40 protein-coding genes, 1 tRNA gene and 1 pseudogene are annotated in these 43,106 nt (G+C 71.4%); 16 read left to right on the forward strand and 26 right to left on the reverse strand.

Annotation, left to right across the window (positions count from 1 at the left end; translation table 11 throughout):
• Positions 1-30 precede the first annotated feature (30 nt).
• The 3 genes and pseudogenes from C466_RS06830 to C466_RS06840 form a co-directional block, all read left to right on the forward strand.
• Positions 31-1,143 (forward strand): annotated as a pseudogene (locus tag C466_RS06830) (glycerate kinase type-2 family protein); the annotation flags it as partial.
• Positions 1,144-1,163: 20 nt separating this feature from the next.
• Complete coding sequence (locus tag C466_RS06835; RefSeq protein WP_004598140.1) at positions 1,164-2,222, forward strand: alanine dehydrogenase; 1,059 nt, start codon at positions 1,164-1,166, stop codon at positions 2,220-2,222.
• Positions 2,223-2,321: 99 nt separating this feature from the next.
• Positions 2,322-2,951 (forward strand): dihydrofolate reductase, encoded by a 630-nt coding sequence (locus tag C466_RS06840; protein WP_004598141.1) that lies wholly within the window; start codon positions 2,322-2,324, stop codon positions 2,949-2,951.
• A gap of 36 nt (positions 2,952-2,987) precedes the next feature.
• Here C466_RS06840 and C466_RS16765 read toward each other — a convergent pair whose 3' ends face one another.
• The 8 genes from C466_RS16765 to gatB form a co-directional block, all read right to left on the reverse strand.
• Entirely contained in the window at positions 2,988-4,790 is a 1,803-nt protein-coding gene (locus tag C466_RS16765; protein ID WP_321163788.1) for an extracellular solute-binding protein, read from the reverse strand.
• Positions 4,684-5,517 carry a HAMP domain-containing protein gene (locus tag C466_RS17135; protein WP_004599618.1) on the reverse strand — a complete coding sequence of 278 codons (834 nt, stop codon included), beginning with the start codon at positions 5,515-5,517 and terminating at the stop codon, positions 4,684-4,686. Before C466_RS17135 ends, C466_RS16765 begins: the two co-directional genes overlap by 107 nt.
• 109 nt (positions 5,518-5,626) lie before the next feature.
• Complete coding sequence (locus C466_RS06855; RefSeq protein ID WP_004598144.1) at positions 5,627-6,418, reverse strand: 23S rRNA (uridine(2552)-2'-O)-methyltransferase; 792 nt, start codon at positions 6,416-6,418, stop codon at positions 5,627-5,629.
• Positions 6,419-6,571: 153 nt separating this feature from the next.
• On the reverse strand, positions 6,572-7,021 hold the full coding sequence (locus tag C466_RS06860) for a hypothetical protein (protein WP_004599619.1): 450 nt from the start codon (positions 7,019-7,021) through the stop codon (positions 6,572-6,574).
• 79 nt (positions 7,022-7,100) lie between these two features.
• The gene (locus C466_RS06865; RefSeq protein WP_004598146.1) at positions 7,101-7,637 is read right to left on the reverse strand and encodes a GNAT family N-acetyltransferase; all 537 of its coding nucleotides are present in this window, start codon (positions 7,635-7,637) and stop codon (positions 7,101-7,103) included.
• On the reverse strand, positions 7,634-7,855 hold the full coding sequence (gene samp2 / locus C466_RS06870) for a ubiquitin-like small modifier protein SAMP2 (RefSeq protein WP_004598147.1): 222 nt from the start codon (positions 7,853-7,855) through the stop codon (positions 7,634-7,636). Before samp2 ends, C466_RS06865 begins: the two co-directional genes overlap by 4 nt.
• A gap of 52 nt (positions 7,856-7,907) precedes the next feature.
• Positions 7,908-8,222 carry a hypothetical protein gene (locus tag C466_RS06875; RefSeq protein WP_004598148.1) on the reverse strand — a complete coding sequence of 105 codons (315 nt, stop codon included), beginning with the start codon at positions 8,220-8,222 and terminating at the stop codon, positions 7,908-7,910.
• A gap of 638 nt (positions 8,223-8,860) precedes the next feature.
• Complete coding sequence (gene gatB, locus C466_RS06880; protein WP_004598149.1) at positions 8,861-10,348, reverse strand: Asp-tRNA(Asn)/Glu-tRNA(Gln) amidotransferase subunit GatB; 1,488 nt, start codon at positions 10,346-10,348, stop codon at positions 8,861-8,863.
• Positions 10,349-10,623: 275 nt separating this feature from the next.
• Here gatB and C466_RS06885 point away from each other — a divergent pair, with 275 nt between their 5' ends.
• Both C466_RS06885 and pyrE read left to right on the forward strand, forming a co-directional pair.
• Positions 10,624-13,905, forward strand: a complete 3,282-nt coding sequence (locus C466_RS06885) for a PAS domain-containing protein (protein WP_004599620.1) — start codon at positions 10,624-10,626, stop codon at positions 13,903-13,905.
• A gap of 62 nt (positions 13,906-13,967) precedes the next feature.
• Positions 13,968-14,516, forward strand: coding sequence for an orotate phosphoribosyltransferase (gene pyrE / locus C466_RS06890; protein WP_004598151.1), 549 nt, complete (start codon positions 13,968-13,970; stop codon positions 14,514-14,516).
• A gap of 27 nt (positions 14,517-14,543) precedes the next feature.
• Here the strand turns inward: pyrE and C466_RS06895 are convergent, their stop codons facing one another.
• Entirely contained in the window at positions 14,544-15,506 is a 963-nt protein-coding gene (locus tag C466_RS06895; RefSeq protein ID WP_004598152.1) for an AAA family ATPase, read from the reverse strand.
• Between the two features lie 130 nt (positions 15,507-15,636).
• On the opposite strand from C466_RS06895, the gene C466_RS06900 reads away from it, so the two are divergent.
• Positions 15,637-15,721 (forward strand) — tRNA-Ser (locus C466_RS06900).
• A gap of 70 nt (positions 15,722-15,791) precedes the next feature.
• On the opposite strand, the gene C466_RS06905 is transcribed toward C466_RS06900, so the two are convergent.
• Genes C466_RS06905 through C466_RS06915 form a run of 3 tightly spaced genes read right to left on the reverse strand, consistent with a single transcriptional unit; the run spans position 15,792 to position 19,058 of the window.
• The gene (locus tag C466_RS06905) at positions 15,792-16,415 is read right to left on the reverse strand and encodes a hypothetical protein (protein ID WP_004598153.1); all 624 of its coding nucleotides are present in this window, start codon (positions 16,413-16,415) and stop codon (positions 15,792-15,794) included.
• 3 nt (positions 16,416-16,418) lie between these two features.
• Positions 16,419-18,209, reverse strand: coding sequence for a glycine--tRNA ligase (gene glyS, locus C466_RS06910; protein WP_004598154.1), 1,791 nt, complete (start codon positions 18,207-18,209; stop codon positions 16,419-16,421).
• Positions 18,210-19,058: a CBS domain-containing protein gene (locus tag C466_RS06915; RefSeq protein ID WP_004598155.1), complete on the reverse strand. Its 849-nt coding sequence runs from the start codon at positions 19,056-19,058 to the stop codon at positions 18,210-18,212.
• Between the two features lie 297 nt (positions 19,059-19,355).
• Between C466_RS06915 and C466_RS06920 the strand changes: the two genes are divergently transcribed.
• Complete coding sequence (locus C466_RS06920) at positions 19,356-19,577, forward strand: DUF7556 family protein (RefSeq protein WP_004598156.1); 222 nt, start codon at positions 19,356-19,358, stop codon at positions 19,575-19,577.
• Positions 19,578-19,630: 53 nt separating this feature from the next.
• Here the strand turns inward: C466_RS06920 and C466_RS06925 are convergent, their stop codons facing one another.
• The 3 genes from C466_RS06925 to C466_RS06935 all read right to left on the reverse strand — a co-directional run bounded on the left by C466_RS06925 (position 19,631) and on the right by C466_RS06935 (position 22,793).
• Positions 19,631-20,533: a ketopantoate reductase family protein gene (locus C466_RS06925; RefSeq protein ID WP_004598157.1), complete on the reverse strand. Its 903-nt coding sequence runs from the start codon at positions 20,531-20,533 to the stop codon at positions 19,631-19,633.
• A 71-nt stretch (positions 20,534-20,604) separates the two neighbouring features.
• The gene (locus C466_RS06930; protein ID WP_004598158.1) at positions 20,605-21,837 is read right to left on the reverse strand and encodes a pyridoxal-phosphate dependent enzyme; all 1,233 of its coding nucleotides are present in this window, start codon (positions 21,835-21,837) and stop codon (positions 20,605-20,607) included.
• Complete coding sequence (locus tag C466_RS06935; protein ID WP_004598159.1) at positions 21,837-22,793, reverse strand: succinylglutamate desuccinylase/aspartoacylase family protein; 957 nt, start codon at positions 22,791-22,793, stop codon at positions 21,837-21,839. The genes C466_RS06930 and C466_RS06935 overlap by 1 nt, the downstream gene beginning before the upstream one ends.
• A gap of 151 nt (positions 22,794-22,944) precedes the next feature.
• Here C466_RS06935 and C466_RS06940 point away from each other — a divergent pair, with 151 nt between their 5' ends.
• Positions 22,945-25,122: a caspase family protein gene (locus C466_RS06940; protein ID WP_004599621.1), complete on the forward strand. Its 2,178-nt coding sequence runs from the start codon at positions 22,945-22,947 to the stop codon at positions 25,120-25,122.
• On the opposite strand, the gene C466_RS17635 is transcribed toward C466_RS06940, so the two are convergent.
• Complete coding sequence (locus C466_RS17635; RefSeq protein WP_449271999.1) at positions 25,106-25,237, reverse strand: DUF7503 family protein; 132 nt, start codon at positions 25,235-25,237, stop codon at positions 25,106-25,108. The two genes, C466_RS06940 and C466_RS17635, sit on opposite strands and share 17 nt — an antisense overlap.
• Before the next feature lie 215 nt (positions 25,238-25,452).
• Here C466_RS17635 and C466_RS06945 point away from each other — a divergent pair, with 215 nt between their 5' ends.
• Both C466_RS06945 and C466_RS06950 read left to right on the forward strand, forming a co-directional pair.
• A complete protein-coding gene (locus tag C466_RS06945; protein WP_004598161.1) occupies positions 25,453-25,701 on the forward strand; it encodes a hypothetical protein in 249 nt (82 codons plus the stop codon).
• Positions 25,702-25,795: 94 nt separating this feature from the next.
• Entirely contained in the window at positions 25,796-26,593 is a 798-nt protein-coding gene (locus C466_RS06950) for a helix-turn-helix transcriptional regulator (protein ID WP_004598162.1), read from the forward strand.
• 17 nt (positions 26,594-26,610) lie between these two features.
• On the opposite strand, the gene C466_RS17455 is transcribed toward C466_RS06950, so the two are convergent.
• Both C466_RS17455 and C466_RS06955 read right to left on the reverse strand, forming a co-directional pair.
• Positions 26,611-26,736, reverse strand: coding sequence for a hypothetical protein (locus tag C466_RS17455; RefSeq protein ID WP_275039470.1), 126 nt, complete (start codon positions 26,734-26,736; stop codon positions 26,611-26,613).
• A 97-nt stretch (positions 26,737-26,833) separates the two neighbouring features.
• Positions 26,834-27,367, reverse strand: coding sequence for an inorganic diphosphatase (locus C466_RS06955; protein ID WP_004598163.1), 534 nt, complete (start codon positions 27,365-27,367; stop codon positions 26,834-26,836).
• A gap of 410 nt (positions 27,368-27,777) precedes the next feature.
• On the opposite strand from C466_RS06955, the gene C466_RS06960 reads away from it, so the two are divergent.
• The gene (locus C466_RS06960) at positions 27,778-28,128 is read left to right on the forward strand and encodes a PadR family transcriptional regulator (RefSeq protein ID WP_004598164.1); all 351 of its coding nucleotides are present in this window, start codon (positions 27,778-27,780) and stop codon (positions 28,126-28,128) included.
• A 94-nt stretch (positions 28,129-28,222) separates the two neighbouring features.
• Here C466_RS06960 and C466_RS06965 read toward each other — a convergent pair whose 3' ends face one another.
• Positions 28,223-28,993 carry a DUF7108 domain-containing protein gene (locus tag C466_RS06965; RefSeq protein ID WP_004598165.1) on the reverse strand — a complete coding sequence of 257 codons (771 nt, stop codon included), beginning with the start codon at positions 28,991-28,993 and terminating at the stop codon, positions 28,223-28,225.
• Positions 28,980-29,576 (reverse strand): ribonuclease HI, encoded by a 597-nt coding sequence (rnhA, locus tag C466_RS06970; protein ID WP_004598166.1) that lies wholly within the window; start codon positions 29,574-29,576, stop codon positions 28,980-28,982. The genes C466_RS06965 and rnhA overlap by 14 nt, the downstream gene beginning before the upstream one ends.
• Before the next feature lie 138 nt (positions 29,577-29,714).
• On the opposite strand from rnhA, the gene C466_RS06975 reads away from it, so the two are divergent.
• The 3 genes from C466_RS06975 to C466_RS06985 all read left to right on the forward strand — a co-directional run bounded on the left by C466_RS06975 (position 29,715) and on the right by C466_RS06985 (position 32,492).
• On the forward strand, positions 29,715-30,710 hold the full coding sequence (locus C466_RS06975) for a transcription initiation factor IIB (RefSeq protein WP_049902322.1): 996 nt from the start codon (positions 29,715-29,717) through the stop codon (positions 30,708-30,710).
• A gap of 105 nt (positions 30,711-30,815) precedes the next feature.
• Complete coding sequence (nreA, locus tag C466_RS06980) at positions 30,816-32,144, forward strand: DNA repair protein NreA (RefSeq protein WP_004598168.1); 1,329 nt, start codon at positions 30,816-30,818, stop codon at positions 32,142-32,144.
• Between the two features lie 60 nt (positions 32,145-32,204).
• On the forward strand, positions 32,205-32,492 hold the full coding sequence (locus tag C466_RS06985; protein ID WP_004598169.1) for a hypothetical protein: 288 nt from the start codon (positions 32,205-32,207) through the stop codon (positions 32,490-32,492).
• Positions 32,493-32,832: 340 nt separating this feature from the next.
• Here the strand turns inward: C466_RS06985 and C466_RS06990 are convergent, their stop codons facing one another.
• Complete coding sequence (locus tag C466_RS06990) at positions 32,833-33,129, reverse strand: DUF7130 family rubredoxin-like protein (protein WP_004598170.1); 297 nt, start codon at positions 33,127-33,129, stop codon at positions 32,833-32,835.
• 498 nt (positions 33,130-33,627) lie between these two features.
• On the reverse strand, positions 33,628-34,623 hold the full coding sequence (locus tag C466_RS06995; protein WP_004598951.1) for a radical SAM protein: 996 nt from the start codon (positions 34,621-34,623) through the stop codon (positions 33,628-33,630).
• Between the two features lie 166 nt (positions 34,624-34,789).
• On the opposite strand from C466_RS06995, the gene C466_RS07000 reads away from it, so the two are divergent.
• The gene (locus C466_RS07000; protein ID WP_004598950.1) at positions 34,790-35,512 is read left to right on the forward strand and encodes a DUF6517 family protein; all 723 of its coding nucleotides are present in this window, start codon (positions 34,790-34,792) and stop codon (positions 35,510-35,512) included.
• A gap of 122 nt (positions 35,513-35,634) precedes the next feature.
• Positions 35,635-36,744: a DUF373 family protein gene (locus C466_RS07005; protein ID WP_004598949.1), complete on the forward strand. Its 1,110-nt coding sequence runs from the start codon at positions 35,635-35,637 to the stop codon at positions 36,742-36,744.
• A gap of 28 nt (positions 36,745-36,772) precedes the next feature.
• On the opposite strand, the gene C466_RS07010 is transcribed toward C466_RS07005, so the two are convergent.
• From C466_RS07010 to C466_RS07025, 4 genes are all read right to left on the reverse strand, one after another.
• Complete coding sequence (locus C466_RS07010; protein ID WP_004598948.1) at positions 36,773-37,873, reverse strand: DUF7139 domain-containing protein; 1,101 nt, start codon at positions 37,871-37,873, stop codon at positions 36,773-36,775.
• Between the two features lie 82 nt (positions 37,874-37,955).
• On the reverse strand, positions 37,956-39,017 hold the full coding sequence (locus tag C466_RS07015; RefSeq protein ID WP_004598947.1) for a phosphotransacetylase family protein: 1,062 nt from the start codon (positions 39,015-39,017) through the stop codon (positions 37,956-37,958).
• Complete coding sequence (locus C466_RS07020) at positions 39,010-41,184, reverse strand: acetate--CoA ligase family protein (RefSeq protein WP_004598946.1); 2,175 nt, start codon at positions 41,182-41,184, stop codon at positions 39,010-39,012. The genes C466_RS07015 and C466_RS07020 overlap by 8 nt, the downstream gene beginning before the upstream one ends.
• 107 nt (positions 41,185-41,291) lie before the next feature.
• The gene (locus C466_RS07025) at positions 41,292-43,049 is read right to left on the reverse strand and encodes a PAS domain-containing sensor histidine kinase (RefSeq protein WP_004598945.1); all 1,758 of its coding nucleotides are present in this window, start codon (positions 43,047-43,049) and stop codon (positions 41,292-41,294) included.
• Positions 43,050-43,106 lie beyond the last annotated feature (57 nt).

Here is a 43,106-nt window from a genome sequence, read left to right on the forward strand (position 1 = left end):
CCCGCTCAGAGATGTGTATAAGAGACAGGGGTGCGCGAGGTCGCGGCCGACGCCGGCGAGTCCGACCTCGTCCTCGCCCTGCTCACCGGCGGCGGCAGCGCGCTCTTGGCCGCACCCGCCGAGGGAATCGACCTCGGTGACCTCCGCGAGACGACCGACGCGCTGCTGGCGAGCGGCGCGACCATCGCGGAGATCAACGCGGTCCGCAAACACTGCTCGGCGGTGAAGGGCGGACGGCTCGCGCGGGCGGCCGGCCCCGCCGACGTCCTCGGCCTCGCGGTAAGCGACGTGACCGGCGACGACCCGGCCGTGATCGCGAGCGGCCCCGTCTCGCCCGACCCGACGACCTACGCGGACGCGCTCGGCGTCCTCGACCGATACGGGATCGACGCGCCGACGGCCGTCGCCGACCGGCTCGAACGCGGCGCCGCGGGCGAGGCCGCGGAGACGCCGAAGCCGGGCGATCCCGCGTTCGACGGCGTCGACTTTCGGGTCGTCGCGAGCGCGCGCACGGCCCTCGACGCCGCCCGCGAGGTCGCCGCGGAGCGAGGGTACGAGCCGCTGGTGCTCTCCTCGCGGGGCCGCGGCGAGGCGCTGGAGGCCGCGAAGACGCACGCGGCGGTCGCCGAGGAGTGCCGCGCGAGCGGCGAGCCGGCCGAGCCGCCCGCGGTCCTCCTCTCGGCCGGCGAGGTGACGGTGACGCTCGGAGAGGACCCCGGAGAGGGCGGTCCGAATCAGGAGTTCGCGCTGTCGGCCGCGGTCGAGCTCGACGCGGCGGGCGACGACGGGGAGGGCGTTGCCGTCGCGAGCGTCGACACCGACGGGATCGACGGCGCCACCGACGCCGCGGGCGCGCTGGTCGACGACCGCCTCGTGGGGGACGACGCCGACGGGGGCGGCGGCGCCGAGCGTCCGCTGGACCGCGAGACGGCCGCGGACGCGCTCGCCGCGCACGACGCGTACCCGGCGCTCGACGGGGCGGGCGCGCTGCTCCGGACCGGGCCGACCGGGACGAACGTCAACGATCTCCGGGCGATCGTGGTCGCCGGGGGCGACGCGCGCTCCGACGGAGGCGACGCCCGTTCGGAGGGCCGCGGTGTGCGCTCGGGGGACCCCGACGCGAGTTCGGAAGAGACTAAGTGACGACCGGCAAATTCTGCGACATGCAGACGCTGCTCCTCAACGCGGACGACGTCGACGAGAACGCCGAGATAGACCGCGTGATCGACGCGGTACGCGGCGCGTTCACGGCCTACGAGCGCGGCGACGCCAAGATGCCGGCGAAGTCGTACATCGACCTCCCCGAGTACAACGGCGACTTCCGGTCGATGCCCGCCTACCTCGACGTGCGCGAGGAGGACGTCGCCGAGGAGACCGAGACCGGCGACGGATGGGACGCCGCCGGGATCAAGTGGGTGAACGTCCACACCGACAACCCCGCCGACCACGACCTCCCGACCGTGATGGGGACGATGATCTACTCCGACCCCGAGACGGCGTTCCCACTGGCGGTCCTCGACGGCACGACGCTGACGATGAAACGCACCGGCGCGGCCGCCGCGGTCGCGACCGACCACCTCGCCGTCCCGGACGCGACGAGCCTGGGGATCGTCGGCGCCGGCGTCCAGTCGTACACCCAACTTGAGGCGATCGCGGCGGTCCGCGACATCGAGGAGGTCGTGATCAGCGACCTCGACGAGGAGCGCGTCGCCGACTTCGTCGACGCCTTCGAGGGCCGGTTCGACGTGCGCGCGGGCTCGGTCGCCGAGGCCGGCCACTGCGACGTGCTCTCGACGGTGACCCCCGTCGAGACCCCGATCGTCGGCCCCGAGGACGTGGGCGAGCACACCCATATCAACGCGATGGGCGCGGACGCCGAGGGCAAACACGAGCTCGCGGACGACCTCCTCTCGGACGCCACCGTCGTCATCGACGACCACGAGCAGTGCACCCACTCCGGCGAGATCAACGTCCCCTACGCAGCGGGGACGCTCACCGACGACGACATCTACGGCGAGATCGGCGAGATCGTCGTCGGCCGCCGCGCGGGTCGCCCCGGCACGCCCGGCACGGCGGCGGACGCAGAGGGCGTGCGCGGCGTCAGCGTCTTCGACTCGACTGGGCTCGCGATCCAGGACGTGGCGGCCGCCCGCGTCGTCTACGAGCGCGCCGACGAGCTGGACAACGGCTACCCGTTCGACCTGCTCGGCCTCGACGGCTGAGGCCTCCCGTCGGGTCGCGGCGGCTGTGTCCGCTCGCCCGTCCGGCCTCGACCCCCGACTCGACGCGTCGCTTTTGCCCGTCCGTCCCGTATCCGACCCGTGAGACTCGTCAGCGTCGCCGCGCTCGCGGAGAACCGGGTGATCGGGAGGGACGGCGAGGTGCCGTGGCCCCACATCGAGGCGGACGTGCGGCAGTATCGCGAGCGCGTCGCGGGCTCGCCGGTAATCCTCGGTCGCCGAACCTTCGACTCGATGCGCGACGACCTCCCGGGGAGCCGGCAGATCGTCGTGAGCCGGAGCGTCGAGGCGGTGGACGCCCCGACCGCGGTCGTCGCGAGCGGCGTCGAGGAGGCGCTCGAGCTGGCCCGCGACCTCGTCGGGGCGGCCGCCGGCGCGACGGCGGACGCCGAAGCGGGCGCCGACGCGGACCGGGCCGCCGCCGAGGCGGACCGAGTCGCCGCCGAGGCGGACCCGATACCCGAGGAGTCGGCGGGCGCCGGCGGGGGCGACACCGCCGGAGGGACCGACGACCACGTCTACGTCCTCGGCGGCGGGGCGATCTACGACCTGTTCCAACCGCACCTCGACGCGATGGCCCTCAGTCACGTCGACGGCGCCTACGAGGGCGACACGCGCTACCCCGAGTGGGACGAAGGGGAGTGGGAGATCGCGGCGGAGACGCCGTACGACCGGTTCACGCTGCGCGAGTGGGCGCGTCGGGAGCGCTGAGCGGCTCTGCCCCCGACAGGGAACCGATAGTCGAGGTTACGACCCGTCGACGCGCTCCTCGGCGTAGCGTTCGAGCTGTAAGGCGGTGCTGTCCGCGAGCCGCTCGACCGCGGACTCGACCCCGTGCTCGCGGGCGTCGACGGACGCCTCCGCGACGAGCGTCCGGACCGTGTCGAACGGGCCGATCCGGGCGCCGGTCGTGGCGACGGCGTCCTCGGCGTCGAGCAGCTGGTTTATCGCGGTGCGGTAGCCGGGGTTCTCGTCGAACCACCCGTCGCGGTCGAGCCGGTCGACCGCCCCCTCGTGGACCGGGAAGTAGCCGGTCTCGCGGTGCCAGCGCGCCTGCCGCTCCGGCGCCGCGAGCCAACCGAGGAACGCCGCGGCGGCGCGCTGCTCGGCGGGCGACGCGCCGTCCGCGACCCACAGCGACCCGCCGCCGACGACGACGCCGTGCCGCTCGTCGGGGACCGGGAAGTAGCCGACGCCGACCGGGAAGGAGGCGCCCTCGCGCACGCCGACCATCGAGGAGGTGGAGCCGATCAGCATCCCGGCGCGCCCCTCGTGGAACGCCTCGCGGGCCTGCCCGCGAGCCTCGATACCGGGGTCGTGGTAGAGGCCGTCGGCCGCCATGTCGGCGATCCAGCGGTAGACCCGCTCGCCGACCGGCCCGTCGAACCGGCTCTCGGTCGGCGTGCCGCCCCGCCCGTTGTCGGCGTCGACGAGCGGCTCGCCGGCCTCGGCGAACCACTGCTCGACGAACCACGAGTACGTCGCGAACGTGATCCCCGTCTCGGTCGCGCCGCGCTCGACCAGCCGCTCGGCGCAGCGGCGGACCTCGTCGAACGTCTCCGGCGGGTCGTCGGGATCCAGCCCGGCGCGCTCGAACGCCGCGCGGTCGTAGTACAACACGGGCGTCGACGCGTTGAACGGCATCGAGTGGAGCACCCCGTCGGTCCGGTAGTAGTTGGCGACCGGGTCGAGCAGGTCGTCGGGCGAGAAAGCGGCGGCCGGGCCGGCCGCGGCGTCAGTGCCGGCGACACCACCCGAATCGGCGTCGAGGAGGCGCTCGACCGGCGTGAACGCCCCGCTGTCGAGCGCGCGCTGGGTGCCGATCTCGTAGAGGTGGGCGATCGCGGGCGGGTCACCCCTGTCCGCCGCCGCGAGCGTCGCCTCGAACACGCCGCGGTAGCTCCCCTTCGAGGAGGGCCGGACCGCGACCCCGTCGGCCTCGGCCGCGAACTCGGCCGCGAACTCGTCGAGGAGCCGCGCCTTGCGCCCGCCGAACGCGTGCCAGAAGTCGAGGACGACCGCGTCGTCGGCCGCGGCGCCGTCCGCGTCGTAGGCGTCGAGCGCGTCGTCCAGGGTGCCGGTCCGGTCGGAGAGCGTCGAGGCCCCGGCGGCCACCTCCGCCAGCGAGGTCTTCTGGGCGTGCGCGACGGCGGTGGCGTCGCCCGCGTCCGCGGCCGTCTCCTCGGCGAGGTCGCCGACCGACTCGACCGCGTCGACCACCGCCTCGATCGAGGTCGCCTGGTCGTCGGTGGCGTCGCGGATCTCCTCGACGCCGCTCGTCGTCTCCTCGACGTCGGCGGCGAGGTCGGTGAACGCCTCCAGCGCCGCCTCCGCGGTGGTTATCCCCTCGTCGGCGCGCTCGCGCATCTCGGCCATCTCGTCGACGGTCGCGTCCGTCTCCGCGCGCACCGACCGGATCGACGACTCGATCTCGCTGGTCGCGTCACGCGCCTCCTCCGCGAGGCCCTTGACCTCCTCGGCGACCACCTCGAAGCCGGCGCCGGCCTCGCCCGCGCGGGCCGCCTCGATCGAGGCGTTGAGCGCGAGGATGTTCGTCTCNGTCCTGGATCAGGTCGGTGACGTCCTCGATCGCCGCGACCTCCGACTCCAGCGTCTTGACGCGGTCGAGGGCCTCCTCCGTCCGCTCGTCGACGACGCGGAGCTCCTCGATGGCGGCGGTCGCGGCGTCGGTCCCCTCGGCGGTCCGCTCGGCGACGCCGGCCGCGGTCTCGGCCACCTCGTCCGCGGAGGCCGCGACCTCCTCGGTGGCGGCCGAGACGGTCTGGAGCTCGCTCGTCGCGGCCGCGATGTCGTCGCGCTGGCGGGTCGCGGCCGCCTCGATGTCGTCGACCGCGGCGTACACCTCGTCGCTCTGCGCCTTCACCCGGTCGACGTTCGACCGGACGTGCTCGGTCGCGCCCGCCACCTCGTCGCCGAAGCCGTCGACGGCGGACACCGTCTCGGCGACCCCGTCGACGAACTCGTTGAGCGTCGCCGCGAGCGCCGCCGCCTCACCGTCCGCGTCCTCGGTCGGGAACCGCGCCCCGAGGTCGCCGTCGGCGAGCCGCTCCGCGGCCTCGCGGAACGCCGAGACCGGAACGTCGTCGCCCGCGGCGGCGCCGGAGGCGACCGCCCTCTCGCCGGACGCGACCCCGCCGTCGGTGGTCGCGTCCGCGTCCGTCGATGCCGCCGAACGGTCCCTGTCCGTCGCTGCCGCCGAGCCGTCCGCGTCGCCGGGGCCCAGACCGGACCCGTCGCTCGCGTCGTCGCCGTTCATTTGTCGCCACTCGCCCACGGGGGTATATAAGAATCAGAGTCGAATTATCCCGGGTGATAGCGGCGCTCCCGGGTCCCGGTCGGCGCCGCGGCCGCCAGACCGTGGCGGCTCAGTTCGACGCTGTCGGCCCGCCCTCGTCGACCGGTTCCGCGAACCCGAACCGCGGCTTGACGTCGGTGACCTCGACCGCGAGGGTCTCGCCGACGTCGCCGTCGACGAACAGCGTGTACCCCTCGACGTAGGCGATACCGTCGCCCTCGTCGCCCTCCTCCTCGATCGTCACCTCGACGCGGTCGCCCTCGGCGACCGGCGAGGTCGTGTACCCCTTCGCGACGAGGTACACCTCCGAGGAGGCGTCCCGCGAGGCCGGCGGCGAGACGGTCCGGACGTACTGGAAGGAGTCCGCCACGTCGTCGCGGAAGGCGTCGAGGTCCTCGCCCTGGAACACCTTCACGACGAAGTCGCCGCCGGGCGCGAGCAGTTCGTCGGCGGCGTCGAGCGCCTGCCGCGCGAGGTGGACCGACCGGGCGTGGTCGAGGTTGTACTCGCCGGTCATGTTCGGCGCCATGTCCGAGAGGACCGCGTCCGCGCCCCCCTCGCCGACCGCCTCGCGCAGGTAGTGGCGGGTGCGCTCCTCGGTCATGTCGCCGCGAATCGTCTCGACGTCGTGCTCGTCGAGTTCGTCGATGCGCTGGAGGTCGACGCCGACGACGGTGCCGCTCTCTCCCACCTCCTCGGCGGCGACCTGAAGCCACCCGCCGGGGGCGGCGCCCAGGTCGACGACGGTGTCGCCGGGGGCGAGCAGGTCCGCCTCCTCGGCTATCTGTTTCAGCTTGTAGGCGGACCGGGCGCGGTACCCCTGCTGTTTGGACCGGTTGTAGTAGTCGTCCTTCCCGCTCATGCCTCGATCACCGCGGTCCGGGAGGGGACCGCCGAGATCGCGGGCGAATTCGCGCTCATACCCGCAACGACGGGGGCGACCGGGAAATGAACGTCGAATGCGCGCGTCGACCGCTCGGCGCGGGTCGGTCCGCGAGATGCGGGCGTCGGACGCCTACTCGCGCCGTCCCCGGAGCCACGCCGCGACCCGCCCGACGCGAGACGCGAGCGCGGCGAAGGGTCGCCATCTGCCGGTCGACGCCGACGCGTCGGGGGTCGGCTCCGACGAGCGGTCGGACGTCCGCTGAGCCGCAACGATCGACTCGTAGTTGTCGATCACCTGTTGGCGCTGCCGCTCCTTCGACTCGACTTCCGCTTCGAGCGCCGCCACCTCCGCCTCGAGCGATGCGACTTCGTCCGCGAGCAGCCGGACGCGTTCCTCCGGGAGGTCGCGCTCGGCCGCGGGGACGTCGTCACGGACGCGTCGGTCCGCGGCGGGCCGATCGTCGGCGTTCGAGCGGTCGTCTGCGGACGCGGTCGATCGGGGCGGGGGACCGTCGATCGAGTCCACCGCCTCGACGTCGATGCTGCCGGGGTCGAGCGAGCCGGACGCTGAGGGCATCATCTGTGGGGAGACATGCGTACACGTACCACACTGAAAAAGCTCAGTCAGCCGCGAGTCGGACGCGCCGCTTGCGCCCGGTTCACGGCGGCTCGCGACCGGGCACCGACACCCGTCCTTCGAGGCGCTCCGGACTCCCGTCGGCGGGGGCGCCCGCGCGCCCGTCACCGGCGTCGTCCGCCCCGCCGTCCGCGGGGTCGCTCGCCGCCCCCGCCGGCCGGACCGCGAACCCGAGGTCCTCGTAGAACGCCCGCAGGTCGGCGTCGAACGTCGCGGTGACCGCTTCGACCGCGGGGTCCGACTCGCCGAGGTCGACCGCGGCGGCGACGAGCGCGGAGCCGATGCCTCGGCCGCGCCGCGCGCGCCTGACCGCGACGGCGTCGACGCGGAGGCGGTCGGGGGCGGGACGCACGGCGACCAGCGCGCCGACGACCCCGTCGGTCCGCGCCGAGCGCGCGACGAGGGCGTCGCCGGCCGCGGTCCGGTCGTCGACCGCGTCCGCGTCGGTCTCCAACATCGCGGCGTCGAGGATTCGGAGGACGTCGAGGCGGTCGTCGGGGGCCGCGGGCTCGACGGTCACGTCCGCGGGCGGGTCGGGGAGGTTCCCGTCGACCGTCACGGCGAGTCGCCCGTGCCCGTTCCGCCCTTTATCAGCCGCAGGACCCGCACCGTCTCGGCGTCGACGACGCGGTCGCCCGGGACCGGCGAGCCGTCGACCAGCGCCGACGCCTCCTGCGGGTGGTAGCCCGCGGCGCGGATCAGGTCGTCGTACGTCGCGTCGGCGGCGAGGCTGTACTCCTCGGCGCCCTCCCCGACGACCTCGACGGTCACGTCCATGGACGGGGTAGCGGGCGGGCGGGCGTCAATCGCACGGTTTCGACGCCTCGGCTCAGTCGTCGGCCGGCTCGCGGACGTTCCACTTGTAAAGGAACCACGTGACTGCGACGACGATCGCGACCGTCACCAGCACGTCGGGCCGGGGGACCGAGCCGGTCCACGCGTCGACGATGAGGAGGCTCGTCGCGGCCGCGGCGACGACGAGGACCCGGGCCGCGTCGCGGGCGAGTTCCGCCTCGCGCTCGGGCGAGAGGTCGCCGTCGTAGCCCGCGATCAGGCCGACCTTCCCGCGATACCGGATCGCCCACGCGAGCAGGAGGAGCAGGGCGATCGGGACGGCGGACAGGAGGGTGGAAGCGAGGGCCATACGCGGGTATACCGTGAGATTAGGATAAAAGTCGGCTGATCGTTGACGCAGGTGAATCGGATCGACCGAGTGAGATCGCTGGCGGCTATTTATAACCGAACGACGAGGCCGCGGCGAACACCACGGAAGCCCCAGCCGCTCGCTTATAAATAATTGACCGGAGATCGACGGTGAACACCTCCAAAGCCCCAGCCGCGAGGGCTCGGTGCGCTCGCTGCGCGCCGTCGCCCTCGCGGCAGCGTGGCGCTACGCGCCACGGGCAGCCGGCGGCTCCGCCGCCGGCGACTGCCCCTTCGAGTCCCACCCGCCCGCACAGCACCACCGGAAGACGGTCCTGCTCGCTCGCTCCGCTCGCTGCGCGGGCTGCGACTTCCGTACTCCCGTTCGCTCCCTCCGGTCGCTCACGGGACCGTAACCTCACGCCTCCCCAGCCTCGCGGTTTGCGCTCTTCGAGCGCTCACCGCGTCCCTCGCGCGTGCTCCTCGCGGCCTCCGCTTCGCTCCGGCCGCTCGCAGGCACGCGCCGACCGCACTGCCATTTATAAGCGAACATCGCCGCTGCTGGCGGATGTTTAAATATCGCCTCGCTGCCACCGACCTGATTCGTCTCTTCGCAAAACCGCTCGATTGCCGACCGTCTCAGCCGTCCAGCTCCTCGCGGAGCAGCCCGTTCACCTGTCCGGGGTCGGCGCTGCCGCCGGTCGCCTGCATCACCTGGCCGACGAGGAAGTTGATCGCGCCCTCGTCGCCGTCGTGGTAGTCGGCGACGGCGTCGGGATTCTCGTCGATGGCGGCCTCGACCGCGGCCTCGACCTCGCCGCTCTCGGCCTTCCCGAGCGCCTCGCGCTCGATGACCGTCTCGGGGTCGTCGCCCTCGTCGAGCATCTCGCGGAGGACGATCTCCTCGGCGTTCTTCACGGTTAACTCGTCGGCGGCGACCAGCTCGATCAGGCGCGTGAACTCATCGAGCCGGCCCTCGACGTCGGTTATCTCCATCTCGCGGTAGTTGAGCTCGCCGAGGAGGTTGTCCGCGACCCACGTCGCGGCCAGGTCGGGGTCGAACTCGCTCGCCACGTCCTCGAAGAAGTCCGCGACCGCCTTCGTGGAGGTGAGCTTCGAGGCCGCCTCACGGTCCAGTCCGTACTCCTCGCGGAAGCGCTCGCGGCGGGCGTCGGGCAGCTCCGGGATCGCGATCTGCTCCTTCCAGTCGGCCACCTCCAAGGCGGGGAGGTCGCCCTCGCGGAAGTAGCGGTAGTCTTTCTCCGCCTCCTTCGACCGCATCCCGACGGTGACGCCGCGGTCCTCGTCCCAGTGACGCGTCTCCTGTTCGATCTCGCGGCCGCGACGCAGGACGTTCTCCTGTCTGGTGACCTCGTACGCGAGCGCCTGCTCCGCGCCCTTGTGGCTGGAGATGTTCTTCACCTCGGCGCGGTTCACGTCGTCGAGCGCGTCGCCGTCGATCGTCCCGTCGTCGGCGACGTGCTCGGCGGGGACGAGCGAGACGTTGGCGTCGACCCGCAGGCTCCCGTCGCGGCCGGGGTCGAAGACGCCGAGGTATTCGAGGACCTCCTCCAGCTTCGCGAGGAACGCGCGCGTCTCGGCCGGCGAGCGGAAGTCCGGCTCCGTGACGATCTCCATGAGGGGCGTGCCCGCGCGGTTGTAGTTGACGAGGGTGTGGGTCGCCGACTCGATCGAGCCGCCGGCGTGCTGGAGGCTCCCGGGGTCCTCCTCGAGGTGTGCGCGGGTGATCCCGATCGTGCGGGGGTCGCCGTCGACGCGGACCTCCAGCTTGCCCGACTGGCAGATCGGCGCGTCGTACTGGGTGAGCTGGAAGTTCTTCGGGAGGTCGGGGTAGTAGTAGTTCTTCCGGTGGAACGTGGTGGTCTCGGGGATGTCGGCGTCGATCGCCTTCCCGATCTTCACCGCGGCCTCGACCGCGCCCTCGTTGAGGACCGGGAGCGCGCCCGGCAGCCCGAGACAGGTCGGGCAGGTGCGCGTGTTCGGCGCCTCGTCCTCGGCGGGCTCCGTCGAGCAGCCGCAGAAGATCTTCGTGTCGGTCTCGAGCTGGACGTGGACCTCCAGCCCGATCACGACTGTCCGGTCCGCCGTCGCGGCCTGCGTACTCATTACCCGCCAGTTGTGAGCGGGCCGCCTAAATCGTGTCGGGACGACGAGCGCCGAGGCGACATCGAACGACGCTCGCAGATCCGAAAGTCCGGAGCGAACGATTATGAGGGGGCCGATCCTACCTCGCGCAACGAATGAACCGACGACCCTCTCGGGCGAGTTCGAGTCGCCCGACTGACAGCCGTTGGCCGCGCGAGACGGGAGGCGCGCAAGGTGAATGAGCGCTGAGGACCCCTCGAGCCTCGGGCGACCACTGCGGAGCCGTCTCGCCGCCGATGCCAGCTGAGCCGACGCTTCACGTCGGCGATCCGGTGGACGACCCGTGGGGAGAGCTCCCCGAGCCGACGCGCGTCCGCCGAGCGAGCGACGGCGGGAGCGGCGCCACCGGGGAGTCGGACTCCGACGGTGGTCCGGAGCGGCTCGTCGTTCGACTCCGGGAGGACGGGGACGACGGCGGCGCGTCGGGACAGAGCGGTTCGGGTCGCGCGAACGCCGACCTCGCTGCCGGCGACGGAGCGGTCGCGACCGACGGTCTCCGTGCCCTCTGCGACCGCTACCCGGACGCGACGATACTCGCGTACACGGTCGACGACGCCCCCGACGCCGCGATCGACGCGAGCCGGCTCGGGGTCGAGTACGTCTCCGGGCGGCGGCTCGCGGCCGACGGCGAGACGCTCGCGGACAGGCTGGCCGAGCGAGCGGGAGCAGGCGAGGCGGGCGACGGGCGGGAGCGCGCGCTCGAATCCGGCGCCGAGGCGGCGTCGGTCCTCGAACCGTTCATCCGGATCGTCTCGGACCGGGCGACCGACCTCGACGAGAAGCTCGACGCGCTGCTCGAACTGGGGCGCGACCGGCTCGGGCTGTCGATCGGCTACTCCTCGCACGTCGACGGCGACCGGCTCGAGATCCGACAGTACAGCGACGGGACGGGGATGCTGGACGCGCTCCTCGAGAACAACCCCGACGCGGACCGGTCGATCCCGCTGGAGCTGACCTACTGCCAGCAGACGGTGCGCGGCGACGACGTGGTCGCGTTCACGGACCCCGAGGCCGCGGGGCTGGCCGACGACCCGGCGTACGAGCGGTTCGGGTTCGGCAGCTACGTCGGCGGCAGCGTCGTCGTCGACGACGCGGTGTTCGGGAGCCTCTGTTTCCTCGACCCGGAGCGCCGCGACCGCCCGTTCGACGAGTCGGAGCGGCTGTTCGTCGAGCTGCTCGCCGACTGGCTGGGCCGCGCGATCGAGCGGGAGATCGCCCGCGAGGAACGCGAGGCGGCGGTCGAGCGGTTCGAGGAGACGCTCGAACGGATCGACGACGCGTTCTTCGCGCTCGACGACGACTGGCGGTTCACCTACGTCAACGAGAAGGCGGCGGCGCTGCTCGACCGCCAGCCCGACGAGCTGCTCGGCGCCGACGTCTGGGCGGAGTTCCCGGCAGCGATCGGCGAGGAGTACGAGACGAACTACCGGCGGGCGATGGAGACGCAGGAGTCCGTCTCCTTCGAGAGCTACTACGAGCCGCTGGACCTGTGGACGGAGGTGACGGCGTACCCCTCGCCCGACGGGCTCTCCGTGTTCTTCGCGGACGCGACGGAGCGAAAGCGGCGCGAACGGGTCCTCGAACGGCTCCTCGGGACCGTCGAAGCGCTCCAGCGGACCGACAGCAGGGAGGCGGTCGCCGACCGGCTGATCGGGGCCGCGGACGAGATCCTCGGCCACGAGATCAGCGGCGTGCGGCTGTACGACCCCGACGACGACCGGCTGCGGCTGGTCGCCACGAGCGACGGCCTCGGCGAACAGTTCGCGGACAGCCGCGGGCCGCGCCGCCCGGGCGAGGGGTTCACCGGCCGGGTGTTCGAGCGGGGGGAGCCCCGGGTGGAGGAGGACATCTCGGCGGCCGGGGACGACCGGCCGTACCACGGGATGCGTTCCGTCGCGGCGGTCCCGCTCGGCGACCACGGCGTGTTCATCGTCGGCGCCGTCGACCCGGACGCCTTCGACGAGAGCGACGTTTCGGTCCTCGAACTGCTGGCCGCGAACGCGGTCGCGGCGATGGACGCCGCCGACCGCCGCCGCCGGCTCCGGACCTACGAGGACGCGCTCAAGAACGTCGACGACATGGTGTGCGTGCTCGACGGCGACGGCGCCGTCACCTACGCCACCGGGCCGTTCGTCTCGTGGATCGGCGCCGACGACCTCGGCGACGTCGCCGGAAGGCCGCTCGATGCGCTCGTCGACGAGGCCGACGCGCCGCGGGTCGCCGACGCGGTCGCGGCGCTCACCGACGCGGCGACCGAGGCCGGCGGGGCGCCGGAGCCGACCCGGACGGTCGACCTGACCGCCGACCGCGACGGCGATCGTCGGTCGCGACACGGCGAACTGCGGCTGTCGCGGCTGTCCGACCACGGCGCCGGCGTCGTCGGGTCGCTGTCTGACACGACCGACCTCCGCCGGACGCGGACCGAGCTGTCGGCCGAGCGCGACCGCTTCCGGCGGCTGTTCGACCGGATCCCGGACCCGGTGATCGAGGTCGTCCTCGAACCGGAGGAGACGGTCATCGACGGGGCCAACCCCGCGTTCGAGGCGCAGTTCGGCGTGGACGAGACGACGCTCCGCGGCCGGACGATCGACGCGTTGGACATCCACGACGACCGGCTCGGCGACCGCGAGGGGCGCGGCGGGGTCGGGGCGGCGGACCTCGACTCGCTGGTCCGCGAACGCGGGTTCGCGACCGAAGAGGTCCGCCGGCGGACCGTCGACGGACCGCGCGAGTTCCTCTTCCGCGGGTTCAGCTACGAGACCGAGGGGACCCGCCGGGCGTTCGGCATCTACACCGACATCACCGACCGGAAGCGCCGCGAGCGGTACGTGCGGATCGTCAACCGGATCCTCAGACACAACCTGCGCAACGAGCTGAACGTCGTGTTCGGCTTCGCCGGCGAGATCGCCGACCGGACCGACGACGACCGGATCCGCGAGTTCGCGGAGCGGATCGAGGCCACGGGCAAGCGACTGAGCGGCGTCGCGGAGGGGGCGGCCACCCTCCGGCGGGTCGTCGAGGAGGGGTACGCGGCCGATCCCGAGCCGATCGACGTGGGCGCGGTCGTCGAGGAGGTCGTCACGCGCCACTCGACCGGCCGTCCCGACGCGCGGATCACCGCCGACGTGCCGGCGGGGATCGCGGTGCGGGGCGACGACCGACTCTCGATCGCGGTCGACCACCTCGTGGAGAACGCCGTCGAACACGGCGGGGACGCCCCGCGCGTCGCGGTGACCGCCGAGCGCGACCCGGACAACGGGGTCGTGGCGGTGCGCGTCGCCGACGACGGCCCGGGGATCCCGACCGCGGTGCAGGAGGTGATCACGGGGACCCGCGAGGTGACGCAGCTCCAGCACAACACCGGCGTCGGGCTGTGGATCGCCGCCTGGGTCGTTGAGGCGTACGGCGGCGAGATCCGGTTCGACGACGGGCTCGACGGCGGGGGGACGACGGTGACGCTCGTCCTCCCGGCGACTGAGCGGGGCGGGTCGGGGTTCGACGGCGAGTCGGAGCGGTAGCCGACCCGCGGCGTTCGCGCGCTTCCGACCCGTTTATTGTCGGGCGCGGCCCTCCTCCGCGTATGACCGACGACGACCGACGACGCGAGCTGATCGCCGCGCTCACCGCCGCCGACGCCGTCCGGTTCGGCGAGTTCGAGCTGTCGCACGGCGGCACGAGCGACTACTACGTCGACAAGTACCTCTTCGAGACCGACCCGGACGCGCTCCGCCTCGTGAGCGAGGCGTTCGCCGACCGCCTCGCGGACACGGACGCGAAGCTGGCGGGGGTCGCCCTCGGAGCCGTCCCCCTGGTGGCCGTGACGGCTGCGGAGCTGGGTCGGCCGTACGTCATCGCCCGCAAGCAGGCGAAGGAGTACGGCACGGGCAACCGGATCGAAGGCCGGCTCGACGACGGCGAGGAGGTCGTCGTGATCGAGGACATCGCCACGACGGGGCAGTCCGCGGTCGACGCGGTCGAGGCGCTCCGCGAGGCGGGCGCGACCGTGGACCGCGTGCTCGTCGTCGTCGACCGCGAGGAGGGCGCCGCGGAGCGTCTCGCCGACCACGACGTCGAGCTGGAGTCGCTGCTCACGGCGACGGAGCTGCTCGACGAGCGCGACGCGGAGTAGTCCGCGGCTTCCCCTTTTAAACCGACCTCACGCTTCCGGCGCCTCCACCGTCGGCACCGCGACCCGGTCGAGCACGTCGGCGATCACGTCGCGCTCGTCGACGTCGTTGACCGCCGCGTCCGGCGTCAACACGAGCCGGTGCGCGAGCGTCGGCTCCGCGACGCGCTTCACGTCGTCGGGCGTGACGAACTCGCGGCCGGCGAGGAGGGCCGCCGCGCGGGCGGTCTCGAAGAGCCGCTGGGTGCCGCGCGGGGAGACGCCGGCCTCGACGCGGCGGTCCTCGCGGGTCGCCCGCGCGAGCGCCGCCGCGTAGCGCAGCAGGTCGTCGTCGACCCGCACGGACTCGGGCACCTCCCGCAGCGCGGCCACGGCGTCGGGGTCGAGCACGCGGTCGACCGTCGGCGACTGCTCGACGCGCCCGGCGCGCCGGCGGAGCAGCTCGAGCTCGCCGTCCTCGTCGGGGTAGCCGATCGACGTCTTGATCGTGAACCGGTCGAGCTGCGCCTCCGGCAGCGGGAACGCGCCCTCGCTCTCGACCGGGTTCTGCGTCGCGATCACGTAGAACGGGCTCGGTAGCTCGTGGGTCTCGCCGTCGACGGTCACCTGGCCCTCCTCCATCGCCTCCAGCAGCGCGGCCTGCGTCTTCGGCGGCGCGCGGTTGATCTCGTCGGCGAGGACGACGTTCGCGAAGATCGGCCCCGGGGAAAACGAGAAGGAGCCGTCGCGCTCGTCGAACACGTTGGTGCCGGTGACGTCGGCGGGCAGGAGGTCCGGGGTGAACTGGATCCGCGAGAACTCCAGGCCGAGCGCGGTCGCGAACGAGCGCGCCGAGAGGGTCTTGCCGGTGCCGGGCACGTCCTCCAGGAGGACGTGGCCGCGGGCGAGGATGCCGAGCGTGACGCGGTCAAGGAACTCGCGGTCGGCGACGACCGCGCCGCCGACCTCGTCGACGACGCGGGAGCAGGCGTCGGCCGCTTCGGGGACGTCCATACCGACCGCACGGGAGCCGGGCCGAAAAGCGTTGTCGGCGGGAGGGCGGAGTACCCGAGGAGGAATCGCGGTGCCGCGCCGCGACGGCGATCGAAACGCATAACAGCGGAACCGGCCAACGTCGGAGTGAGCCGAGGTAGCCTAGCCTGGCCAAGGCGGTAGATTCGAAATCTACTGTCCATTCGGACACCGGAGTTCAAATCTCCGCCTCGGCGCTTCTCTCAGTCCCGCCCGGCGAGCGGCGGCACCGTCGCCGCCGAGAACGAACTGCCCCGAGCGACGCCGCTACGCGATCAGCGCCGCCGCGAGGAACATCCCGCCGGCGGCCGCCGGCGGGATGGTGAGGTTGTCGTCGACGGCGACGCCATAGATCAGCGGCGGGAGCCCGTCCGCGATCGCCGCGGGGATCGCGCCGGCGAGCGCGACGATCACGCCCGGGTCGGGGCCGAACTCGGGGATCGCGTACGGGACGGCGATCCCGAAGCAGACGAACACCATCGCCGCCACCACTGAGAGCCGCTTCGGCTCCGTCGCCGCGTTCTCGCCGAGGCCGCCGCTTATCGGGTCGCCGACCGAGAGCATCCACATCGCGGGCACGGCGAACACCGGCGCGAACGCGAGCGCGGCCGCGGCCATCCCGACCTGATACAGCGCGTAGCCCGCGACACCGTCGGCCTCGTAGTCGCGGACGAGCGCGTCGTACAGCGGGTCGAGCGGGCCGGCGGAGCCGGAGAGCCGCAGCGCTTCGAGGAGCCCCGCGACCGCGACGCTGAGGATCATCAGCCGCCCGGTCGTCTCCCAAGAGATCCAGCCCAACAGGTACGGGACCGGGTAGAGGGTGCCGCTCGCGTGGACTAGCCGCCGCTCGAACTCCACGCGCTCGCGCCACGCCGCGGCCGGGAGCGTCACCCCTCAGTTCCCCGCGGTCTCGACGTCGGTGTCGACCGCGTCGTACCGGTCGGCGACCGACGCGAACGGCTCGCCCTCGCGCAGCGCGGTCAGCTCGTCGGCCAAGTCCGCGACCGGGACCCGGACCTGCGCCGCGGAGTCGCGTTCGCGGAGCGTCACGGTGTCCGGGCCGTCGCCCTCGATGCCGTCGCGGTCGACCGTGACGCAGAACGGCGTGCCGACCTCGTCCTGCCGGCGGTAGCGGCGCCCGATCGAGCCGGAGTCGTCGTACGCGACCGCGAGCCCCGCGGCCCGCAGGTCGGCCGCGACCTCGTCGGCCAGCGCGGTCAGCCGGTCGTCGTTCGTCACCAGCGGGAAGACGGCGGCGTCCTGCGGCGCGACCGCGGGTTCTAAGGAGAGGTAGGTGCGCTCCTCGCCGTCGACCTCGTCCTCGCTGTACGCGTGCGCGAGCAGCGTCTGAACGGTGCGGCCGACGCCGAACGACGGCTCGACGACGTGGGGCGTGATGTGCTCGCCGCTCTCGGTCACCTCCTCGACCGAGAAGTTCGCGACGTCGGCGTCGACCTCGCGCGTCTTCCCGTTCACGTCGACCGCCACCGTCTCGCCGTCGAACGAGTCGGGGTCGCGCTCTGCGAGCGTTTCGAGCGCCTCGGCGACCGCGGCGGCGTCGCCGCCGAACTCCGGCCCCAGCACGGACATGTCGGGGTCGACGGTCGCGCGTTCGACCGTCTTCGGCTCGTCGTAGCGCTTGAACACCGTGAACGCGTCGTCGCCGTACTCGTCGTGCTTCGAGAGGTCGTAGTCGCCGCGGTACGCGAAGCCGGCGATCTCGATCCAGTCGCCGCCGACCTCGCTCTCGGCGTCCCAGCAGTCGGCCGCGTAGTGGGCGCGCTCGCCGGCGAGGTGCTGGCGGAAGCGGAAGCGGTCGAGGTCGACGCCGACGCGCTCGTACCACTCCTGGGCGACGCCGAGGTAGTAGCCGACCCACGGGGAGCCGATGACGCCCTCGTCGACCGCCTCGCCGACCGTCGTGTCGAGGTAGTCGCCGTCGTCGGCCTCCTGCTCGGTCGCGGGGTACAGGCGGACCTCGACGTCGCGCACGCGGTCGAGCGGCGGCTCGTCCTCTTCGGGATCGATGAACTGCTCCAGCTCGGCCTGCGTGAACTCGCGGAGGCGGAGCAGCCCGCCGCGCGGCGAGATCTCGTTGCGGTAGGCGGGACCGATCTGGGTGATCCCGAACGGGAGGTTCCCCCGGGCGTACTCCTTCAGTCGCGGGAACTCCACGAAGATGCCCTGTGCGGTCTCCGGGCGGAGGTACCCCGGCTGGGCGTCGCCCGGGCCGATGTCGGTCGCGAACATGAGGTTGAACGCCTCGACCGGCTGGCCGGCGAGCTCGGTGCCGCACGCGGGGCAGGCGATCCCCTCCTCGGCGATCAGCTCGGCGACCTCCTCGCCGGGCAGCGCCTCGGCGTCCTCAACGTCCGTGGCGTCCTCGACGAGGTGGTCGGCGCGGTGGGACTCGCCGCACTCGGGGCACTCGACGAGCATGTCGTCGAACCCCTCCAGGTGGCCGGACGCCTCGAAGACCGCCTCCGGCATCACCGTCGGCGCCTCGATCTCGCGGTTCCCCTCGCGGATGGTGAACCGGTCGCGCCACGCGTCCTCGACGTTCCGCTTGAGGGCGGCCCCCTGCGGGCCAAACGTGTAGAAGCCGGCGGTGCCGCCGTACGCGCCGTTCGAGCCGAAGAAGAACCCGCGACGCTTCGCGAGTTCGGCGAGCGCGTCCGCGGCCATCTACAGCCCCTCCAGCAGGTCCACGTCGCGGACGATGCCGTCGAGGTCGGTGCCCGAGACGAGCGGGACCTGCTCGATGTCGTTGCTGATGAGCTCCTGGGCGACCTCTTTTGCCGTCCGCGTGGCGTTGACCGTGATCAGTTCCTCGGTCATGAAGTGGCGGACCGCCTCGGCGGGGATCTCGACGTTCCGGGTCGGGAGGTAGCGCGCGCCGGTCGCCTTGATCCCCTCCCAGGACCACTCGGAGTCCTGCTCGGCGATCGAGTCGCCCGTGCTCGCCTCGCCCTCGACGACGCGGGCGACCTCGAGGATGTCGACCTCGGTGAGCATCCCCGCGACCGCGGCCTCGTCGTCGAGGACGACCGCGTACGGGACGCCGGAGAGCGCGATCTCGCGCTCGGCGACCGGCAGCGGCGTCCCCGCGTGGGTCGCGTTGACCTCGCGCGTGGCGAGCTCCCCCACCTGCGTCTCGCCGTCGACCTCGCCGCGGGCGATGGCCCGGACCACGTCGGTGACGGTGAGGATACCGACCAGCTCGTCGCCGTCGACCACGGGGAGCCGGCGCGACCCCTCCGCGACCATCGTCCGGGCGGCGTCGACGATGTCGTCGTCGGCCCCGGCCGTCGGGACCTCGCGCATCAGCAGCGCGAGCTGGTCCTCGTCCGGCTGGTCGATCAGGTCGTCGCGCGTGACGAGCCCGCGGTACACCTCCTCGCCGCCGGCGTCTTTCACGACCGGGACCGACGAGAACCCGTGTTCTTGAATGTACTCCAGCACGTCGTTCCGGCTCCCGGGAATCTCGACGACGACGAGCTCCGAGCGGGGCGTCATGGCGTCTGCGACGTTCATGCCCGCCTTTCAGCGTGCCACCTCTTGTATACTGCGAAGGTGTGCGGAGCCGGACCACTGACCCGCGGCGTCGGAACGGCGGCGGAGCGACGACGGATCGGCGGCAACCGGTGCCGTCCGCCGGCGTACCGCGAGGGGACGCGAGCCGATGAGAAACTCGACACGTTCGGGCACATCGTCGGCCGAGCGACGGTTTTTCGGGAGATGCGCCGGCGGACAGTCCCCGGAATCTCCGATCCGACGGTCGACGTCGGTCCGGTTCGCAACTCTTATACGTACTGTGAACTATTCACAACCATGTCACGGAGTTCCACCCCATGGGACGAGCCGGACCCCGACCGTCGCCGGACGGCGCTGCCGACGGATCCGGCGCTCGACGCCGCCGACGCGCCGGACGTGATGGCGTCCATCGACTCCTCGTCGTCGCGGCCGGAGCTCGTCATCGCGGACGTCTCGCGGGAGGACGCGTGGGTGTCGGTCGACGAGACCGACGCGACCGTCCTCGAGGAGTGGTGTTGAGCGCGTAGCGGCCTCGAACGCCGCCCGCCCCGGATCCGTTTCGCGGTTCGACGTTACTCCGGACGGAGCCCGCGCGCCGCCTCCCAGCCGCGGAGCAGCGACCCGATAGTTCGGCAGGTCGGCGTCGAGACCCCGTGGCGGTCCGCCCGGTCGACGACCGCGCCGTAGACGGCGTCGACCTCGGTGCGGCGTCCGTTCGCGACGTCCTCGTACATCGACGACCGGTTGGCGGCGGTGTCGGCGGCGACGCGCTCGACGGCGGCGACCGCGCGGTCGTCGACGAGGTCGACCCCGGCCGCTCGGGCGACGCGGGCCGTCTCGCGGGCGGCCGCGCGGGCGACGCCGCCGGCGGGCCCGTCGAGTGTCGGTCCGTTCTCGGTCCGCGCCAGCGCCGAGGGGCCGTTGATCCCGGCGTTGACCGCGAGCTTCTCGAAGCGGCGCGCCGGCATGTCCTCGGCGACGACCGTCTCGATACCGGCCGCGTCGAAGGCTGCCCCGACCCGCGCGGCCGCCGGGCTCGCGCCGCCCGAGAGCGCCCCGACGGCCACCTCGCCGACGCCGGTACAGGTGACCCGGCCCGGCTCCGCGAACCGGGCCCCGTAGCTCGCGGTCCCGGCGAGCACCGTCGCGTCGAGCGCGGCGACCAGCCGCTCCTCGGTGAGCCCGTTCTGGAGCGAGCAGACCGCCTCGTACTCGCCGGTCGCGAGCGCGCGGGCGGCCGCGTCGGTGTCGTACGCCTTCGTCGTGACCACGGCGAGGTCGGCGGCGCGGTGCGTCCCGTCGGTGAGCGCGCGCGGCGTGACGCGGACGTCCACTTCGCCGTCGATCCGGAGCCCGTCCTCCCGGATCGTCCGCATGTGCGGGTCGCGCCCGACGAGCGTCACGTCGTGGTCGCGCGCCAGCAGCCCGCCCACGAGGCTCCCGAGCGCGCCGGCGCCGTAGACGAGCACCTCCATGGGAATACCACGCGCGTCGACCGAAATAGGGGTACCGGTCGGGCGGGTCGGGGACGGCCGGAACGGCCGGCTCAGCCCTTCAGTCCGCTCCCGGTCAGCGGCACGACCACGTCCTCGTCGGGACCGATCTCGCCGCGCTCGCGGAGAACCCGGAGCGCCGCGGGCGCGACCGCGCAGGTCGGCTCCGTGTAGAAGCCGGCGGCGTGGAGCCGGTCGAGTTCGCGCGTCGCGGCCGCCTCGGTGACCGCGAGCGCGTCGCCGCCGGTCGCGTCGATCGCCTCGCGGATCTCCCGGTCGCGGACCGGCTCGGCGATCTGGATCCCGTCGGCCGCCTCGTTGACCGCGCCGTCCGGGGCCGCCGCCTCCGGCCCGTGGAGCGCTCGGACGATCGGCGCGACGCCGGCCGCCTGCGCCCCGTAGAGCCGCGGGACGGAGTCGACCCAGCCGGAGCGTTCGAGCCGCCGGAACCCCCGGTAGGCGCCGAGGAACAGCGTCCCGTGGCCGAGCGGCGTCACGACCGCGTCGGGGGCGTCCCAGCCGCGCTGGAGCGCGATCTCGTACGCGACCGTGGCGGTCCCCTCGAAGAACGCGGGGTTCCAGGCGTGGCTGGCGTACCAGGCGGAGTCGCCGCCGTCGCCTACGCCGGCGTCCGCGTCGTCACCCTCGGCGTCGTCCCCCTCACCGAGCGCCGCGATACACGCGTCCGTCACGTCTCCCCGGCTCCCCTCGATCCGGACGGGCTCCGCGCCCGCCCGCCGGATCGCGCGGAGCTTCGACTCCTTGACGTCGGCGGGGACGTAGATCTCGGCGTCGATGCCTGCGCGGGCGGCGTAGGTCGCGATCGCGGCGCCCGCGTTGCCCGAGGAGTCCTCGACGACGCGCTCGACGCCCAGCTCGCGGGCCCGCGTCAGCGTCGTCGTCGCGCCGCGGTCCTTGAACGAGCCGGTCGGGAAGACGTACTCCAGCTTGAACGACGCGTTCCAGGGAGGGCGGTCGGTCCCCCCGTCCCCGGCCGGTTCGCGCCCCTCGTCGGCGTCGACGAGCGGCGTCATCCCCTCACCGAGCGTCACGCGGTCGCGGAGGTCGTCGCCGACGGCGAGCAGGTCGTCGAACGCCCACAGGCCGTCGCGCGCGTCGAACGCGTCGGGGTCGGGCGCCGCGCCCTCGGGCGTCGGCGGATCGGCGAAGTCGAGCGGAGCGCCGCACCGACAGCGCCAGCGGTCGCGGTACGTCTCGCCGCACTCGGGACAGCCGAGCCGGCGGGGACCGGTCGCCGCCGGCCCGGAACCGTCGGAGTTCCCCATCAGTACTCGTCGACGTTGGTGCCGATCGAGCAGACGTACTCGCCGGCGGCCACCTGCGGGAGCCGGCGCGTCCGCCAGAAGATCCCGTCCGTGTCGGCGGTGACGCGGCCCTCCAGGGCGCCGAAGGTGTCGGTCACCTCGAAGAGGACGTCGCCGGCCGAGACGCGCTCGCCGAGTTCGCGCTCGAAGCGGACCAGGCCGCCGGCGGGCGAGCCGTACTGGTCGAAGCCGCGGGCGCGCGTCTGCGATTCGAGGGACGCGTCGCCGTCGAGGAACCCGTAGTGGCGGAGCACGTTGAACACGCCCTCGACGCCGTACCGGATCGACTCCTCGTCCCAGCCGACGCAGCCGCCGAGCTCGGGGTCGACGGTGGGGATGCCGTGCTCCGGGCCGGCGCGGGCGAGCTGACCGTCCGGGCCCTTGATGTCGAGGACGTGCCCGCAGCCGAACGCCTTCGCGAGCTCCAGGCACTCCCCGTGGAGGCGGTGGCGGACGCCGCAGCGCACGCGGGTCTCGTTTATCATCCGGCTCGTCGACCCCTGGTGGAGGTCGAGGATGTAGTCCGCGCGTTTGGCGATCTGAAACGTCTCGTAGGCGATCCGCTCGCTGGTCGTCCCGTCGGCGTCGCCCGGGTAGCCGCGGTTCATCTTCCGGTCGTCGACCGGGTTCCGGTGTTCCGCGGCCTGGAACGCGAAGTGGTTCACGATGCCGACGACGAGGACCGACCCGGACAGCTCGGCCGGATCGAGCCGCGGAACGACGCGGTTGACGACGCCCAGCCCGTTCAGCTCGTCGCCGTCGCTCACCGCCTGGACGTACAGCGTCGGCCCGTCGGCCGCGCCGTTGACCGCGGCGACCGGCAGCCGAACGGGGCTCCCGTCCCGCATCTCCCCCACCTCGAGACGGCCCGTGTCCGTCTCGCCCGGAGAGGCGCGGGCCGTTCCCAGCGTTATCATTACGCGGAGGTGGGGCGGCCGGGACTTTATCCGTTCGGTCCGCGGCGATCCGGCCGACGCAAGCTTTATCGCCGCTTTCCGTCAATGAGAGATACCCACAACCGCCGCGGCGCCGGTCCCCCGTCCGTCTCGACGACCGCGGCGAGTCCCCATGAGCATCGACATCGACCCGCTGCGCGAGGCCGACGGGATCACCGTCACCGACCACATCGAGAACACGCAGTTCGAGGTGTACACCGACCGACCCGTCGAGCCGCGCCGACGGCCCGAGTCGGACCACTACTTCCCGGTCGACGCCAGCGTCGCCGTCGAGACCGGATCGATCGAGATACCGCGCGTCGCGGTCGTCGAGACGCGCGCGGGCGACGGGACGCTCCTCACCCACGGCGACTGCTACACGATGCCGGACGGGACGTACCACGTCGGGATCAACCCGGCGCCGACGAAGCTGTACCTCGCCTTCGACTCCGGGTTCTCAGTCTCGACGACCGACCGGACCACTCGGATCGACCTCGACACGCCGGGCGCCGTCGGGCTCGGGTTCCGGTCGCTCCACCAGACGCCGGCGGGGACGATCACCACCCCCACGGACCCGGAGTCGCTGATGGGCGCCGTCTCCCTGCTCGGCTCCGCGCTCCAGACGACGAGCCCCGAGCGGTCGTTCCCGACCCTGCGGGGCCACCCGCCGCTGGTCGAGCCGGGCGACGAGTTTCACGCACCCGAGCGTGTCGAGCCGGTCGACAGCGGCGTCCGGATCGTCGTCCCGCCGGAGTACCGCTACCTCTACCCCGTCGTCTCGCTGGCGTACTACTTCGCGGCCGAGGTCGTCCCGGGCGACGCCCCGCGGATCGAGGGCGACGGGTGGTCGTACCCCCTCGAACCCGGGTTCGAGGCGCGGACCGCGCAGGTGCTCAGGCAGTCGTTCCACATGGACTGTCTCGCCCGCACGGAGGGGTTCTACCCGGTCGACCTCCACGAGCGCGAGACGACCGACCTCGACCTCGACTGGGAGCGGCTGTACGACCTCCCGCTCGCGGCGCGGCTCGGCGAGTACCTCGACGTCCCGTTCGAGGCGGTCGAGCCGGAGCTTCCGCAGTGGACGCTGACGACGGACGTCCGTCCCGACCCGGCGAACGTGGAGATGCTCCCGTTCGTCGCCGGCGAGCTGTCGATCGTCCGCTCGCCGGAGACCGTCACGCCGGTGGACGACGACGGCGGCGTCGGCGTCGGCTTCTTGGGCGGTTCGGACCGGAGCTCGTCGGCGGCCACGAGGCGAGAGGTCCCGGTCGGCGGCGTCGCGCCCGACGGCGGCGCCCTCGGCGACGCCGAGTTCGTTCGCGGCGCCGCGAGCGCGGAGGCCACCCGCGGCGCGGACGCCTCGGCAGACCGCGGCGCCGTCGCGGCACAGACCGACTTCGTTCGGCCGGAGCCGGTCGACACGGTCGAGCACGCGTGGGTCGGCGACGGCGTCCCGCTCGACGCCAACAAGGCGACGCTCGACGCGTACCACCGCCGGCTCGAAGCGGGCCAAGTCGAGCAGTCGCGCATCTCCGTCCTCGTCGTCTGTAACGACGAGCAGATGCGAGAGGAGGGCAACGTCGCTGACCTCTACGGGCTCCGCGACATGGTCCAGTTCGACATCGAGGTGCGCCACGACCTCACGCGCGCGGAGATGCGCGAGACCCTCGAATCCGACGTGGACTTCCTCCACTACATCGGCCACGTCGACGACCGCGGGATGCAGTGCGCCGAGGAGTACCTAGACCTGACCGACGAAGACCTCGAAATCGGCGTCAGCGCCTTCCTGCTCAACGCCTGCCAGTCTTACCAGCAGGGCGAGGCCTTGGTCCACCGCGGCTCGCGCGGCGGCATCGTCACCCTCTCCGACGTGGCGAACTCGCCCGCGACGACACTCGGCCGGATCATCGCCCGTCTGATGAACAGCGGGTTCAACCTCCGGACCGCGCTCCACGTCGCGAAGCGCGAACTGATTACAGGTCATCAGTACATCGTGGTGGGGGACGGGGGAACGACGATCTGTCAGAGTCGGAGTGGAGCCGCGCTCGTTTTGAATATGGATCAGCGACCTGACTCAAGTTGGGATATATCGACGGAAATCTATCCTAATGGACCATACGGCCTCGGATCGATGAGTTCACTAAATTTAGGGACAATTAGCAAAAACTACTATGTCCCAAATGGAATTTCAGCGACAAGTATATCTCCTGATGAAGTGTATGATTTCTTACAATTAGAGACAGTACCAGTATTTAGTGACGGCGGTCTGACTTGGAGTGACGAGCTACTATCGTCTAGGGACCGGGATTAACTGTAGCCATATTTGCCGCCGCGGGCGCCGCCTGCGTCAGCAGCAGGAGGGCGGTGAACAGGACGCCGGCCATTTTCGGGTGCTCTGCCACGTAATCTGCCACACTTTCGTGCATATTCGAAAAGTATCAGGATAAATAAATATTAAGATTGTTCTGCGGTTGAGTAACAGAGATATTTGAAATGTGTTTTTATTGTATTAAATTAACAGGCCCGTGAGAGCCGGAGAATCAGGCGTTTGCTGGGCTCACAGATGACCGATGCTGATCGCGCTCGCGACGCCGACCGAGGACCGCGTTTTTTCACCGCGCGGCGCGGAACGGACCGTGCCATGACCGACATCGAAGCGGCGATCCGAGAGGCGTTCGAGCACACCGAGTACGACCTCGGCGACGTCGCGGTGAACCGCCGACAGATCCGCGTGCCGGTGAGACAGGAGGGCGCCGACCCCGACGCGCTCCGAGCCGTTATCGAGGAGGCGCTCGGCGCGGACGCGCTCGCCGCCGTGACGGTGACCACGGAGCGCATCGCCGGCGAGGACACCGTCGGCACCGTCGTGTCGTTCCGCTACCGGGATTGACGCGGCCGACGGGCGGGCCGAGACCCGAGCACGGTGCCCGGGCCTGCGACGCGATACGGTTAACAGGGCGGTACCCGTACACACGGATCATACGATGACGGCCGAGGTGAGACACGACGGCGCACAGTACCTCGCCGGCTCGCCCGTTCGGGTCGCGATACTCCGGGCGCTGCGCGAGGAGCCGCGGCGCCCGGCCGAGCTGACCGACGCGGTCGACGCCACGCGAACGACGGTCCAGCGGATCCTCGGAGGGTTCCGCGAGCGCGACTGGGTCGTGAAACGCGGCGCCGCCTACCGGGTGACGCCGACCGGAGAACGCGTCCACGACGCGTACGAGACGCTGCTGACGGAGGTCGAGCGCGGCGACCGCTACGGTCGGTTCGCCGAGACGGTCGAGCGCGTCGGCGTCGACTTCCCCGCGGAGGGGATCCCCGACAGCGACCTCACGGTCGCCTCCGACCAGAACCCGCTGGCGGCCGTCGACCGCCTCACCGACCTCTTACGCGAGAGCCGCGGGGCCGAGATCCGGGCCGTCTCTCCGGTCGTCCTCCAGCAGTTCAACGACGCGGCGGCCGCGGCGCTGGACGGCGGCGCGAGCGTCGAGCTGATCATCGACCGCGACGTGGTCGACGCGTCGGTCGCGGAGTTCGGCCCGGCGACCGACCGCGCGCTGGAGGACGACGACGCGACGGTGTACGTGAGCGCCGAATCGATCGAGTACGGGCTCGTCCGCTGTGACGACGTCGCGTGCGTGACCGCGTACGACGAGCGGAACAACCCGCGGTGCGTGCTCGAATCGACCGACGAGACGGTGGTCGACTGGGTCGACAACGCGTTCGCGTCGCTTCGAGACGACGCGACGCGGCTCTCGGCGGTCGTCGAACGCGCCTGAGAAGGGGAAAGCGACCGCTACGCGTCGTCGCTCGCGGCGTCGTCGTCGCCGGGCGCCTCGGTCGTCGCGTCGTCGTCCGGGTCGAAGTTCGCGGGAACGACCGTCGGGTGGTCGATGCCGACGGAGGGCGTGGTGGCGCTCATGGCTCTACGTGAGTGTACGCGACTCTCACCCTAAAGATTACCCATAGGCATAACGCATCCGGGCGCGGGCCCCGGATGCTCAGTGGTTATACGGCCGCTACGCGACCTGTTCGTCGTACAGGTCCTGCGCGTGTTCGATCGCCTCTTTCGCCGCCGCTTTGTCCTCCCAGCCGAGCGTTTCGACCTCCTTGCCGGCCTCGAGGTTCTTGTAGGTCGCGAAGAACTCGTCTATCTCGTCGAGGGTCTGCTGGGGGATGTCCTCGAGGTCTTCGATGTGATCGAATCGGGGGTCCTCGGTCGGCACCGCGATCACCTTGTCGTCCTGCTCGCCGTCGTCGTCCATCTTCATCATGGCGACGGGGCGGGCCTCGACGACGCAGCCGGGGAACGTCTGGTCCTCGACGAGCACCATCACGTCGAAGGGGTCCTCGTCGTCGTAGTACGACTGCGGGATGAAGCCGTAGTCGTACGGGTAGTGGACGTTCGAGTGAAGCACGCGGTCGAGCACGACGCCGGGGATGTCCTTGTCGTACTCGTACTTGTTCCGCTCGCCCTTGAGACACTCGACGACGGCGTAGATCTCGTCCGGCGCGTTCGGTCCCGTCTCGAGATCCTCCCAGAGGTTGGCCATGTGTCCGTTGGTGGGTGGAAGTCGGCCAAAGTCCTTTCGGGATCGCGCGAGCGCGTCGGTCACCGATCCCCGTCGCAACGACGGAGGGCCGGCGCCACTGACCCCCGTCGCAACGACGGGAGACCGGCGCCACCGAACCACGAGGAGCCGAGGTCACGAAGGGGGACACCGGGCGAGGCCGGATCTCCGCGGTTTCGATCGTGAGCCGTACGCCGAACGCGACCGACGATCCCTCGGTCCACCCGCTGAAAGCGGAATCGATCAGTCGAACGCGTTCCATCGCCGGATACCACGAGCGTCCGCCGAGAGACCGTCGGTACCGAGAGATCCGGACAACCGTGCGAGGTTACGCATCGCAACGGTCGTGAATGTTGAGAAAGATTATAAGTTCGGGTCCCTTCCCGTCAGGCATGTCAGAGGCACAAACAGTCACTGATGAATCGACGGCGGCAAGCGATCTAACGGCGTTCCAGCAGAACATCCTCACCATCCTCGCCGAGGAGCCGATGTACGGCCTCGCAATCAAGCGGGAGCTGGAGGCGTACTACGGCTCCGAAGTGAACCACGGCCGCCTGTACCCCAACCTCGACGACCTCGTCGACCACGGGCTCGTCGAGAAGAGCGAACTCGACAAGCGGACGAACCAGTACGAGCTCACCGACGAGGGCCACGACGTCGTCCTCGGCCAGATCGAGTGGGTCCTCGACCGGTTCGTCACCGACGAGAAACGCGCGGACGAGGTCCGCGCGCTGCTCGAGTGAGCCGGAGCGCCGGCGCCCGCGCGGTATCGGTTTCCAACTGAAATTCTGGCACACGGCGCGGCGAAAGCCGCGTTCTCTTTCCGCTGAGCGACCGCTACGTCGAACCGTCGTCGTCGGCCGACTCTCGGTCGTCGAGGGCCTCGACCGCGACGGACTCGTCCACGTCGGCGGCGACGGACTCGATCACGGAGAGCGATTCCTCAACGGCGGCCAGCTGCTCGTCGGTCGGCCAGCCGTTCCGGACCAGGTACTCCTCGCGGAACTCGGCGCGCATCTTCGGGGTGGCGTCGTCGACCGGGCGGACGTAGTGGTTGCTCATGAACGCCGCGAACGTCTCCGCGGTCCGGGCGTGGACGTCCGCCTCGCGCTCGGCGACCGCCTCGGCGACCGCCTCGTTGTACGCGGCGACCTCGCGGTAGCGGTCGGCGTCGCCCGGCCCGGAGAGCGACACCTCGACCGCGCGGTCGGTGTCCTCGACGCGGTCGAGCTGGACCGTCCCCTCCTCCATCCACTCGTCGGGGTACAACACGAGCGCGTCGTCCTCGTCGCGGACGCGCGCGGTGTAGCCGTACTCGGCCGCGAGCGCGTCGCGCCGCTCGCGGTACTGGTCGGCCGCCTGCTCGATCTCGGGCGTCGGCTCCGCGGACTCGGCCTCGCGGGCGAGCCGGGTGAGCCGCTCGGCCTCGTCGACCGCCTCGACCGGGACGTCCGGGACGCGCTCCTCGTCGCGGTTGGGGGACTCCGCGGCGTCCGCGGGGTCGTCCGCGTCGGTGGGGCCGTTCGCCTCCGCGTCTTCTTCCACCGCCATCATCTCCCGCGCCCGTTCCTTCGCCCACTCCGGCGGTTCGTCGTCAGTTCGCGTCATCGAGTGCCTCGTTCGCCAGATCGTCGGCGCGCTCGTTTATCTCCCGCGGTACGTGGGCGATCGACCAGCGGTCGAACCGCTCCAGCAGCTCCCGGGCGCGGACGCGGCGCTCGCGGAGCTCCGGGTCGTTGGCGTTCCACTCGCCGCGGACCTGCTTGACGGTCAGCTGCGAGTCGCCGCGGACGTCGACGGCGTCGAAGCCGTACTCGTCGGCAGCCTCCAGCGCGCGGATCAGCGCGGCGTACTCGGCCTGGTTGTTGGTGGCGCGGCCGATCCGCTCGCCGCCCTCGGCGACGACCCCGTCGGACGTGACCAGACACCAGCCGACCGCGGCCGGGCCCGGGTTCCCGCGGGAGGCGCCGTCGAAGTAGACGTGCGCGCGGCCCCCGCCGTCGCGCAGCAGGGCGGTCAGTCGGGTGGGGTCGCTCCCCTGGACGACGACCTTGTCGTCGTACGCGACCGCGACGGCCCCCTCGCGCTCGGCGCGCCACCGCTCGTGGGGGGTGTTCCCCTCGTCGATCCGGACGCCCTCGCCCGCGAGTCGCTCGCGCGCGGCGGTCGGGTCGCAGTCGATCGTCGGCATTCGTCCGGGTTCCGCGCCCGGCGGACAAAGGGCTGTCCGTCCGGGGTCCGCCGTTCGTCGGGGGCGAACCGAACCGTGACAGCTACCCGCACGGTAACGAACTTTTAAGTAAAACCGATTGGATAGCATATAAATGCGATGACACGGCCCACCCGGCAACGGGATCACGACCGGCAGCGCGTGGGGGACGAAGAGGCCGAGGAAGACGAGATCGACGTCGAGGAGGTCGAGGACATTGACGAGTTGGACCCCGAGGACTTCGATCCGGAGGACCTCACCCGGACGGCAGACGGGGAGCTGATACACGAGGAGACGGGGATGATCATCGAAGACGAGCAGATCGATCCCGGCCCGGAGTGGCGCGCGTTCAACCACAACGAGCGGCAGGAGAAGTCGCGCGTCGGCGCCCCGACGACCAAGACGATGCACGACAAGGGGCTGACGACGACGATCGACTGGAAGGACAAGGACGCCTACGGGCGCTCCATCTCCTCGAAGAAGCGGTCGCAGATGCACCGCCTGCGCAAGTGGCAGGAGCGAATTCGGACGAAGGACGCGGGCGAGCGCAACCTCCAGTTCGCGCTCTCGGAGATCGACCGGATGGCGAGCGCGCTCGGGGTGCCGCGCTCGGTACGGGAGGTCGCGTCCGTCATCTACCGACGCGCGCTCAACGAGGACCTCATTCGGGGGCGCTCCATCGAGGGCGTCTCCACCGCGGCCCTGTACGCCGCCTGTCGCAAGGAGGGCATTCCGCGGAGCCTCGAGGAGATCTCCGAGGTCTCGCGGGTCGACCGCAAGGAGATCGGCCGGACGTACCGCTACATCTCCCAGGAGCTCGGCTTGGAGATGCGCCCGGTCGACCCGAAGAAGTACGTCCCGCGGTTCTCCTCGGAGCTGGAGCTCTCCGAGGAAGTCCAGTCGAAGGCCAACGAGATCATCGAGACGACCGCCGAACAGGGCCTCCTCTCCGGGAAGTCGCCGACGGGCTACGCCGCCGCCGCCATCTACGCGGCCTCGCTGCTCTGCAACGAGAAGAAGACACAGCGCGAGGTCGCCGACGTCGCGCAGGTCACCGAAGTCACCATCCGCAACCGGTATCAAGAGCAGATTGAGGCGATGGGAATTCACAGTTAGGACGGTCTCGCGGTCGCTTCTCTCGCTTCCCTGCTTTCGCTTCCGGGCTTCGCGTTCCGCCGCGCCGGAAACGTTCAAGCCGGTGCGCCGCCAACGCCGACCCGAATGCGGCTCGACGAGTTCATCGAGTTCGAGGCGAACGAGCGCGCCGAGCGGCGGCGCCTCGCCGCGGAGAAGGACTACGGAATCTTGGACCACCTCGACTCCTTCGAGCGGCGCTTCGACGAGCACGTCTCCGACGACGCCGTCGTCGGCAGCGTCTCGCCCGCCATCTTCGTCGGCCGCGCGGACTACCCGAACGTCTCGACCGGGCTGCTCTCGCCGGTCGGCCGCGAGGAGCGCGCGGCGGCGTTCGAGACCTCCGCCGCGTGGTACGACGAGGGGGTCTCGATTTCGGACGTGTTCGACCGCCGGACGAGCCTGCTCAACTCGACCCGGGGCGTCGACGTCGCGGACGCGGGCGCGACCGGCGGGGTGAAGTCCGTCGGCGGCGGGAGCGGGCCGGCCGAGAGCGTCCACGACGCGTGGGACGGCTGGCTGGGCGTCCAACGCGAGGTCGCGATCGCCGACCGCCCGGTCGACGTGGAGATCGGGCTCGACGGCCGCCCGGACCTCGACTTCGAGGTCGGCACGGAGGACATCAAGACGCCGACCGGTCCGCGCGCCGCGGCCCGGACCGCCGACCTCGGCGAGAATCCCCACGTCCCGCGGCCGGTGAAGAAGACGCTCGAAGACGACGACTGGCGCGCCGAGGGGGCGATGACGTACCTCTACCGCCGCGGGTTCGACGTGTACGAGATCAACACGATCCTCTCGGCGGGCGCGCTCGGGCAGGGCGAGAACCGGCGGCTCGTCCCGACGCGCTGGTCGATCACGGCCGTCGACGACACGGTCGGCCAGTTCCTCCGCGGCTCGATCCGCGATCACCCGACGATTGACCGGATCGAGGTCCACCGCAACGAGTACCTCGGCAACGCGTTCTGGGTGATCCTGGTGCCGGGACAGTGGGAGTACGAGCTCGTCGAGATGAAATCGCCCGGCTCGATCTGGAATCCGGATCCGGAGGCCGGCGTCTACCTCGCGGCCGCCAGCGAGGGGCGCGAGGGGCGGACCAGCTACGTCGAGGAGACGGCGGGCGCCTACTACGCGGCCCGGCTCGGCGTCCTCGAACACCTCGACGACCGCGGCCGGCAGGCGAAGGCGCTCGTCTGCCGCCACGTCTCCGACGACTACTGGGGCCCGGTCGGCGTCTGGCAGGTGCGCGAGGCCGTCCGCAACGCGTTCGAAGGCGAGTTCGGCGCCGCGGAGACGTTCGGCGAGGCGGTCCGCGGCGTCGCCGACCAGCTCCCCGTCTCGCTGGGGCGCCTCCGGCGGAAGTCGACGATGGCCGCCGGGCTCCAAGCGAACCTCGCGGACTTCGTCGACGCGGACTGACCGGCGGCACGACGGCTCCCCGCCCCGATCGCTTTAGTTACGCCGCCGAGTGGGCGGCGTATGGTCTCTCTCGTCCCCGCGTTCGGCGGCGTGCCCGGCGGTCCGGAGCTGATAATTATCCTCGTTATCGCCGTGGTCCTCTTCGGCGTGCCGCTCGTCCTCGTCGCGGGCGCGGTGGTGTACCTCGCGACGCGCTCCGACGACGAGACAGCGAACGGCGAGACGGCGGACAGCGAGACGGCTGACGACGACCGGATCGCGGAGCTGGAGAAGGAGGTCGAGCGCCTCCGCGAGCAGGTCGGCGACGAACCGGACGAGCTCGAGGAGGAGGAAACGGAGAGCTCATAATTGCTCGAAGCGGTCGGCGCGCGCCGCCGAGCGCCCACCGGGCGCGAGGAGCGCGTGCGAGGGACGCGGCGACCGGAGCGAAGCGGAGGGAGCCGCGAGGCTGGGGAGGCGTGAGGTGCGGGGCGGTGCTGTGCGGGGCGGGACACAAAGGGGCAGTCGGGAGGCGGGCGCAGGCGACGTAAGCACTGGAAGGAGCGAGTGGAACGAGCGACTGAAGCGCGCAACGAGCGTGCGCCCGCCTCCCGACTGGGGCTTTGGCGGTGTCAGCCGTGAGAGGGGTAGGCCGTCGGTATCGGACCGACCGGTCTCCACCACCGACTCATCGCGGGACTACCTCCTCTCAGTCCTCGGCCCAGTAGTACAGCTCTTCGCGGGGCGCGTCGCAGTTCGGACAGTTCTCGGGGAGCTCCGTGCCGATCTCGCCCATCTCGCCGCACTCCCAGCAGCGCCACATCACGTAGGCGGTGCCGAACACGTCGCGGGCGTCGGTGAGCGTCAGCGGCTCCGAGCCGGACGGCGCCGAGACGTAGAAGCCGTCGTCGTCGACGCCGCGGACCGACCCGAGCTTCTCGCCGTCCTCGTTGTACACGGACTGGCCGATACTCACGTCGGCGAACACGGGTTCTTCGGAGGCCATGTGCGGGTGTACGTGTTTATCACTTATAATTGTGATAGTAGGTAGCACGACACGCACTCGGGAGAGAAGTGGCAATCACCGCTCGTGCCGACGACGGATCGGCTGTGGATTTCGCCGAGACCCCAGTTGCTCGCTTATAAATGACCGCCAGCAGATCGGCTGCGAACACCGCCAAAGCCCCAGCCGGGAGGACGGCGCACACTCGTTGCGCTCCTCGGTCGCTCACTCCGTTCGCTCCCTGCGGTGCTTGCGTCGTCTGCGCCGTCCTCCCGGCTGCCCCTTTGAGTCCCGCCCCGCACCGCACAGCAACCGCACCTCACGCCTCCCCAGCCTCGCGGTTCGCGCTCTTCGAGCGCTCACCGCGTCCCTCGCGCGTGCTGCTCGGCCGCGAGACGGCCTCGCAGGCACGCGCCACCGCACAGCAAACCGGTGGCTCCACGCCGGCGGTAATCACACGACGAACCGAAAATTCGGCTCAGAAGATCTGAAACGACCGCTTCAGGCGACCGGCGTGCGCTCGACGACCGTGCCGTCGACGGTCGGGTACTGCTCGACGATTTCGCCTTCGTCGAGGTCGCCGTCCTCGACCATCTCCTCTAAGAGCCACCACGCGACCTCGACGTGGTCCGACTTCACGGTGTAAAACTCCTCGGGAACGCCGAGCGCCTCGAACCGCTCGGGCTCGGCGAACGCCTTCCCGTAGACGAGCGTGCCGTCGTCGGTCACCTCGTCGAACTCGCGGCGGATGTTCTTCGCCATGCGCTTCAGGCGGTTCCGGTGTTGCGCGGCGTCTTTGAACACCGACGTACAGAAGTACACCTGCTCGTGGCTCGCCATCTCCTCGAGGATGGCGTCCTTCGACCCCTCGACCGCGGACATGTGCCCCTCCTGGAGCTCGAACCCCTCCTCTTGCATCCGGCGGTAGTTCCCGTCGGACATCTCGAACTCGTTGATGTTACAGAACTCGGCGGCGCCCTCGTCGAGGAACTCCAGGAACTCCGGCTCGGCGCGAATTCCCGGGATCTCGAAGGCGGGGGTGAGCCCCTCCTCGCGGGCGATGTACAGGATCTCTTCCCACTCGGTGCCGTGCATGTCGCCCCACAGCTCGACGGGCGGGTGGAAGCGGATCTCGTCGAGGCCCGCCTCCGAGAGCTTCCGCATGTTCTCGCGGCCGCCCGTAATTCCGGTGTAGAGGTGGGTGTGGTGGTCCTCGCCGAACTCGTCTTTCAGCAGTTCGAGGTACCGGGTCGTCTTCGCCATCGCCTCCTGCGGCTCACCGCCGGTGATCGAGGTGCCGAGCGCGCTCATGCGCTTGGCCTCCTCGATGACGTCCTCGTCGGACTCGACTTTCCGCTCGTTGGCGTACACGTCGGTGACGTTCTTCCGGTTCTCTCCGAGGGGGCAGTAGAAGCAGTCCCGCTGGTCGCAGTACCCGTAGACGAAAAGCACCATCTTCCCGCCCTTGGCGCACTGTTCACAGCCCTTGGAGATCATCTACCCCTTCCTACCGGCTGCGGCCTCAAAAAGCGTCCGAACCGCACGCTCCCGGGAGATCCGTTGGCACGGCCGCGGATTCGGCGGTTCGACGCCCAGCCGAGCGGCGCCGAAGCGGAGGTGAGCGAACACAAAGTATGTACCCCCGCCGCCGATACGTGAGGCCATGAAATCCGGTGAGACGTTCGACTCCGCCGACGAGAACCGCTCGACGACCGACGCGACCACCCGTCGGGGGGCGTTCGGGCTCGCGGGCGCCGTCGGGATCGCGAGTCTCGCCGGCTGTACCGCGCTCGACGTCGCGACCGGCGACGGGCCCGCGGAGTTCGCGGCGGGCACCGCGACGGTGCGCGATACGACCCTCTCGGAGAGCGGGTACGAGCTCAACGAGGTGTCCGACGAGGTGATCTCGCGGGAGGTGGAGGTCGGCGGACAGACGCGGGAGGTGCGCGTGACGAACACGGTCGCCGAGTACGACAAGGCCGTCGAGCTGTTCGGCGAGCGCTACCAGGCCGCCGTCTTCGCCGCGGTGACGACGCCGCAGATCGAGGTGCTCGGCCGGGCGCTCAACCCGATCGCCGAGCTGGGCACCCGCGAGCGCGCCGACCTCATCCTGAGCCGGTACGAGGGGGTCGGCGACCTCGAACGCGGCTCGGAGTACTCGACGGCGGTGCTCGGTTCCGACGCCGAGGTCGTCGTGTACACGGCCGACGGCGAGATCGAGGGGACGGGCGCGAGCACCGAACTGGAGCTTCACATCGGCGAGCCGGTCGGGGTCGAGGACGACTTCGTCCTCCCGCTGGCGGCGTATCCGGCCGCGTTCAGCGACGGCGAGAACGTCCGCCGCATGATGAACGGGCTCGAACACGAACCGAACGAAGAGAACTAAGCGCGGTCGCCGACGCGGGCCCACCCTCACCGACGCGACCGCCCGCGACGGCGCAGTCGCCGGGTTCACCGGGCGCGACCCGAGCCGAAAACATATGCCGCCCCCCCGCGTAGCCTCGGACGATGCTGCTCGTCCTCTGTGTCGACCTCGACGACGACCTCGGCCGCAAGACGGGGATCCCCACCCCTGTCATCGGCGCCGACGACGTCACCGAGGCCGCGGTCGCGCTCGCGACCGCCGACCCAGAGGACTCCGACGTGAACGTGCTCTTCCAGGGCGTCAACGTCCACGACGAGCTCGCCGCCGAGGGCGAGGCCGTGGAGGTCGCGGCCGTCACCGGCGTCGACGGCCCCGACGTGAAGGCGAACCGCGCGGTCGGCCAAGAGGTCGACCGCGTGCTCGCCGAGCTGTCGACCGGCGAGGAGGTGTCCGCGGTCGTGATCACCGACGGCGCCCAAGACGAGTCCGTCCTCCCCGTGATCCGGTCGCGGATGCCGATCGACGGGATGCGCCGCGTCGTCGTCCGGCAGGCGCAGGACCTCGAATCGCTCTACTACACGATCAAGCAGGTCCTCGCCGACCCGGAGACCCGCGGCACCATCTTAATCCCGCTCGGCGTGGTCCTCCTCATCTACCCGCTCGTCGTCGTCGCGAACCTCTTCGACGTGGCCGGCGCGGCAGTGCTGGGAATCCTCTCCGGCGCGGTCGGGCTCTACTCGCTGTTCCGCGGGCTGGGGCTCGAAGACACCGTCGACGGCGCCGCCGAGAGCGTCCGCAACGTCCTCTACACCGGGCGGGTGACGCTCGTCACCTACGTCGTCGCACTCGCCTTGGTCGTCGTGGGCGGCGTTCAGGGCGTCGACACCGTCGACGTCGTCCGGACCGCACAGGGGAGTCCGCTCGCCGCCGGCACCGCCCTCGCCGCGTTCGTCCACGGGTTCGTCCAGTGGCTCGGCGTGGCGGGCGTCACCTCCAGCCTCGGGCAGATCACCGACGAGTACCTCGCCGGTCGGTTCCGGTGGCGCTACCTCAACGCCCCCTTCTACGTGGCCGCCATCGCCGTCGTGCTGTTCGCGGTCTCCGGCTTTTTCCTCCCGGACGCGCCCGGCGTGACGGCGCTCGGGCTCTCGGAGCTGGCGTTGGCGCTCGCGGCCGGGACGCTCATCGGCGTGTTGAGCACGCTGGCGTTCGCGGTCGCGGAGTCGCAGCTCCCGTCGGCGGAGCCGGTCTAAGGCAGCGGAAAGAAAGTGCGGACGGCGCTCACCGCGGCGTCCAGGAGTCGCACGCCTCCATGTCGTCCATCAGCTCGTCGTAGTGCGCGCAGTAGGGCCGCATCCCGTCGTCCGTCCGGACGTAGTCGAACTTCGCGCAGTTGCCGCAGTAGGCGTCGCCCGGGCCGTCCCGCGCGGCGGGGGAGCCGGGCGAGGGCGCGGACTCCGGCGTCGACGGCGAGGACGGCCCCGCCGGTCCCGCCTCGTCGAGCGGCGAGGAGATGTCGGTGTCGGCGCTGCCGCCGTCGCTCACGCCCGCCGAGCCGGGCACGGGGGATCCGCCCGTCCCGGACCGGCCCGCGTCGGTCGTCCGCCCGCCCGCGCCGGAGCCTCCCGCGCCGCTCGACCGGCCGCCGGTGGTGTCCGACGCGCCGGTGCCGGTCGCCGCTCCGGAGTCGGCCGTCGTCCCGGGGCCGGACGCCGCGCCGGCGGCGTCTCGGTCCGTCGGCCGGTTCGCGTCGCGCGCCGACCGGTTCGCGTCGTCGGGACGGTTCGTCTGCGTCTCCACGTCGCCGTCGGGGGTGCCGCCGAGGAGGCCGACGCCGCCGGGGCCGCTGAGCTGGTCTCGGGGGACTTCGACCACCTTCGTCTCCCCCTTGTGGGTCACCTCCATCGAGACGGTGCCGCCGGGGTCGTTGCGGGTCTTGAAGTTGGCGACGCCGACGAACACGCTCCACAGCGTCGTCGCGGCGCCGAGGAAGTAGACGCCGGCGGTGTGGAGGGTGAGGTTCGGGAGGTCCGGGCGCGGTCCGCCGACCCACCGCTCGGGGTACGCGTAGGTGAAAACCGCCACGCCGAGACACATGACGGCCGCACCGACGACCGCCGCTGCGTAGGTGCTGCGGTCGGCCGGCAGCACGGCCATCACGCCGATCAACACGAGCGGGACGCCGATGCCGCCGAGGACCCCGCCGAGCTCCCGAGCCGCGGCGGAGCTGTACCCCGCAGGCACCGCCACCTCGGCCGCCGCGAGGATGCCCGCGACGAGGAGCAGCGCCCCCGCGGCGAACGATCCCACGCCGAGGTACAGCCGCCGCGGGTCGGCCCCGGAGCGCCCCCGTCCACCGTACGCCTCCGAGAGACTGGTCATAGGCGGGGTACGTCGTCCACCGTGAAAACAGTACGTCAGACGATCACGGACCGCGGGCGAAACGGAAGGGTTGACGTCCGGCTCAGACGAGCGCGTCGACGTCGACGTGGTCGCCGAGCAGTTCGGCCATCCGGTCGACCGTCCGGACGTCGCGCGTGCGGCCGCCGCGGATGACCCCCTCGGCGCGGTCGATGGCGGTGACCGTGTCGGTGTTCACGGCGAGGACGGGCTTGCCGGCGTCCGCCGCCTTCCCGAGCACCGCGCCGGAGGGACGGTGGCCGCCGGTGAGGACGAGACAGGCCACGCCGGAGGCGTCGAGTGCCGCGGTCTGAACGTCCGCGCGGTCGCCGCCGGTGATGACGGCGGCGTCGCGGGCGCGCCGGAAGTAGCGGAGCGCCTCGTCGCCGCCCATCGCGCCGACGAGGAACCGCTCGACGAACGCGTCCGTGGGCGCGTCGGTGAGCAGCTCGGCGCCCAGCTCGTCGGCGAGCTCGCCGACCGTGACGCCCGCGAGCTCCTTCTCGTGGGGGATCGCGCCGAAGACGGTGATCCCCTTCGATTCGAGGAACGGGATGCCGTCCTGGTCGAGCGACTCGAAGGCGTCGTCGGACACCTTGTTAAAGACGACGCCGGCGAGGCGGTCGCCGAACGCGTCGGCGGCCGCGAGCACCTCGTCGAGGTCGTTCGGCGAGCCGTACTCGGCGACGAGGACGACGCGCGCGTCGAGCAGCTCCGCGACGTCGACGTCGGTGAGGTCGACGACGCCGCCGGTGGTCCAGCTGCCGCCGCCCTCGACGAACACCTGGTCGTTGTCGGCGGCGATGTCGTCGTACTCCTCGCGGATCCGGTCGCGGAGGGCGTCCGGGTCCTCGGTGCCGCGGATCGCGCCCTCGACGAACGTCGGGGAGTAGACGACGGGCTCCATCTGGTGCATCTCGGCGTCGAGGCCGAGCACCTCGCGGGCGAGCATGGGGTCCTGGTCGAGCGTCTTGCCGACGTTCGACTGGAGCCGGGTGCCCTTCGGTTTCATGTAGCCGACGCTGCGGTCGCGGTCGGCCGCGAGCCGCGCGAGGGCGACGGTGATCGCTGTCTTTCCGGCGCTGTCTCCGGTCGCGGTGACGAGTGTGGTGGGTGTGTCAGTCATCGGTGGGTTCCTCCGCGTCGAGCGGCTTCGGGTCGGTCTCCGCGTCGGTCCCCGGCGCGTCGAGCGCCTCCGGGTCGACGGTGAGTCTCACGTCGACGGCGGCGGCGTTCGTGCCGCCGTCGTCGTCGGGCAGTGCGACGAGGGGGTTGATGTCGAGCTCGAGGATGGCCGGGAAGTCGGTGACCAGCTGCGAGAGCCGGCCGATCGTCTCGATGACGGCGTCGACGTCGACCGGATCGCGACCGCGGGCGCCGCGCAGGAGCGGCGCCGACTGGATCTCCTCGGTCATCTCGCGCGCCTCGGGCTCGGAGACGGGCGCAACGCGGAAAGTGGTGTCCTCCATCACCTCCACGAAGATGCCGCCGAGCCCGAACATCAGCAGCGGGCCGAACTGCGGGTCGCGGTTCATCCCGACGATGGTCTCGACGCCGTCGTCGAGGTTCACCATCTCCTGGACTTGGACGCCGAGGACGGTCGCGTCCGGCTGGTAGTTGCGCGCGCGGGTGATGAGGTCCTCGTAGGTGTCGGCCACGTCGTCGTCGCTCACGCCGACGGCGACGCCGCCGATGTCGGACTTATGCAGGATGTCCGGCGAGACGATCTTCATCACCACGTCGCCGTCGACGCCTTCGGCGACCTCGCGGGCGCGCTCGGGCGAGTCGACGATCTCGCCGTCCGGCGTTGGGATACCGTACGCGTCGAGCAGTTCCATCGCCTCGACGCCGAGGCGGTTGTCGTCGCGGTCGCGCACCGTTCCGAGGATCTCGCGGGCGCGCTCGCGGTCGACGTCGAACGCCATGGGGGGCGCGTAGTCGCGCGCCTTGATGTCGCGGTAGCGCGCGAGCGTCGCGAGGCTGTCGATGGCGCGCGCGGGGTCGAAGTAACAGGGGATCCCCTTCGCCTGCAGCTGCTGTTTGGGCTCGCGGGTGCGGTCGCCGCCCATCAGGCAGGCCGCGACGGGCGCGTCCATCTCCTCGCTGACCGCCTCGATCGCGTCCGCGAGCTCGTCGAACTCGATCGTCGCCGTCGGCGCGGCCAGCACGAGCGCGGCGCCGACGTTGTCGTCGGCGACGGTGATCTCCAGCGCCTCGCGGAACCGCTCGACGTCGGCGTCGCCGATCACGTCGACCGGGTTGTGGATGTTCGCCTCCTCGGGCATCGACTCGGCGAGCCGATCGCTCGTCGCGCCCGTGAACGACGCCATGTCGAGGTCGGCGTCGCCCACCGCGTCGGTCGCCATCACGCCGGGACCGCCGGCGTTCGTGACGATGGCGACGCTGTCGGTGTCGGGCAGCGGCTGGCTCCCGAGGATGCCCGCCGAGTCGAACAGCTCGTCGACCGACTCCGCGCGGATGACGCCCGCCTGGTCGAGGCCGGCCTCGTACGCCTTGTCGGAGCCGGCGAGCGTCCCGGTGTGGGAGGAGGCGGCCTGCGCGCCGGCGCTCGTCCGCCCCGACTTCACGGCGACGATCGGGGTGTCTTGGGTCGTCTCGCGGGCGGTCTCGATGAACTCGCGCCCGTCTTCGATTCCCTCGAGGTAGCCGATGATCACGTCGGTCTCCTCGTCCGATCCCCAGTGGTCGACGAAGTCGGTCTCGTCGAGGACGGCCTTGTTGCCGAGCGAGACCACGTCCTTGAATCCGATTCCGTTGTCGTTGGCCCAGTCGAGGACCGCGGTGACGAACGCCCCGGACTGGCTCATGAAGGAGAGCCCGCCGGGGAGGGCGTTCTCGGGGCCGAACGTCGCGTTCATCCCCGAGGGGGTCGACATAATCCCCAGGCTGTTGGGGCCGACGAGGTTCAGGTCGTGCTCGTCGGCTAGCTCTGCGAGGCGACGCTCCCTCGCCGCTCCGTCCTCTCCCGTCTCGCCGAACCCGGCGGTGATCACGACGACGTTGCGGACCCCCGCCTCGCCGCACGCCTCGATGGCGTCCAACACGATCGAGGGGGGCACGACGACGACCGCGACGTCGGCGTCCGCGTCGGCGACCTCGTCGACGCAGGGCGTGTCGAGCACCTCGTCGTAGTTCGGGTTGACGGGGACCGTGTCGCCGTCGAAGTCGTCGAGGAGATTCGACGTGACGGCGCGGCCGACGGCGCCCTCGCGGGCGGTGGCGCCGACGACGGCGACCCGGTCCGGGTCGAACAGCTCGTTGAGCGTACCCATCAACGCGGGAGTACGCGAAGCGACGGCTTAAGATCCGTGGGAGGTTCTTCGAAATCGGGTCCTATGGTGAACGATCGATCGGGTTTCGGTCGGCCCCCCGGCGATACTCACGACGGACCGGGGGCGGCGTCGGGGTCGTCGGGGTCGTCGGGGTCGTCGTCCGCGGTCGACTCGCGGCCCCCGATCGGCTCGCCGTCCGCGACCGGCCCACAGACGGTGGCGTCACGGTTGTCGGGGTCGTCGGGATCGGCGACGGCGGTCTCGGCCCCGACCGCCTCGGTGTCGCCGGACTCGGCCGCGACAGGCTTGGAGCCGGCGGCCGGCGCCGTCGCGCCGCCGTCCGGCTCGGCCGCCGTCGGCCGGACTTCGGAAACCGGCGGCGGGCCGCGGTCGGCCGCCGGGAAGGAGGGATCGCCGTCGGCGTCGGGGACGCTGATCGTCACCTCGTTGCCGTCGGCGCCGGCGTCGAACGCGAGGTCCCCCCCGGAGCGGTCCGCGATCCAGTAGACGAGCCACAGTCCCATCCCGCCGGTGTGTCTGAGGTCGTCCATCTTCCACCGGTCGGTGATGGGGTCCCGCTCGCCCGGCGGGATGGGCGGCGCGTCGTCGCGGACCGCGATCTCGACGCGGTCGGCTGGCGCGGTGACCTCGATCTCGACCGTCGCCGGCCCCTCGGCGTGTTCGATCGCGTTCTCGATCAGCTCGGCGATCGCGTAGTCGAGCTCGGGGTGCGTGAACGCCCGCGTCCCGTCGGGACAGGAGACGGTGACGTCCGCGGGCGCCTCGTTCGCGTCGTCGACGGCGTCCGCCACCGCGCGCTCGACGAGCGGCGCGACCCGGAGCGGCTGAGGTGACTCGTGTTCTCGGAGCAGGTCGATCACGCCGCGCTGCTTCTCGGCCGTGGTCAGCAGGTCGTCGGCGACCCGGCGGACCGTCTCCGCGTGGTCGATCAGGTCGGCGGCGAGCTCGGCCAAGTCGACGTCCGCGGGCACCGCGTCGTCCCCCTCGGTCGCCGTCGCGGCCGCGCTGACGGCGTCGTCGACGCGGTCGACGATCCGCTCCGCGGTGCCGTCGACGATGTTCATGTCGTTGCGGATGGTGTGCCGGAGCAGGTTGTCCATCACCGTGAGCTGGCGCTCGCGGCGGTACTCGTCGGTGACGTCGCGAGCGAACCCGGTGACTGCGACGACCTCGCCGTCCTCGCGGACGGGGCGCGCGGGCACCCTGACCCAGGTGGCCGGGCCGTCCGGGGAGCCGATCCGGTACTCGAGGTTCGTCGGATCGCCGGCGGAGAGCTGCTCCATCGCGCACTCGACGTCCGCCCGGTCCTCGGGGTGGACGGCCTCCAAGAACGCTCGCGGCCGGCGCTCGAGGGTCTCGGGGGCGATCCCGAACACCGACTTCGCCGCCCCGTTGACGAACAGCAGTTCGCTCCAGTCGGCGCTGAACATCCACAACACGTCCGGCGACGTCGAGGCGATGGTCTCCAGGCGCCGCCGAGACTCGACCTCGAGGGTGATGTCGCGGGAGCTCAGCGCGTAGCCGTCGAGGCCGGTCTCCACCGGCGGAAACACGCGGGTGCGGAACCACACCCAGTCGCCGTCGACGGTCCGGTAGCGGTACTCTAAGGGGGCGTCTGGGCGCGTGCCGTCGGCGACGAGCGCCTCGAACGCCGTCCGGACGCGGTCGACGTCGTCGGGGTGAATCAGGTCGAACGCGTCCGTCCCGACGAGCTCGTCCGGGTCGAACCCGAGCAGCTCGCGGGTGGCCGCGTTGAGGTACCGGAACCGGCCCATCTCGTCGATCACCGCGATTTTGTCCTGCGCGAGATCGATGAGGGTCTCTGGCTCCGGCGAGCGAGACATATCGGAGACCACCCTGAACTGAGACTGTCTCTTATACACATCTCTGATGGCGCGAGG

Source organism: Halorubrum distributum JCM 10118 (assembly GCF_000337335.1).
GTDB lineage: Archaea > Halobacteriota > Halobacteria > Halobacteriales > Haloferacaceae > Halorubrum > Halorubrum distributum.

Coding starts and splice junctions, on each gene's coding strand:
- C466_RS06945 (WP_004598161.1), top strand. CDS start 25,453: ATGACCGACATCGAAGCGGCGATCCGAGAGGCGTTCGAGCACACCGAG.
- glyS (WP_004598154.1), bottom strand. CDS start 18,209: ATGGCCGCGGACGCGCTCGCCGAACTCGCGAAGCGTCGCGGGTTCTTC.
- C466_RS17635 (WP_449271999.1), bottom strand. CDS start 25,237: ATGCACGAAAGTGTGGCAGATTACGTGGCAGAGCACCCGAAAATGGCC.
- C466_RS07025 (WP_004598945.1), bottom strand. CDS start 43,049: ATGTCTCGCTCGCCGGAGCCAGAGACCCTCATCGATCTCGCGCAGGAC.
- C466_RS06965 (WP_004598165.1), bottom strand. CDS start 28,993: ATGACGCGAACTGACGACGAACCGCCGGAGTGGGCGAAGGAACGGGCG.
- C466_RS07005 (WP_004598949.1), top strand. CDS start 35,635: ATGCTGCTCGTCCTCTGTGTCGACCTCGACGACGACCTCGGCCGCAAG.
- gatB (WP_004598149.1), bottom strand. CDS start 10,348: ATGAGTACGCAGGCCGCGACGGCGGACCGGACAGTCGTGATCGGGCTG.
- pyrE (WP_004598151.1), top strand. CDS start 13,968: ATGACCGACGACGACCGACGACGCGAGCTGATCGCCGCGCTCACCGCC.
- C466_RS07010 (WP_004598948.1), bottom strand. CDS start 37,873: ATGACCAGTCTCTCGGAGGCGTACGGTGGACGGGGGCGCTCCGGGGCC.
- C466_RS06975 (WP_049902322.1), top strand. CDS start 29,715: ATGACACGGCCCACCCGGCAACGGGATCACGACCGGCAGCGCGTGGGG.
- C466_RS06875 (WP_004598148.1), bottom strand. CDS start 8,222: ATGGCCCTCGCTTCCACCCTCCTGTCCGCCGTCCCGATCGCCCTGCTC.
- C466_RS06995 (WP_004598951.1), bottom strand. CDS start 34,623: ATGATCTCCAAGGGCTGTGAACAGTGCGCCAAGGGCGGGAAGATGGTG.
- nreA (WP_004598168.1), top strand. CDS start 30,816: ATGCGGCTCGACGAGTTCATCGAGTTCGAGGCGAACGAGCGCGCCGAG.
- C466_RS06985 (WP_004598169.1), top strand. CDS start 32,205: ATGGTCTCTCTCGTCCCCGCGTTCGGCGGCGTGCCCGGCGGTCCGGAG.
- C466_RS06940 (WP_004599621.1), top strand. CDS start 22,945: ATGAGCATCGACATCGACCCGCTGCGCGAGGCCGACGGGATCACCGTC.
- rnhA (WP_004598166.1), bottom strand. CDS start 29,576: ATGCCGACGATCGACTGCGACCCGACCGCCGCGCGCGAGCGACTCGCG.
- C466_RS06935 (WP_004598159.1), bottom strand. CDS start 22,793: ATGATAACGCTGGGAACGGCCCGCGCCTCTCCGGGCGAGACGGACACG.
- C466_RS07015 (WP_004598947.1), bottom strand. CDS start 39,017: ATGACTGACACACCCACCACACTCGTCACCGCGACCGGAGACAGCGCC.
- C466_RS06915 (WP_004598155.1), bottom strand. CDS start 19,058: ATGAACGTCGCAGACGCCATGACGCCCCGCTCGGAGCTCGTCGTCGTC.
- C466_RS07000 (WP_004598950.1), top strand. CDS start 34,790: ATGAAATCCGGTGAGACGTTCGACTCCGCCGACGAGAACCGCTCGACG.
- C466_RS06925 (WP_004598157.1), bottom strand. CDS start 20,533: ATGGAGGTGCTCGTCTACGGCGCCGGCGCGCTCGGGAGCCTCGTGGGC.
- C466_RS06990 (WP_004598170.1), bottom strand. CDS start 33,129: ATGGCCTCCGAAGAACCCGTGTTCGCCGACGTGAGTATCGGCCAGTCC.
- C466_RS06860 (WP_004599619.1), bottom strand. CDS start 7,021: ATGATGCCCTCAGCGTCCGGCTCGCTCGACCCCGGCAGCATCGACGTC.
- C466_RS07020 (WP_004598946.1), bottom strand. CDS start 41,184: ATGGGTACGCTCAACGAGCTGTTCGACCCGGACCGGGTCGCCGTCGTC.
- samp2 (WP_004598147.1), bottom strand. CDS start 7,855: ATGGACGTGACCGTCGAGGTCGTCGGGGAGGGCGCCGAGGAGTACAGC.
- C466_RS06835 (WP_004598140.1), top strand. CDS start 1,164: ATGCAGACGCTGCTCCTCAACGCGGACGACGTCGACGAGAACGCCGAG.
- C466_RS06930 (WP_004598158.1), bottom strand. CDS start 21,837: ATGGGGAACTCCGACGGTTCCGGGCCGGCGGCGACCGGTCCCCGCCGG.
- C466_RS06960 (WP_004598164.1), top strand. CDS start 27,778: ATGTCAGAGGCACAAACAGTCACTGATGAATCGACGGCGGCAAGCGAT.
- C466_RS06955 (WP_004598163.1), bottom strand. CDS start 27,367: ATGGCCAACCTCTGGGAGGATCTCGAGACGGGACCGAACGCGCCGGAC.
- C466_RS06895 (WP_004598152.1), bottom strand. CDS start 15,506: ATGGACGTCCCCGAAGCGGCCGACGCCTGCTCCCGCGTCGTCGACGAG.
- C466_RS06885 (WP_004599620.1), top strand. CDS start 10,624: ATGCCAGCTGAGCCGACGCTTCACGTCGGCGATCCGGTGGACGACCCG.
- C466_RS06950 (WP_004598162.1), top strand. CDS start 25,796: ATGACGGCCGAGGTGAGACACGACGGCGCACAGTACCTCGCCGGCTCG.
- C466_RS06855 (WP_004598144.1), bottom strand. CDS start 6,418: ATGAGCGGGAAGGACGACTACTACAACCGGTCCAAACAGCAGGGGTAC.
- C466_RS17455 (WP_275039470.1), bottom strand. CDS start 26,736: ATGAGCGCCACCACGCCCTCCGTCGGCATCGACCACCCGACGGTCGTT.
- C466_RS06920 (WP_004598156.1), top strand. CDS start 19,356: ATGTCACGGAGTTCCACCCCATGGGACGAGCCGGACCCCGACCGTCGC.